The following is a 57,335-nucleotide window of genomic DNA, read 5'->3' as shown; positions in this document are numbered from 1 at the left end:
GACCCTAACCTGGGTGCCGAATTCGGCGATTTTTTAAAATCTGTTGTTACCGGTAAAAAATTCAGTTTAATTGCCTGATGTATAGGCAACCCTGATGCTCTTTGGGTAAATCCTTAGGGGTGGGTTAGACACAGATGTAGGGGCGGGGTTTACCCTCAAACCTAAGGTAATAAAGAATTTCGTAGGTGCGGGGTTTACCCCGCCCGAAACCAACGCAGTAATCAAAGGTCGTAGGGGCTGTGGTCAGCCTCAAACCTAAGATAATAAAGAGTTTCGTAGGGGCGGGGTTTACCCCGCCCGAAACCAACGCAGTAATCAAAGGTCGTAGGGGCTGTGGTTAGTCTCAAACCTAAGATAACAAAGAATTTCGTAGGGGCGGGGTTTACCCCGCCCGTTGAATGCCAAAACAAACGGCATAAAATTCAATTTGTAACGGCGGCTGTTCAGCTGCCCACAGCGGTATTAAAAGAGGTAAAGGAATGAAGATTAGTATTTTTGGTACAGGTTATGTCGGGTTGGTTACAGGCTCTTGTTTGGCAGATGTAGGCCACGACGTTATTTGTGTAGATATTAATCAGGCCAAAATTGACGGGTTAAAACAAGGCATTATTCCTATTTATGAACCGGGCTTAGACAGCGTCGTAAAAAGCAATGTAGCCCAGGGCAACCTGCGTTTTACCACCAGCGCACAAGAAGCGGTGCAGCACGGTGAGGTTATCTTTATTGCGGTAGGCACACCACCAGACGAAGACGGCTCTGCCGACTTGCAGTACGTAATGGCCGTAGGCAAAACCATTGGCGAGCTGATGCAAAGCTACAAAGTAGTGGTGAATAAAAGCACAGTACCTGTAGGCACAGCCGACAAAGTAACTGCGGTGATTAGCCAGGCTTTAGAAGGCCGTGGTTTTAATGCTGAGTTTGACGTAGTGTCTAACCCGGAGTTTTTAAAAGAAGGCGCCGCTGTAGCCGACTTTATGCGGCCAGACCGCATTGTTATTGGTACCAGTTCGGCCTTTGCTGAAGGCGTAATGCGCGAAGTGTATGCGCCATTTAACCGCAACCACGAAAAAATTATTGTGATGGACGTTCGCAGCAGCGAGCTGACCAAATACGCCGCCAACTGCATGCTGGCTACCAAAATCAGCTTTATGAACGAAATGGCCAATATTGCTGAGCGGGTAGGGGCCGACATTGAAAACGTGCGCCGCGGTATAGGTTCCGACCCTCGTATTGGTTACCACTTTATTTACGCAGGCTGTGGTTACGGCGGAAGTTGCTTCCCAAAAGACGTGCAGGCGCTGGCCCGTACGGCCGGCCAGTATGGTTACGACTCTAAAATTCTGAATGCGGTAGAAGCCGTAAATGACAAACAAAAAACCAAGCTGTTTGAGCTTATTTGCAAGCACTATGGCATTACAGGCACAGACACTTCCGCGTTAAAAGGCAAAACCTTTGCTTTATGGGGCCTGGCTTTTAAACCTAATACAGACGATATGCGCGAAGCGCCAAGCCGTGTGCTGATGGAAGCTTTATGGGCTGCCGGCGCCACTGTAAAAGCTTACGACCCGGAAGCGATGGACGAAACCCAGCGCATTTACGGCAACAGAGCCGACCTGGTGTTATGTGGCACAAAAGAGGCTGCATTAAATGCTGCCGACGCCTTAATTATTTGTACAGAGTGGAAAAACTTCCGTGCTCCAGACTTCACCGTGATCAAAGAAAGCGTTGCAGACCAGGTGTTGTTTGACGGCAGAAACCTGTTCGACCCAGCACAGGTGTACCGTAATGGCCTGGCTTATTACGCCATTGGCCGTGCCGATTCTATTAAACAGGCATAAACGTTATGAAATTTCTGGTGACAGGCGCGGCTGGCTTTATTGGCAGCCGTGTGGCCGAAGAGCTGGCGCTGCAAGGGCACGAAGTGGTTGGGCTGGACAACCTGAACGACTACTACGACCCAAACTTAAAACTGGCCAGGTTAGACCGCATTCAGAACCTGCTGGCGCAACACAATGCCACCAGCAATTTCCGTTTTATTAAGATGGATTTAGCCGACCGCGAAGGCATTGCGGAACTGTTTGCTACAGAGCAGTTTCAGCGGGTTATTCACCTGGCGGCGCAGGCTGGAGTACGTTATTCCATCGACAACCCAATGGCCTATGTCGACTCTAACCTGGTGGGCATGATGACCATTTTAGAAGGTTGCCGCCATAATAAGGTTGAGCATTTGGTGTACGCGTCCAGCAGCTCTGTGTACGGTAACCAGGAAAAGGTACCTTTTTCAGAAGACGACAGGGTAGACCACCCCATCTCGCTGTATGCCGCTACCAAAAAAGCCAACGAGTTAATGGCCCATACCTATAGCCATCTCTATAAGCTGCCTACCACTGGTTTGCGGTTCTTTACCGTGTATGGCCCTTGGGGGAGGCCTGATATGGCGCCTTTTAAATTTACCAAGGCCATTTTGGAAGGACGTACCATTGACGTTTACAACTATGGCAAGCTACAGCGGGACTTCACCTATATAGACGACATTGTTGAAGGTATAGTCCGAATCCAAGACTGCAGTCCGTCGTCATCGTACGCAATTTTAAATATTGGTAATAATCAACCTGTCGCATTAGAAGACTTCATTGAGGCTATAGAAATAGCAACGGCTAAGAAGGCCATTAAGAATTATCTACCAATGCAGGCTGGAGATGTATATCAAACTTATGCAGATACAGAGAAGCTTGAAATAATTTGCGGTTTCAAACCGTCTACTAAGTTAAGCATGGGAATGGATATGTTTTGCAAATGGTTTAGGTCTTACTATAAATGATGGTTCAACTTTCCAATATGAGGCACCTTCTTTTTATATTAATCTCTAAATCATCTGGTGCTATATTTTCTATATTCATTACGTATGTGGTGATGAACTACTATCCTAGCGATGCTGCAAATTTTTTTGTGGCATTCAGTGCCGTAAATATAATCTCATATATATCAAGGTTTGGTTCTGATAATTATATTTTAAAAAGCGCCAAACAAGATGATTTTGGTGGTCAATTATCTGCAATATATTTTGTTTCAATAGTTGTGTCATTTGTTTTTTCTTTTGTTTTGGTGTTGTTTTTTGACTATATCTTCGTTTTCTTATTTTTCTTATGCAACACCTTTTTTACCTTGTTGCAGATTAGTGCTAGGTGCTATGCACGCGATCTTAAAGGAATAAAGTCTGCATTCGTAATGAATGCGGTATCTTTAATGATCTTGTCAGTCTTTTTCTTTCTTGAATATTTTGTTTTTGATATCGAATACAAAGATATTTTCTTGTGGATGTGGTGCGTATCTTTGATGCTGGCAGCTCTTGTTTGTATGCCTTACAGTGCTTTGAAAAAGTTTAATGTTAGAAATTGCTTCAACGTAGTCATCTCTAGCAGAGTGTTTTTTGTATCAGGTGTGTTGAACTTGATTATGTATTGGGGCGGCCAAGTCGCTTCCGGGTACGCCCTGCAAAAGGAACATGTTGAAGCAATTGCGCTCGCCCAAAGACTGAGTGCTGCTATGGGATTAATATCAATTGCCTCGAGTATCTATTTGTCCCCTAGAATATCATCAATGCACGAAGAGGGCAGGTTAGATGAATTATCTGGCTTAGTGCGAAAGTGCAATCTATTCGTTGTATTGTCTTGCTCTGCTTGTGCGATGATTATAATTTTGTTTTCTGATTTTATAGTGAAATCTTTTAACGTGTCCTTAGAGTATTCTTGGGTTATTGTTTTAACTTCTATATGTCAATTGATTTTCTGCGTTTTCAGTAATTCATTGCAGGTTCTTAATATGACAGGTAACGAAACATATACACGTAGATCTGTTTACTTTGGAGTGTTTTCTTTTTTTGTTCTTTGCGGTTTTTCTATAGCTTTAAATAATATCTATTTAATGGTGGCTGCAGTAAACGTACCATTAATGGTTCAGGGGTTTATTTCTTTTTTGTATGTAAAGAGAAAGCTTAATTTTTCATCATTAGCGCTGGTATAAGAGTTTATTTTTATGGAAAGAAAAAAAATACTGATTGCGGGAAGAGTCAATCATAATAACTATGGCGATACGCTGATGGTTGCGATCGTTGCGCAGTACTGCATCGATTTAAACTACGAGGTTTTAGTTCTTGATACGGGAAATTTCTTAGTTGAACAGCTTTCTGAAATTGGGTTAAAAATAACCAATGTAGCATTTGAAGAACTCGCCGATTATGAAGTATACAAATGTATATTCACCGGAGGTGGGTATTTGGCTCACAATTTTTTCAATGGAAAGAAGTGGTGCAAAAAATGGATCTCAGATGCATATTTTATTAATGCTAGTAATTACCTTATAAAAAACGAAATTCCATATTGTTTTATTAGTGTTGAAGTTGGTCCGATCTATTCGGATGAAATGAAACGTATTGTAAAGAAAATTTTTGATAATGCTGAGTTTGTTATTGTCAGAAATAAAGAATCTCTCAGTTTTGTCCAGAGCAAAGTTACCGATTCGGCGAATATTGTCCATTCCCAAGATTTGGTTCTTACTGAGCTTCTTCCAATCGTTGAAAAAATGAAGTTGTCAGGTGTATTGCAAGACAAGTTTTCTAATGATGGAGCGATTACTCTGGGGGTGCATGTCACAGATAAATTTGACTGCAGTAATTTCTTCAAAAGAAGATTTGTTACGGATCTTATTAAAGTAGTCAACTCTAATGATGGAATTAAAAATGTTGTTATATTTTCTGATAATGAAGAGACTACTAATTTGGATGGAGCATTCGACATTCTATCAGCTGGAATAAACAGAGATAAAACTATTGTCCGGTTTAAATCTTTGACAGATGTGCTCTGTGCTATAAATGAATCCTCCCACATAATAACAACTAAGCTGCACGTGGGTGTTAGCGCTATAAGTATGGGTAAAAAGGTTCTTTGTTTATCTGATACGCCTAAGTCTCGAAGATTCTACGCGTCAATTGGCCAACTGCCGTCCCACGATTACTTCTATCTCAGAAGTTTCTTTAATAATAAAGATGTACTTAATGGTTTCATCAATTCTACTGATGAAAAGGATAGTTTAGGGATTAGCTATGGCTCGTATAAGACAACTGTAGAGGAGTTCTTATGCGAGAGAAGCTGAACGTCTTGATGCTTGTGCAACTCCCTCCACCAATACATGGTGCAGCGCTGAGGAATCAGGATTTAGTTAATTCTGATATTTTTTGTAGCGCTTGCGATGTCACTGTAATACCGATACAGACTGCTGACAATATTGGTGATGTTGGTGCATTTAGATTTAAGAAGATAATCAATGTATTCGATCTAATCTATAAGACTATTAGGGTCGTCACTAAGGAAAAAATAGATATAGCCTACATAACTCTTAGTGCTACAGGTTTCGCCCTTTATAAAGATGTAATTTTGATTCTTTTTGCCCAATTATTTGGAGCAAAAGTTGTTTGCCATATGAGAAATCGTGGATTGAGCCGAAGCATTTCAAGTGCGAGCCTTGGTGGGCGGTTCTTTTTAACGAGTATTTTGCAGAAATGTAAATTTATTTGTATGTCAAACAACTTAGCAAACGATGTTAATTTAGTAAGTCCGAATCCTTATATCATATCCAATTGCTTAACAAAACCTGCTAGTGAAATTGATGAGGAAAAAATTTGTAGAAGATTTGATTCGAAGAAAATTATCTATATATCTAATATAGCTGAATCAAAAGGAGCATTGCTGTTTCTGGATATTGTTAAGTCCTTTAACGATATGTGCTTCTCTAAAGGGCTGGCAATTGACTTTTCGTTTCATGTCTATGGACCGTTTTTTTCTGAGTCGGAAAGATTGCGATTCAATCAACATATGAATTCAAAAAAAATTGACAACGTCGTTTTGGAAGGCCCCATTTATGGGGACGAAAAATTCAAGATGCTAGACGAAAGTTCTTTGATGGTCTTTCCTACTAAATATGATAAGGAATGTTTCCCTGGGGTAATCATGGAGGCGTTTTCATGTGGAGTTCCAGTCATTTCAAGAGGGATAGCTGCAATTCCTGAAATTATTTCTGATGGCCGAAACGGGTTTGTCCATTATGATGATCCGCAGGAATATGCTCAATCAATCATTAGTGTGTTCGAGGACAAAGACAAGTATTTTAAGATGAGCTGCTCTGCGCTGGATTCATATAAGAATAATATGAGTCATATTGTTGTACATGAAACAATAGCGAAAACTTTATATATGGTAAAAAAAGGTGAATAAGCTTAGCTTTTTACATGTGTTCTACATCCTGACTTGCGTGTCGGCTTTGCAAATTCCTTTTATAGGTGGCATCGAGGTTGGACCAATTTCATTGAATTCTTTAAAGGATGTTTTTATCTATGTGTTTCTTTTGTGGTATATATTTGATGTCTATAGATTAAGATACCCGGTAGATGGTGTCTTCTTCTATGCTTTTATAGTTTTTTCTTTTTTTATTACTTTGTCATTAATTGTTTCGCCCGCAATTATGTCTGGAGTTCAGTACTTTATAAAAATAACATTTCCTTTTTTAGTATACTACGCAATCAAGTATGGTTCATTTAGGGATGTTTCTCTGTCGGAAGTGATAAATAATGTTTTGTGCGTGTACATATTGTTTTGTGTGGTAAGTTTGGTTCTCGGTGGAGAACAGGACGGCGTCTATGCAGGGGTTACTGATAGACATTTTTTTAAGTTTAACGCCGCTTTTCTTTTTGTATTAAGTTTCGCTGTATTCGCAAAGAATGGTTACGGTATTTATCAGTTTGTTGGACTTTTGGTCTCTTTAGCATCTATTTTGATTGTGATGCAGCGCGGTGCATTCATTTCGGTATCAATTGCGTGTTTTGTAATTTTATTTCTTAGAGGATACCTAGAGGGGTGGAGACTTTTTGTATCTTTTTTGGCTATATCCCTCGCGATTTTTGCCCTTTTTACTAATGAGAAGTTTGTCGAGTATTCGTTTTATGAAGGAATGGGACCAGACTATATCATCTCGGAAACTCTAAAAGGGCGTTTTGATGTTGAATTCATTAGAGACCGTGAGCGTGGTGTGTTAATGGAATCTATTCTCGATCAACATCAGTTTGGTTTTTTTCCTAGCGGGCTTGGTACAGCAAAAAGCTTAATAAATAATGACTATACCTTCTTTGAAGGTAAAGAGCCTCATAATGACCTATTGGTTTTGGCTGTTGATACTGGTCTAGGAGGATTTATAATTTCTGTAATTATGCTGTGTTTTATTTTTTTTAAAGTAAGGGCGTTTCATAAAGTTAGGCGGTTGGTTTTTGAGTCTGATGCCTTTCTAATGTTTGGTGTTGGTAGTGGATTAATTTTTGGTTATTTTGTTTGGATGTCTTTTTCTAATGTGGTTATTTATTCGTCATCATCCTTTGCACTACCATTCGCTTTTATGGCGATTTCTGAAAGATATATAAATTCAAAAGGATATATAAATGGCCAATAATAATGACAGAGTAGACGTTCTTAAAATGAGCGTTTCTACGGGCAGTAGAATCAAATTGATGGAACAGCTTAAGTTGTTGTTATCGGCTGATTCTGGTTCATATGTTTGTTTGTCAAATGTACATATGTGTATGGAAACATTTGATAACGACCATTTTAAAAACATTGTTAATGGTGCAGATCTGGTGTTGCCAGATGGTCTGCCTATATCAATGGCTCAGAGAATGTTAGGGCGCACTGACGCTCAGCAAACTCGCGGCGAATATGTCATGAAGCTACTATGTCAAGAAGCGGCGACTAAAGGTCTCCATGTAGGATTGTATGGTGGTTCTTCAGATGAGGTATTAGAGCGCGTCAAAGATAGCTTAAAACAGATGTATCCAGATATTGTAATTAGTTATGCCTATTCACCGCCATTCCGCGCGTTAACTAATGACGAAGAGTCGGCTGTTTTTAAAGAAATCAATTCTAGTCGAGTTGATATTCTGTTTGTTGGAATCGGCTGTCCAAAACAGGAAATCTGGATGTCTAATGCAAAGCCGCATGTCGGCTGTGTAATGTTGGGCGTTGGTGCTGCATATGATTTCATTTCTGGCAGTAAAATGCATGCACCTATATGGATGCAAAAAATTGGATTGGAATGGTTATTCAGATTGCTCAGTGAGCCTAAGCGTTTATGGAAGCGTTATTTGAAGCAAAATCCACGATTTATTTTTTACTTCTTACAGCAATTACTGTTTAAAAAAAGATTTCACTAAAGAGGGACCTAAGATGTCAAAGAAAGTAGCGTTAATCACTGGTGTCACTGGGCAGGATGGTTCTTATCTGGCCGAGTTTTTATTGGAAAAAGGGTATGAAGTGCATGGTATTAAACGCCGTGCTTCGTTATTTAACACGCAGCGGGTAGACCATATTTACCAGGCGCCTTATGTCAGCAATAAAAACTTTATTCTGCATTACGGTGATTTAACCGACACCTCAAACTTAACCCGCATTATCCAGCAGGTTCAGCCAGACGAAGTGTATAACTTAGGTGCTCAGTCTCATGTGGCTGTGTCGTTTGAGTCCCCTGAATACACCGCCGATGTTGACGCTATGGGTACGCTACGTTTACTCGAAGCTATCCGCTTTTTAGGGCTGGAAAAGAAAACCCGTTTTTACCAGGCGTCTACGTCCGAGTTGTACGGTTTAGTGCAGGAAATTCCGCAAAAAGAAACTACACCATTTTACCCGCGGTCCCCTTATGCGGTGGCCAAAATGTACGCTTACTGGATTACGGTTAACTACCGTGAAGCCTACGGTATGTATGCCTGTAACGGCATTTTGTTTAACCACGAGTCGCCACGCCGGGGTGAAACTTTTGTTACCCGTAAAATTACCCGTGCCATTGCTAATATTGCCCATGGTTTAGAGCCATGTCTGTTCCTGGGTAACATGGATGCGCTGCGTGATTGGGGCCATGCCAAAGACTACGTGCGTATGCAATGGATGATGCTGCAGCAGGACAAGCCAGAAGACTTTGTGATTGCCACAGGCAAACAAATTTCGGTACGGGAATTCGTACGTATGTCGGCAAAAATTGCCGGTATCAGCCTGGAGTTCAGCGGCGAAGGCGTGAATGAAATTGCCACAGTCACAGCGGTCGATCACAGCTACGCACCGGCCGTTAATGTGGGTGACGTTATTGTAAAAGTTGACCCACGTTATTTCCGCCCTGCCGAGGTAGAAACTCTGTTAGGCGACCCGTCAAAAGCTAAGCAAAAATTGGGCTGGGAACCAGAGATTACTGTGGAAGACATGTGCGCCGAAATGGTAGCGGCCGATCTTAGCAAAGCTAAACAACATGCTTTGTTGAAGAAACATGGTTACGACGTTTCTGTGTCAGTGGAGTAAGGCATGAAAAGGGTATTTATTGCAGGCCATAACGGCATGGTCGGGTCCGCTTTGGTACGGCAGTTAAGCGCCAGGCCAGATATTGAGCTGATTACGCGCTCAAGACAGCAACTGAATCTGCTCAGTCAGGCCGACGTGCAGGCTTTTTTTCAGGCTGAGCAAATAGATGAAGTTTATCTGGCTGCTGCCAGGGTGGGGGGCATTGTTGCCAATAACAGCTACCCGGCCGAATTCATCTATGAAAACCTGATGATCGAAAGCAATATTATCCATTCTGCCCATATGGCTGGAGTTCAAAAGCTGCTGTTTTTGGGGTCCAGCTGTATTTACCCTAAGCATGCCGAACAGCCAATGACGGAGCAGGCATTGTTAACCGGAGTGCTGGAGCCGACTAACGAGCCTTATGCCATTGCCAAAATTGCCGGTATTAAGTTGTGCGAAAGTTACAACCGCCAATATGGTCGCGATTATCGTTCCGTCATGCCGACGAACCTGTATGGCATGAACGATAATTTTCACCCACAAAATAGCCATGTTATCCCAGCGCTGTTGCGGCGGTTTCACGAAGCAAAACTTGCGGGCTCTGCCGAGGTTGTTGCCTGGGGAACGGGCAAGCCTATGCGCGAATTTTTATACGTTGACGAAATGGCAGCAGCCAGTGTGTATGTCATGGAACTGGACAGTGCCATTTACCAACAGCACACAGAGCCTATGCTCAGCCATATCAATGTAGGTACTGGTATCGACTGTACCATTCGGGAACTGGTTGAAACTGTTGCTAAGGTAGTGGGTTATCAGGGCGCTATTGTGTTTGACAGCAGTAAACCTGACGGCACTCCACGCAAGTTAATGGACGTCAGCCGGTTGAAGGCGTTGGGTTGGCAAGCCAGCGTCAGCCTGGAACAAGGCTTAGCCACCACTTACCAGTGGTTTTTGGCTAACCAGCATAATTTCAGGGGCTAACAGTGTTTCTGGAAAAAGAGCTGTTTCAGCAGGTTGTTGCCGCTACACCGCTGGTGTCTGTCGATCTGATCGTGCGAAATAGCTCGGGCTTGGTATTGCTGGGTAAAAGGTTAAACCGGCCTGCTCAGGGGTATTGGTTTGTGCCCGGAGGCCGCATTTGCAAAGGTGAGGCCCTTGCCGACGCATTTAAACGCCTTACCCTGGCTGAGCTGGGGCAAGAGCTGGACTATACACAGGCCCGTTTAATTGGTGCCTTTGATCATTTTTATGATGACAGTGTATTTGGCAGCACCCCCTCTACTCATTATGTGGCCTTAGGGCACGAGGTGCTTCTGGAGCAGGTTGCTGACCTTCCGCTGGAGCAACACAACGCTTACCAATGGATGAGCGTAGAAGAGTTATTAAGCCGGCCAGACGTACACCGGCATACTAAATTGTATTTTCTGTCAGGGCCTGACGGGTTGCAGTGAACGATAACGCTGCGCTGAGGAAGAAAAAGGAGAGATGATATGTTTGTTCCAGTCATTATGGCCGGAGGTTCCGGTACCCGTTTGTGGCCTTTATCGCGGGGCAATTACCCTAAGCAGTTTATTCCGCTGTGTGGCGACCACAGCATGCTGCAGCAAACCTTGTTGCGCCTGAATGGTCTGGATCACAAACCTGCATTAGTGATTTGTAATGACGATAACCGTTTTCTTGCGGCGGAACAGTTGCGCCAATTAGCCAAACCTAGCCAGGTGATGCTGGAGCCTGTCGGGCGCAACACGGCGCCTGCCATTGCGTTGGCAGCGCTGGAGGCAGTTGCCCATTATGGTGAAGACACTGTGTTGTTAGTGCTGGCAGCCGACCATGTTATTAAAAACACCGACGCATTCCACAAGGTGATAGCTGCCGGTGAGCAACTGGCATTGCAGGGTAAGCTGGTTACTTTTGGCATAGTGCCTACCCATGCCGAGACCGGCTATGGCTATATTCGCCGCGGTGAAACGGTAAACAGTGACCACGCCTATCAGGTACAGGCTTTTGTCGAAAAGCCAGACGCTGCAACCGCTCAGGCTTATTTAGAGTCAGGCCAGTACTACTGGAACAGCGGTATGTTTATGTTCAAAGCGGGTCGTTACCTGGCCGAACTGGCAGTTCACAGGCCAGACATTCTGGCTGCTTGTCAGGCCGCTATGGCGGTAAAAACCACCGACCTTGATTTTATTCGGGTAGGTAAAGCTGAATTTACCGCTTGCCCGGACGACTCTATCGATTACGCCGTGATGGAAAAAACTGCAGACGCAGTTGTACTGCCGTTAGACGCTGGCTGGAACGACGTTGGCGGTTTCTCTGCGTTATGGGATGTCGCCAGCAAAAATACCGAAGGCAACGTACTTAAAGGGGACGTGTTAGTTCACCAGGCATCCAACCTGTATGCTCACACAGAAGACAAGTTAGTTGCGGTGGTTGGGGTGTCGGATCTGGTGGTGGTGAATACCAAAGATGCGGTATTAGTGGCCCACAAAGACAAAACCCAGGACGTTAAAAAAATCGTCGACCAGCTTAAGCAGGCCAACCGCTCTGAAGTCACTTTCCATCGCGAAGTGTACCGGCCCTGGGGTAAATACGACTCGGTCGACAATGGTCAACGTTTTCAGGTTAAACGTATTACGGTAAAACCGGGGGCTAAATTGTCTGTGCAAATGCACCACCACCGCGCCGAGCACTGGATTGTGGTGTCGGGCACCGCTTGCGTCACTATTGACGGCAAAGAGCAATTAGTCACCGAGAATCAATCGGTTTATATTCCTGTGACCGCCGTGCATGCATTAGAAAATCCGGGCAAAGTGCCATTGGAACTGATAGAAGTGCAGTCCGGCAGTTATTTAGGTGAAGACGATATTGTGCGGTTTGAAGACCGCTATGGCCGCAGTTAAAGGACGAACAGCATGACAACTCTGCTTTGCAACCAAGTGATTGCTGACAGTGGTATTCAGTTTGGTACCAGCGGCGCCCGTGGTCTGGTGGTGGATTTTACGCCAGAAGTTTGTGCAGCTTTTACTCTGGCATTTTTGCGTGTGGTACAGCATAGCCGTGGCTCAGTGCAACAGGGTTCTTCTGTCGAGCGCATGGCGCTGGCGATAGACAACAGGCCAAGCAGCCCGGAAATTGCTGCGCACTGTGCCGCATTGTTGCAACAGCAGGGGATTCAAGTGGAGTACTACGGTGTATTACCTACTCCGGCGTTAGCTTATGCCGCTATGCAGCAGGGCATACCCGCCATTATGGTCACTGGCAGCCATATTCCTTTTGATCGCAATGGCCTGAAGTTTTACCGCGCAGAGGGTGAGATCACCAAGCAGGATGAACAGGCCATGTTAAGGCAGGCTGCTGAATTTAGCTGGCCGCTGCAGCCTGTTTCACTGGTTGTATCTGACTCTGCTGCCACAGCTTATCAGCAACGATATTTACAGTGGTTTGGTGCAGGGCTGGCAGACAAGCTGCGGGTTGGTGTGTACGAGCATTCCAGTGCCGGGCGTGACATTTACTCTGCGCTGCTGCAAAAGTTGGGCGCTACCGTGATCCCTTTGGGGCGTTCCGACACTTTTGTGCCTATCGACACAGAAGCGGTTTCCGCAGAAGATGAAGCCAGGGCACAGCAGTGGGCGCAGCAACATCAGCTGGACATGATTTTCTCTACGGATGGTGACGGTGACCGGCCTTTGGTTGCTGACGAGCGCGGCCGCTGGTTTCGTGGTGACATTCTGTGTTTGCTGGCCGCCAAAGCGCTTGAAATTGATGCGCTTGCTGTGCCGGTCAGCTGCAATACGGCCATTGAGGCTTGTGGCGCCTTTAGCAAAGTTACCCGCACTAAAATTGGCTCGCCTTATGTGATTGCTGGTTTTGAACCGCTGTCTAGCTATAAAAAAGTTGCTGGTTTTGAAGCCAATGGCGGCTTTTTACTGGCAACGGATTTACAGCATGATCAGCATTGCTTAAAGGCGCTGCCAACCCGTGACGCTTTGTTGCCTTTCCTCGCTATAGTGCAGCTGGCACAAGGTAAACCGTTGTCATTACTGCTTAATCAGCTGCCGCAGTGCTTCACTGCCAGTGACCGCATTACTAATTTTGCAACCGATAAAAGCAAAGCGTTACTTGCCGCAGCACAAGACAATATCGCTGACTTTGCTGCCCGGTTGCAGCTGCATTCTCCAGTTGTGTCTGTCGATACCACGGATGGTCTGCGGCTAACGCTGGCAAATAACGAGATTGTGCATTTGCGCCCATCCGGCAACGCGCCTGAACTACGTTGTTATGCAGAATCCTCAAGTGAATTCGCGGCAAAAGAGCTGGTGCAAGAAACATTGAAGAAAGTGTCCGGCCTTTATACTCCTAGCTAAAAATTCATTAATTAATGAGCGGCTGCTGAGCAGCTGCTCAATTTAGGATTGTAGCCACGCGCAATACCAGATTTGGCCTTTATTGTTTCATCGTTGGTATCGTTTCCAATTAGGAAATTATTTTTAGATCCGTTCCGCTCTTCTGCCTTTCCGCCAACGATGACATTATCTCTAACTGTAACATTTGATGTGAAATTATCTAAATATATAGCGCTTACAGGATAGTTTCCTGCCCAAAGACCTGCTTTTACATCGTGTATGAAGTTCTCAGCAATAACTGTATTTTTATGGTGGCCACCTAGCGTATAAATTGCTCCGCCATCGTCATGCAAACGCATTGCATTATGGATGTGGTTGTAGCAGATTCTATTGTTTTCACATCCTATGTGTCTTTTATTTCCTGGTTGGTTACAAAGCTGTATTCCCGTGTATGGTAGGTTGTAAATTAAATTATGCTCAATGACAGTGTTTTTGGTATTACCTACTAGAATTGCTCCTCCATTGGTGAACTCTTGTCCAGTATTGAATATTTCATTGTTCCAAATTAATACATCAGTGCTGCGTTCTGAGTCATCAGGTGTTTGTATGTCGCTATCGACTTGAATTCCATTCGCGGATATGTTGTAGATTTTATTCCCTTCAATTTCTGACTCATCTGAATCAAATAGATTAATGGCGTTCCCCCCAGATAGCCTAATAGTGTTGTTTTTGATTTTGATACGTTTGGTGTGTTTTAAAGCTATAGTAGCCGGCACGGTTGCTTCGTAACCTTTGAGCGGTTGTGCAAGTTGAGTAAAATTAATACTCTTGTCCTGAGGGGCAAGCCACGTTGTGCCTTCAATTGTCAAATTCTTAAATTCTATATTTTCTACGGGATTGGTTGGGGAACCACTTATGGTTATTAAGTTCTCCAAGGTAGGATGCCAAATGTTATTTTTCTTTTGGATAGTTTTTGGGGATTCTTTAAGGTAGGTGACCGAATCTTTCTTGTCATAGAACCATTCATTGTTGTCATCTAAAAAACCGATACTGTTTTCTAAGTAGTAAATTGTATTTTTGTAGAAATCTAGGGGTTTGTGCAGAGGTTTCTCATTCGGAGTTTTCACTATTATTTTATTGTCTATTTTTTTGATTGAGCTCAATTTTATTCTGTTGTGATACCAATGATCTATTTTTATGAGCTCAATATCACTTTTAATATCGCCTTGGTAGCTTGACTCAGTCAGTAGCTTCTCTGGTTCAAGTTCTATAGTGGTGTTGTTAAGTACCTGTGCTTTAAAGTAGGGGCCAAACGTGCCGTCAGATTTTTTGTTTGGTGCCCTTGCTCTTGTGGCAAAAGATTGATTGATAATTAAGTGTCGATAATTAAATTTTGGTGGGTTGCTTTTATATATTTCATCACCTAATTCTGTTTTTTTCCATTTATTTAAATAGATTGCGCTTCGGATTGAAACTATGTCATTGCCAAAAGCTTGATATGAGATTGAGTGTCCTTCAGTGCCTGAGTCTTGGCTGTCGAATACTAGTGGTTCATTTAGGTGGTATATACCCTCATGGATGTATACATTTAAATCTTCGGTCATGTTCTTGTTTAATTTGCGCACCTTATTCTTTGCTGCTGCGATAGTTTTAAGCGGTTTCAGCAAGCTCCCCTCATTTGAATCGCTTCCCGATAATGACACATGTATTTCTTTAGCCGATGCAGGAATAGAGAATAGGCAGGCAAGGAAATAAATCTTTACCATTTTCATAATTAAACCTCTATAGATTACATTTTTGTCCGTGGTCTGATCGGGAGATTTTATGAATTATTTTTTATTTGCAGAAATCTCGGGAATTACTTTTTATGATTGAATCGTTACTTGCCTTCAGATACGTGCAAGCCAACTTACTTTTGCCTGTTACCTTAACAATATCCAATGCTTTTGCATAAGAGTGACTGTTTGCCACAGACAGACTCAGGGCATGAAGGGTCTGTAATTTTTGCTGAGTATTAAGGTAAATCCAGCGTGAGAATCCTATCGAAGTAGTTCTCAGCGATGTTTCTTGCATGTATGGACCAAATTTCCTGGCTTTTTCCAATATTTCAAATGATTCGCTTATTCTAAACTGCGTCACCCCGAGGTAATAAGCGTAATCTGCATAGGCATTGGGCCACGTAGGTCGCATGGCTATTGCCTGGCGGTAATAGTTTTCCGTTTGCTCTAACTGTTGGCTGGTCATTAAGCCGCCATACCAACCCCATTCGTTTATTTTGGCTTTTACCAATAAATAGTGCGGGTGGGTAGGGTGTAGTTCTATCGCTTTATCTATGGCGGTGGTGGCGTCTTGCCAGCTGTGTTCAGTAAACAGTTTTTCGTTTTTAATCCATAAGTCGACATAATTGCTGGCTTTAAAGTACCAGGCGCTGGCCATACCTACATTAAATACATGCCAGCACAACAACCCTGCCAGCACTAAGGCTGGAATGGCCAATAAGCGGCTGCTGCTGTTGCCATATAAGGCTGAAGCGGGTTGGGCGGTTTTACTGTGGTGGCGTCTGCGTCTTGACGTTGGTTCTGCAGGCATGGCAAGCCCCTAGCTAAAATGCGAACGGCTGATTTGGGCAGGTTTGCCATGCGTTAGCAATGCGGCGTAATCGTCACCGCATAAACCCGCTATAAAGTCTCGCGCTTCTGCCAGCTTGGGTGGGCGGCGCAGCAGGTTATGGCTGTCGGTGGCTACTATGTCAAAAGCTTTCTCTTCCAGCAGCTGCAGCGCTGTGTGCTGGCTGCTTTCGCCCATGTCACCCAATACCGAGCTTGCAGTCAGTTGGAATAAGCAACCGGTACGCCGGAACGGCAGCAGTTTTTTAATATCGTTTTGAATGTCCCGGTTACGTTCCGGGTGAGCAATCATTGGCAGTATTTGTTTGGTCAGCAACCACTTCACTAAGCGGTCTGCGCCTGCCGGCACATGGCTGTGCGGAAATTCCAGTAACAACACATTGTAGCCCTGGTATTCACCCAAAAACGGCAACATGCCGCTTTCGGCCCAATGCGGTAGCTCGGCACATAGCCTTACTTCGGCCGCTGCCGCCAGCTGAATGGCCAGTCCTTCGGCTTTTACCTGCTGTTTCAGTTCACTCAGGCCTTGTTGAATAATGGCCTGAGTGTTGTCGAAATGGCCCGGGTTAATATGCGGCGTAGCCACAATATGGCTAATGCCGTTTTGTTCGGCCAGCCGCAGCAGCTGCAGTGCCTCTTCCATGGTGCGGGCACCGTCGTCAATGCCCGGTATAAAATGGCAATGCAGGTCGTACATCAGCTTTGCTCGCTGCTGTAATAGTGGTAATAGCCGTAGTGGCTATAGTCACCATAACTTTGCGCCACTTTCTTCATATTTACTTTGTTCAGGATTACGCCATACAAGTTGTTTTCGGTCTGCAATAGCTTGTGAATGCCGCTTTTCACGGCGCCACCACGGGTTTGGTCGGCGGCAACCACATAAAGCACGGCGTCAGCTGCTTTGGCAATGACCAGCGCGTCGCTTACAGCCTGCACTGGAGGGGTGTCAATAATCACCCGGTCAAAACGCTGTGCCAGTTGTTGCAGCAGCTCGGTAAAACGCGGTGAACTTAATAATTCCAGCGGGTTTGGTGGCACGTTACCGGCAGGCAGCAGGCTAACGCCCGATTTTTCGTCCACCACAATGCAGTCGTCCAGTTGTTCGCGGCCAGCAATTAAGTTAGCCAGGCCCGGCTGGTAAGCCGGTAAACCAAAACGTTTGGCCAAGGTAGGGCGGCGCATGTCGGCGTCTATAATCAGTACTTTTTCCATTTGGCCAAAAGCAAAGGCCAGGTTAACCGCAGAGGTCGATTTCCCCTCGGAAGGCACTGACGACGTTAATTCAATAAGTTTTAACTGCTTGTCCAGCGCAAGTAAGGTCAGGCTGGTGCGTATGCTGCGCACTGCTTCGGCGTATTGCTTATGGTCATCGTCAAAAAAGCTGTAAAGCGGCAGGTCTTCATGTTTTTTATGTGGTAAGTCGGGCATAAAACCTAAGGTGCGCTGGCCCAGCAGGTTTTCTACTTCATTTGGTGACTTAATAGTGTCGTTTAAGGCGTCCAGCACAAAGGCCAGCATAATGCCCAAGCCAATGGTGGCGACAAAGGCCAGCACCACAATAAGTTTGCGTTTGGGGGCTACAGGTTCTGTGCCTGGTACGGCGTGGTCAGTAAAGCGGGCAATAGCCGAGTTAAAGTCGCTGGTAACTTCAGTTTCTTTTTGCCGTGCCAAAAAGGTTTCAAATAACTGGCGGTTGGTGGCTACTTCACGCTCCAAGCGTTGGTAGGTGGTTTCTTTAATGCTGGTGTCCTGGTACTGCACCTTGGCTTTGGCCAGTTCTGCTTCCAGCGAGGTTACGTTTTCCTGCACCGAGCGGGCTTCGTTTTCTATACCCGACACCAGCTTTTTAATCTGGCCACGCAGGTTGTCGGTGACTGCTGTCAGCTCGCTTTTGGCGGCCATCAGTTTTGGGTGCCTGGGGCCATAAATTTTGGAAAGTTCAGATACTTTCTGTTCTGTGGTTGCCTGCAGTGTTTTAATGTCCTGCACGCCTTTATGGGCAGTAATTTCTGGCAGGCTTTCCAGCTGCTCCATATTGTTAATGCCGTATTGGCGGATCACCCGGATAAAACCGTCCACCTGTGCTTTGCGTGAACGGGCTTCGGTCAGTTCGTCGGACATGCGCTCTAACTCTTTGGCACCTAAACCGCGCACGCCGGCTACGTCAATCAGGCCTTCTTTTTCGCGGTATTGTTGCAGGCGGGCTTCAGAGTCGTCCAGTTGCTGGCGCAGCTCGCCTAAACGGCCACCTAACCAGTTGGCAGCTTGTTGGGTAATGCCCAGTTTGGCTTCCAGCTGGCTGTTAATGTATTCGTCACCCACGGCATTGGCCACTTGTGCGGCTAAGTCTGCGCTGTAGGTAGTAAAGCTAATTTGCACCAGCTGGGTTTTACGGATTGGGCTAATGCTTAAGCGCTCTAAAAATTCGTTTACCAGGCTTTCGCGCTCTTTGTAGGCAATTTGCTCTGGGGTTAATGCGGCACTTGGGTCTGGAATAAAAGGCACTAAATCGCGCAACCGGGTTACCAGGCCGGGTTTTACTTCAAAATCCGGGTGGTCTTTTAAATTCAGCTTGTCTACCACCTTTTCGGCAATAGAGCGCGATTTCAAAATTTCAAATTGAGTGAGGTAGTACTCTTGTTGGCTGGAGTTAATGCCATACACCTCTTCAATAGACACAGCTTTGGCCTGTTGGCTTTCTATCAGCAAAGTGGCCGTTGAGGCATATTTGCTTTGAATATTCAGCACCACCAGCACAGTCAGTACGGTAACCAGCACCGCCAGTGACAGAATGCGCCATTTATGAATATTGATAATGCTGATGTATTTGCGTAGATCTATTACATCCTGCTGTTGCGGCACGGCCGCTGTGTCCATTACTGCCATAGTTAGAAGAATCTCTGCTCAATTGTCACTGTGTCGCCTGGTTTTACACTGGTATTCAGGTTGGCGGTCTCCTGCTTGTTCTTGCTGGCTTCGCGGGTAATGAATATTTTTTCACGTGACGCCCGTTCAGTCATGCCGCCCGCCAGTGCTACCGCCTGGTTGACTGTCATACCAGGTTTGTAAGGGTAACCGCCCGGTTGTTTTACTTCGCCATGAATAAAAAATGGCCGGTACTCAACAATACCAACAAACACGTTAGGCTCAACAAAATAGTCGCCCTTCAGGCCGTTATACACCACGTCTTCAAGCTTTTTAATGGTTAAGCCTTTGGCGGTAATTTCGCCAAGAAAGGGGTAGTTAATTTTGCCGCTGTCGGTAAGTTGGGTTTCGATGGTCAGTTCAGGCTCACCTATCACCTGAATAGTGATTTTGTCGCCTGGCCCTAATAAATAACTGGCGTCTTCCTGGGCTGAAACCCAGGAAGACCAGCTAAAACACAGGGCAACAATAAGTACTACGAGTTGTTGCATAAACGCCTGATGTCCTTGTGTAACCACTAATTACAGCGAGAAGTCGAAGTTAATACCGATAATGTTACGGTCGAACTCAATGCCTTCTACTGTGGATGTTTTATCCGTTACCGTGCCATACAGGCTGATATCCATAAAGCGACGGAACGCGTACTTGACACCGGCTGTGTACGAATCGTTGGTGTCTTCACGCACTAAACCTACGTAGTCTTCTTCCATGCGGTTGTAAGACAGGTTGGTTTGAATACTTTCGCTCCAGTTATGCGTCCAGCCTACCAGGTAGGTGGTTTCTTTAATGTAGTCACCGCCCTGCAGTGGATCTTTGGCTTTGCGGCCAGTGCCTACGTTAAAGCTGGTGTACGACAGAGGTGACCAGTTGGCGTTAACTGTCCAGGCGACACCGCTGAAATCTTCACGGCCTGCGTCGTCAAAGTCTTTTTTCTGGTAACCAATTTTGGCTTCACCAGACGTCAGCGCGCTGATTTGCCACTCGGCACCCACTTTGTAGTTGGTGTCGGTGCTGTCACGCGGAGCTGTCGGGTCAACAATGTCGTAGCTGATGTCTTCAGAACTGGCTTGAAACACTGCGGTAGTGCCAGACTGAGTGTCGTAATAGAAATTCACGCCACCTAATAAGGAATCGTAATCACGGAACTGCGTAACTTCACGCTGGTTCATGTATTCCTTGTTGAAATATTTGGCGCCAAAACGAATGCGGGCAGGGGCTGCCTTTGCGCCGTATTCGTAGTAACCAGACACCGTTTGGTTGTTTAAGCGGGTAGGTTCGTCCTGATCGTTGTTCAGGCCTTCGGTAATACCGGTACCACGGTCTTCATGGCCCCATACCAGGTCGGCTTTCAGGTTAACTTTGCTTTGCTCTGACAGGCGGGTGTCAAACAAACCACCAATGTTGGTGTCAATAAAGTTGTCATCGCTGCTGTCAAAATAAGTACCACTGAACACGCCGGCATTGAATTCATACACGGTCACGCCATCGTCAGCACGGGCCTTTAAAGAAGGCACAACAGTCAGTACCCAGCTGTCGATTTCGTCAGTGGCGGTACTGGTGACGTTGTCGTCGTACTTCAGGCCAGTTGTTAATAATGGCGTGATGTCGAAGCCAGATTCAGTTTGAATGGTTTGTGGGTCTACAGCCAACACCTGACTGCTGGCACAGGCCAGAGCCACCATAATCGCCAACTTGGATTTCATAGATAGTCCTTTTTTAGTAAACATTTTTTCCAGTAAAGCCTCGGAAAAAGGTTAAAAATACAATTTTTGCATCCCACCACAACGACCAGTTTTTGATGTAAGCCAGATCAAACTCCACCCGTTTTTCCATCTTTTCCAGTGAGTCTGTTTCGCCACGCCAGCCGTTGATTTGGGCCCAGCCAGTAATGCCAGGTTTCACTTTGTGCCGCAGCATGTAAAACGCCACCAGCTTACGATACTCTTCGTTGTGCGCTACGGCGTGAGGGCGGGGCCCGACTACCGACATGTCGCCTTTCAATACGTTAATAAACTGCGGCAGTTCGTCCAGTGAGGTGCGACGTAAGAAACCACCTAACGGGGTAATGCGCGAGTCACCTTTGGTAGCCTGCACAACCTTGGCACCGTTTTCCTGCACTGACATGCTGCGGAATTTATAGACCTTGATTGGTTTGCCGTCCAACCCGTACCTGTCTTGTTTAAAGAACACAGGGCCACGGCTGGTTAATTTAATTGCTAACGAAATCAACAGCATAGGAACGGCGAGGATCATCAGCGCAATGGAGCTGACCACAATGTCGAAGCTGCGTTTCAGCCAGTCACGGGCACCAAAGTAAGGGGATTCAAACACGCTCAGGGTTTCAACGTTACCTACGCTGCCAAAACGGGCATGCATCAGGTTAGACAACAGGAAGTCAGGCACTAAGTGCACGTCTACTGTGGTGTCGCCCAGGCGCTGAATAATGTCGGCAATGCGTTTGTCGGCAGACATTGGCAGGGTGAGGTACAGCTTGTCGATGGTGCCACGGCGAGCGGCGTCGACGCAGTCTTCCACTTTGCCAAGCAATTGCTCTGAGCAACTGAATACACGGTCGGCCGTTCTGTCGTCATAAATGCCGCAAAACACTAAGCCCATCTCCGGGTGCTGGTTAATTTCATTGATCAGACGCTCAGCATTTTCTGTACAACCGACGATTGCGACGCGGCGTGTGCTGATGCCTTTTTTGTGTAATGCGTTTTTAATAAGACGGCCGCAGAGGCGCCAGATGGTTAACTGACAAAATGCGAGGCAGCCCCAACCACCCACAACCAGGCGGGAAAAGTCGGCGGTGACTTTAAAAGCCCAGGTCAGCACCAGCATGGAGCTGAATGCGACGAATAAGCAGGTAGCAATCAGCCAAATGCTGGTGCTCAGGCGGTTAACACGCCAGGAGCGGTAAAGCTGCAGAGATTCTGCCGTATACAAATAGGCAACCAGCACCATCAGCAGCAACACGATGTAGTTGGTGGTAGTGACCTGATCTTGCAGCTTGAGGCTGATATATAACGCAACGCTAATGGAAGCGATGTCGAAAAATCTGTTTAGGAAGCCAGAACCGCTATCTTCTGCCTTAAAACCGGTTTGAGTGTTCATAGTTACGTCCTATTAACTACAATTCTGCGCCATTTGGGTGCGCAGAGGAGTTAGATTTTACACTGTGAAAAATTTAATACAATTAGTAATTCGATTAATTTTTACCCGTGCCTTATAACGGTAACTGGTAAATATGACACCGTCTTTACGCAGGTTTGATTAAAAACGCTTAAAAATCAAATAGGTGAAAATTTCTAAACTATTTGCGATTTTATCGAATTTTTCAGTGGTGAAGGGGCGGTTTTGTTTGGAGGTTGATTTTTATACGATTTTTCTTAGCAATTTTTCTATTGTGAGAACAACGATAAATTTAAACCTTTGCTCAGATGAAAAAATACATTCCATAACCTCCCTTTGGAGTCACCCCCCCCCTTTGGGGTCAGGTCTTGTATTTTGTATCGCGCGCTAACTTTCTTTTCTTATGGGGCTGGTCTTTATCCTCTTTGGGGGTCAGGTCTTGTATTTTGTATTGGTGCGCAAAATACAAGACCTGACCCCAGTGATTTGCTGCTGGTTTGGTGGTGAAGGACTATAGTTGGATGGATGAAAGTTCAGTGAGGGGGTCAAGGATGAGCCGGCCACTGCGACTGGAGTATGCAGGTGCTTTGTATCATGTCACGTCACGCGGCAATGAACACAAAGCTATCTATCTGCAAGAGTCTGATTACAAAAAGTTTCTTAAAGTTCTCGAACAGGTTTGCCAGCGTTATAACTGGCTGATCCATGCCTATTGTCTGATGACAAACCACTACCACATTCTGGTTGAAACGCCTGAAGCCAACCTGAGCATAGGGATGCGGCAGCTCAATGGCGTATACACGCAAGCTTTTAACCGACGCCATCAGCGGGTGGGGCATCTGCTGCAGGGACGCTTTAATGCAGTTCTGGTGCAGAAAGACAGCCATTTGCTGGAGGTTTGTCGCTATATCGTGCTGAACCCAGTTCGCGCTGCAATGGTTGCGCATTGTCAGCAGTGGCGTTGGAGCAGTTATGGGGTTAGTTGCGCGCCGCATTTGGCGCCTGAGTGGCTGGCGGTGGATGCGATGCTAAGGTTGTTTTCCGCTGATTTGATCACTGCCATTTGGCGTTACCAGGAGTTTGTCGCCCAAGGTGTCGGCGTGAATTTGTGGTCGCAACTGAAGCATCAGTTGTATCTGGGGTCGGATGAATTTGTTCGCCAAATGCAAGAACAGATGCCTGATGAAGAGTTATTGGCTGAAGTCCCCTTCGCGCAAAAAAGCCGGGATGTGCAGCCATTAGAGTGGTATACGACGCAGCATGCGGATTGTCGAAATGCTGCGATTCGCGCGGCATATGGCAGTGGAGGCTACACCTTGGCTGAGCTCAGCAGTCATTTTAAGCTGCATTACGCAACTATCAGCAGAATTATCTCCAATAAGTGACTTTGGGGTCAGGTCTTGTATTTTGCATTTTCAATGCAAAATACAAGACCTGACCCCAAAAGTTAGTGCGCGATACAAAATACAAGACCTGACCCCAAGGGGGGGTTAGAGCTGGGTGGCGGCTTTCATGCTTTGGACGAAGGTCTGGAGTTCGGCCAGCAGTTGCTGTGGCTGAGCCTGCAGTTTTTCGATGCGCTGCACTATGGCGGATCCCGAGATTGCGCCTGCTGCTCCTGCGGCAATGGCGGCTTTCACGTGCTCTGGTGTGGAGATGCCAAAGCCCAGTAAGGCTGGAGCGGCGTGGTAGCTTTTCAGGGTATCGACCAGAGTGGTGGCTGGCATGGTGGCCTGAGTTTCAGTGCCTGTCACCCCAGCGCGCGACAATAAATAGGTGTAACCACGGCCATAAGACGCCAGTTCACGCAGGCCGTCGTCATCGATGTTTGGCGGCGCGATAAAAATAGGCGCTACCTCGTGTTTCATCCCAGCCTGGCGGAAGGGTTTGCTTTCCAGCATCGGCACGTCGGCAATCAGCACTGAATCCACCCCGGCCGCTTTGGCGCTGGCGTAGAAGGCGTCAATGCCTTTGGCCATCACCAGGTTGCTGTACAGCAGCAGGCCAATGGGCAGCTGAGGGTAGTCGGCGCGAATACGGCTGATCAGCGCAAAGCACTGGTCAGGCGTCACTCCAGCCTCTAAAGCGCGAATGTTGGCCCCCTGAATGGTCGGGCCGTCGGCAATTGGGTCTGAGAACGGAATTCCCAGCTCCAGAGCGTCCGCACCGCCTGCAATCATGGCGCGGATTATTTGCTCGGACAGCTCAAGGTTCGGGTCGCCAATGGTGACGAATGGCACAAAAGCACCTTGCTTGTTGGCAGCTAAGCGGCTGAATAACTCTGAATAACGTTGCATCACAAATTCCTTAGTTCGAGCCGCGGTTAGCGTGCCATGCCCAAAATTGAATACACATGGTTTAAATCTTTGTCGCCTCGCCCAGACAGATTCACCAGCAACACCAGTGGTTCTGTGGCTGCGGCCGCCATTTTCAGTGCATGCGCCAAGGCATGCGAGCTTTCCAGCGCCGGAATAATGCCTTCTGACCTGGCCAGCTGCTGGAAGGCGGCTAAGGCTTCGTCGTCATTAATAGCCACATACTCAGCACGACCAATCGACTGCAGATAGGTATGCTGCGGGCCGACTGCCGGGTAATCCAGGCCTGCGGACACCGAATAGGATTCTTCAATCTGGCCATCGGCGGTTTGCATAATAGCGGTGTAAGCTCCGTGCAAAATGCCGTAGCTGCCGGTGGACAATGCCGCCCCATGCTCGTGAGTGTCGATGCCTTTACCGCCAGGCTCTACGCCAATCAGCCTTACGCCGTCTTCTTTGATAAAGTCGGCAAACATGCCGATAGCGTTTGAACCACCGCCGACACAGGCCAGCACCGCGTCTGGCAATTTGCCTTCGGCGGCCAGAATTTGTTGTTTGGCTTCTTCACCAATCATTTTCTGGAATTCGCGCACTATGGTTGGGAACGGATGCGGGCCCGCTGCTGTACCTAATAAATAGTGGCTGGTGGCGTAGCTGGCGGACCAGTCGCGCATCGCTTCGTTGACCGCGTCTTTTAAGGTACCTGAGCCGCTGGTGACCGGGATCACTGTCGCGCCCATCAGCTTCATCCGGAATACGTTGGGCTGCTGACGTTCGATGTCTTTGGCACCCATATAGATTTTGCAGTTCAGGCCAAGCAGGGCACAGGCAAGCGCCGTGGCCACACCGTGCTGACCGGCGCCGGTTTCGGCGATGATATCTTTTTTGCCCATGCGTTTGGCCAGCAAGGCCTGACCCAGCACCTGGTTGGTTTTATGCGCGCCGCCGTGCAATAAGTCTTCGCGTTTTAAGTAAATTTTCGCCAGTGGGTTGGGCGATAAATTACGGCATAAGGTCAGCGGTGTTGGCCGGCCGGCGTAGTCGGTTAACAGCGATTGAAACTCGGCCAGAAAGGCCGGGTCTTGCTGGGCTTCAACAAATGCATGCTCCAGCTGGGTTAAGGCCGGAACCAGCAGTTCAGGCACAAACATGCCGCCGTAGTCACCAAAATAAGGGTTTAACTTTAATTTACTCATGGCTGAATTCTCTGATCTGTAAAAATGCCTGTTGAACTTTGTTTGGGTCTTTTTGGCCTGGAGCCGTTTCTACACCTGAATTCAGGTCCAGTGCCAGTATTTGATGCTTTAGGGCGCCAACCACGTTGTCGGGGCTCAAGCCACCTGCCAGCTGAACTTTTTTATCCAGCAGCCGTTGGTCCAGTAAATCCCAGTCAAATTGCTGGCCAGTACCGCCATGGGCCTTGTCACTGAAGGCGTCCAGCAGGTAGCGGTCGGCGTGGCGGCTGAGTTCCGGCAACTGGTCTTTCACCCGGTACGCCTTCCAGATAGCGCAGCCAGCTGGCAGTAGAGGTTTTAACTTTTGCAGGTACAGGTCACTTTCTTCGCCATGCAACTGCACGGCCGCCAGTGTTAATTGCTGAGCAATAGCGGCCACCTGTTCTACCTGTTCGTTGACGAACACGCCAACATAATGCAGTGCTGGCGCGCCTTGTTGCACGGCTTTGGCTTGCTCAATACTGACAGCGCGCGCCGATTTCGGGTAGAAAATCAGTCCGCCGTAATAAGCCCCGGCCGCGTACACAGCGGCGGCGTCTTCGGCTTTGGTGAGGCCACAGACTTTGTGCTCGCCAATAATCAGTGCGCGGCAGGCGTCAGCTAAATCGTCCTGTGCCATCAGTGAGCTGCCAACCAGAAAGGCGTCCGCCACTTTGCTTAAATGCCGTACCTGCTGATTGCTGTAGATGCCGGATTCGGACACCACGCTGATACCAGCCGGGATCAATTTGGCCAAGCGGAAACTGGTGTCGAGGTTGGTGCTTAAATCGCGTAAATCGCGGTTATTAATGCCAATCAGCTCGGCGCCTAAAGCCACTGCGCGCAGGGTTTCCTGCTCGTTACTTACTTCCGTCAAAATGCCCATATTCAGGCTTTTCGCTACTTTGGCCAGCTCCAGGTACTCCAGGTCGTTTAATACCGACAGCATCAGCAGCACGGCGTCGGCACCTTGCAGGCGGCCGAGGTAAATCTGGTAAGGGTCAATAATAAAGTCTTTATGCAGCAGTGGTTGCTGCACTTTGCCACGCACTTTGGCCAGGTAGTCGTAGCTGCCCTGAAAAAACTTTTCGTCGGTCAGCACCGAAATGCAGTCGGCGTATTGCGCATAAGCGGCGGTAATTTCGTCCAGATTAAACGGGCTGCGGATCAGTCCCTTGGACGGCGATGCTTTTTTGCATTCCAGAATAAAACGCGGGCCCTTTTGCTGCAGCGCCTTTAAAAAACTGCGGGTGGTGGGCTGCACCTGATCTATAAACTGGGTGAGTGGCAGCTGCTGTTTGCGCTCAATCAGCTCGCTGCGTTTGTGGGTGATAATGGTCTCTAACACGTTAGCCATGACTGATCTCTTTTAACTGCGCTAAGGTCGAAAATGCATTGCCGCTGGCGAGGTGGTTCAGCACCTGAGTGGTCAGCTGCGGCAGTGAGGCTTGCTTGCCGCTGATTTTCAGCATGGCCGCTACATTTACTGCCACCGCCTCATTGTGCGCGCTCTGGCCCTGGCCTTGCAAAATGGCCAGTGTTGCTGCGGCGTTTTGCTGAGGCTCGCCACCGGCTAACTCACTGAGTGCGCGGTTGTTTAAGCCAAAGTCGGCCGGTGTCAGTTCAAATTCTTCAATACCAGTGCGACTCAGTGCACTGACTTTGGTTGGGCCGTGCAGTGCGATTTCGTCGCAGCCACTGCCATGCACCACCCAGGCGGCTTTGGTGCCAAGTTGCTGCAGCGCCTCTGCCATCAGCCGGGTCAGCGCTGGATCATACACGCCAAGCAGCTGTAAATCTGGTTTAGCCGGGTTGACCAGCGGCCCTAACAGGTTAAACAGAGTGCGGCTTTTCAGCGCGTTGCGCACCGGCATGGCATGACGGATACCGGCATGGTACAGCGGCGCAAATAAAAAGCTGGCATTGCTTTGCGCCAGTGCTTTGGCGGCGGTGGCCGGGCTCATTTGAATATTGACGCCGAGCTGCTCAAGTAAATCGGCCGAACCAGAGCGCGAAGACACGCTGCGGTTGCCGTGTTTGACCACAGGCAAACCCATGCTGGCGCCGACCAAAGCGGCGGTGCTGGAAATATTGATGGTGTTGGAGCCATCACCGCCAGTACCGCAGCAGTCGATGCTGTTTGGCACTGTGCGTTCAAACGGCGTGGCGGCACTGCGCAGCGCGCGGGCAGCGCCGGCAATTTCACCGGCCGTTTCGCCGCGCATTTTCAGTGCGACCAATAAAGCGGTGAGCAGCACCGGGTCGGCTTGCCCTTGCACTACGGCGGCAAAAAACTGTTCGGCTTGGTCGCTGCTAAGCGCTTCGCCGCGCAGGCTTTGTTGCACCAGCGGTAATAACTCAGACATGGGCCGCTCCTTGTTTCTGCGCCAAGGCGGTGCCATGCAGCAGGTAGTTCAGGCTTTGCTGCAACAGCGGTTTGCCCAGGGTGGTTAAAATGGATTCGGGATGGAACTGATAGCCCAGCACTTTGTCGGCATCGTTGGCAATGGCCATTGGAATATGCTGGTAATTGGCGATGACCTTTAAGGCTGGCGGCACTTGGGTTGCCATCAGCGAGTGGTAACGTGCCACAGAAAACTGCTTAGGCAGCTCGCCAAATACCGGATGGTCTGACAGCGCAATAATAGAGGTTTTGCCATGCACGGTTTCGCCAGCACGGCCCACTTCACCGCCGTAGTGTTCGACCAGCGCCTGATGACCCAAACAAATACCCAGCATTGGGAAACGGCCGGCGGCGAGTTTAATCAGCTCTGGCATGTAGCCTGCGTCTGCCGGTGCGCCCGGGCCAGGGGACAACAACAGCACCACTGGCTCAGTTTCGGCCAGCATTTTGTCGAAGATATAAGCGGCTGGCACTGTGTTGCGGTACAACTTCAGGGTAAAACCCAGCTGGGCCACTTCGTCCACCAGGTTGTAGCTGAAGGAATCCAGGTTATCGAGCAGATACACGATACTCATACGGCACCTCCTGCGGCGCGAATGGCGTTGATCACGGCTTGCGCCTTGCTGCGGGTTTCGTCGGCTTCGGCTTGCGCCACGCTGTCGTACACCACACCAGCGCCGGCCTGAATGTAAGCCATGCCGTTTTGTACATAGGCCGAGCGGATGACGATGCAGCTGTCGAAGTCGCCATTGGTCGACAGGTAACCGACGGCGCCGCCGTAGCTGCCGCGCCGTTGTTGCTCCACCTGACGGATCAGTTCGGCGGCTTTTACTTTAGGGGCACCGACTAAGGTGCCCATATTCATGCAGGCCTGGTAGGCATGCAAAGCATCCAGCTCAGGTTTTAAGGTGCCGACCACGCGGGACACTAAATGCATGACGTAGGAATAACGGTCGACTTTCAGCAGCTCTTTGACATACCGGCTGCCCGGCACGCTGATACGTGCCACGTCGTTGCGGGCTAAGTCGACCAGCATCAGGTGTTCGGCTTTTTCTTTTTCGTCCTGGCGCAGTTCGAGTTCAATACGGCTGTCTAAATCGCGGTCCAGTTCACCGGCGGCATTAAAGCCACGACGACGGGTGCCGGCGATAGGGTAAATTTCGACCTGGCGGTTGTCGGCGCTGTACTTCAGTGCAGATTCTGGCGAGGCGCCAAACAGGCTGAAGTTTTTGTCTTGCAGGTAGAACATGTAAGGGCTGGGGTTTTGTTGTTTCAGTTTGGCGTAGGCGTTCAGTGGTGCCGGGCAGGGCAGGCTGAAGCAACGCGACGGCACCACCTGGAACACGTCGCCAGCGACGATGTTTTCTTTCAGTTGTTCGACCTGACGGACAAAGTCGGCGTCGCTGATATCGACCTGCACTTCGGCCACGTTGACTGGTGTGCTGGCAGGCTGGGCTTGCGGCTCTGCCAATTGCTGCGCCAGCTGCTGCAGGCGGTTGCCAATGACAAAATACTGCTGCTGCGCCTGTTCGCCGCAGAACACGTTGCCAATCAGGGTGCTGTGCGGATTCTGGTGATCGATCACCAATAAAGTCTCGGCCAGGTAAAACAAGTAGTCGGGGCACTGGTTGGCGGTGGTGGGCACTTGTGGCAGTGCTTCGGTCATCGCCACCAGATCATAGCCAATCACCCCACCCAAAAAGACGGCGAAGGGCTCGTTGCTGTTGCTGGTCAGTTGCTGCTGCAACACCCGCAGTACGGTCAGGCTGTTCGGCACCTGCAGCTTGCTGTGTTCGTCCAGCAGTGGGTCTGGCTGAGCAAACTGCACCTGCAGTGTGCTGTTGCTGAGTTCGGTTTGCGTAGCTGCTGATTGCAGTTTGTGGTGCAGATACGGCAGCAGGGTGGCACCATTACTGGTTAATGCCTGAATAGTCACCTGCAGGCCATGGCATTCAATACGCAGCGCGGCGTCAATCAGCATCAGACTTTTTAAGTTGTCTTTGCTGTCAATTTCAGCAGATTCCAGCAGCAGGCTGCCCTGGCTCTGGCCGCACAGCTGGCTAAAGCTTTGCAGTGGATCCGGCAAATAGGGCAGTGGCTGGCTAAAGCTGGCGACCTGGCCCTGAATGTGGGTGATGTGTTGTAAGTTCATCCTGTTCCTTAAGTTTTCTACCCGTCGTACCTGAAGCCGCAGCCTGCAGTGACTTGGGGGTTACACCCTGCGATAAGCCAGAAACAACAAACCCGCTTATCGCGGGCTTGTGGTGCTAAATTTCAGACAATAACAGTCCGGCCCGCTGAGTCAGGAAATGCGCCACCAGTGCCAACGTACTGTTTGTATCTGTGTCATTTTTTATCTCTCATCGTTTGGGGTCAGGTCTTGTATTTTGTATCGAAACGCAAAATACAAGACCTGACCCCTTTGTAAATTTTTTGACCGCTTAAAACAAAAAAACCCGCTTCTTTCGAAACGGGCCTGGATGGATAGCTACGACAACGCCAACACACGCCCGTTAAGGAGTATGCCACCACCACACTGTGATTGAATTGCGTTGACTGTTCATTGAGCTGTTTTCCATCTGATCCACTGCGCACTATAAAACCCTGAATTAACAAAAGCGTCAAGCACCTTTTTTGTTATAAGCCCAAATAAAACCATATAAACGGATAGATGGCTAAAATGGCGCGATGGATTTAGTACCGCCTCTGCTGGGGTCAGGTCTTGTATTTTGCGTTTCAATGCAAAATACAAGACCTGACCCCATGCAAGACCTGACCCTGGTGGTTTACGGCTGGGGATTAAATCATGTAAGATGATAATTGTTATCATTTGTATTTTTGGGGTGCCAGGTGCGAGCGGAGTTTCGGTTAAGTGTATTAAGTGCGTTGTTGTTGTCCTTGTCTGCGCAGGCGCAGCAAGCGGTTGAAAAGCAAGACGATGAGTTGGAAGTGATTGAAGTAAAAGGCCGGGCCCAAACCTTATATCGTGCCTCTAACTCCAGCGTGGCTACCCGGACCGATCAGAATATTGCGCTGGTACCACAGAACATTCAGGTATTACCTGAAGCCCTGATTCAGGACCAGGCGGCCCGGCAAATTACCGATTTGTACCGAAGCATGAGCGGTGTCAGTGCCTTCAGTTATTCAGGCGTGACCTTCCGTGGTTTCCGCCAGGACGAAATTCTGTACGATGGCGTGCGTGGCGACCCTTTCAACGGCTTCGCTGTACCGCAACTATTTAATATTCAAGAAGTTCAACTGCTTAAAGGTACCAGCGGTGCTTTGTATGGCAGCAGCGCACCTGGTGGCCTGATTAATTACGTGACGAAAAAGCCAACAGCGGTGCAGAAAAACCGGCTGGAACTGGGGCTTGGTAACTACAACTACTGGCAAGGTTCGCTGGAGTTGAGCGGCCCGCTGAATGATGAGCACCTGTACCGTGTTGGTTATTACCGCGACAGCGAGCAGCCATTCCGGCAAAATACTGAAGTGGAAAATGACATTCTGGACCTGGGTTATCAGTGGTTGCTGACCGACAAAACCAGCCTGTTGGTGCAGTATCAGCAGCTGGAGCAGAATTATCAGGGCGCGCGTTTACGGGGAGTGCCAACAGATGCGGACGGCAATTTCCTGACCAGCCGTGACTGGAACCACAATGAAGCCTCTGACTTTCAGACACTGGAAGCGGACGTCTGGCAGGCACGGCTGGATCATGAATTCAGCAGTGACTGGTCCTTTGACCTGACCTGGCGCCGTTATGACAACACCGAGCTGCAAAACTACCACGAGCCGTACTGCAGCTATGACACCGATAACGATGGCGTGATTGATTACTGTCGCCGTCAATTCCGCGACCAGCAGCGGGACAACACCGCCAACAGCTTTACGCTGAACAATGTGATTTCATTGAACACCGCAGGTTTTACCCATCAGGTGTTGGTTGGCACGGATTATTTCAGTCAGGACTCATTTTTTATTGGCCGCAATATTCAGCCTGAAGAGCAGCGTGGCCAGGTGCCTGGCTTGAGCCTGAAAGACCCGGTGTATGGCCTGGCAGGCCGTGATTTTTATGACATGAGCCTGGCGGTGATTAGCTCCACCGACACCAAAGCCACCCGCAAGGGCATGTACCTGCAGGATATGGTCGACCTGACTGAACACTGGAACCTGCTGGCAGGCCTGCGCTGGGACAGCTTCAGTGACCGCAATCTGGTGGATGGCTCAGAAGTGGCCGGACACGATATGTCATGGCGTATTGGCACCACCTATCAGCTGAACGACAGCACCCGTTTGTACGCGCTGCGTGGCACCGGCTTTAGCCCGCAGTCGGCCAGCTCTCAGGTGGAAGCCGTCGGCGGTCCTTTTGATGCGGAGCAGTCGTCCATTGATGAACTGGGTGTACGCTTCTCTTTGCTGGACGATGCGGTTCGGTTGAATTTGGCTGTGTATGACATGGTGCGCAATAACATTCTGCAGTCCGATCCGCGGGGTGATGTGGCGGGCGACGGCCGTGATGATTTAATTGCACTGGGTGAAGTGCGGGCCAAAGGCTTTGAGGCGGATTTGCTCGGCGACTTGTCGGCCAATTGGGTGCTGAACCTGAACTACGCATACAACGACACCAGGGTGGAGCAAAGCACCAGCGCCATCACCAATGCGGTTGGCACCAAGTTTGCCAATGCGCCGCTGCATCAGCTGGGGCTGTGGACGCGCTACGACTTGCCTGCGCTAAATTCAGCCATTTCTGCCGGCATGGATTATGTGGCTGAGCAACTGAGTATCGACGGCCAGAAAGTGAAACCTTACACAGTGTTTGACTTAAGCTGGCAAACGCACTGGCAGCAGTGGACTGTGCAGGCCAACGTGAAAAACCTGTTTGATAAAACCTATGCAACCTCTGGCTTTATTGCCCGCACCGGACATTTCCCCGGTGAGCCGCGCCGCCTGATGCTGCAACTGGGTTATGAGTTCTGAGTAAGGGCTCTGTTTTACTTGAGGCTGTCCTGTCGGGCAGCCTTTGTTTTTACAGGATAATGGATTGATGAGCCCGAAAAAGTGGTTTGCGGTGCATAGTTTTGCCGGTTTTTATTTTGGCTGGCTGATGCTGTTGGTTTGCCTGAGCGGCACCCTGGCTGTGGTCAGTCACGAAATTGAATACCTGAGCGACGCTAAGTTTCGCGCCAGTGGTGCATCCGGGCCTGTACCCTGGGCTCAGCTGCAGGCTGAGCTTGACCGTCAGTACGCTGGGTATCAGATCCTGGCGCTTGAATTGCCTGATCAGCCCTATCTGGCGGGCGAAATCAGCCTGGTGCGGCAACACGAGTTTTTGTTTGTCTATTTCGACCCAGCCAGTGGCCAGCTGACCGGGGAAGGCGAGTGGGGAAGGTTGTCGCGTTACCTGCGCAACCTGCATATGTACCTGTCGATGGGCGATGTCGGCAAAGTGCTGGTGACCGCGCTGAGTTTTTTGCTGGCGGCGCTGCTGGTGAGCAGTTTTTACGTCTACAAGCAGTGGTGGAAGGGGCTACTGAAGTGGCCGGGCCGCTTGACGCTGCAAAAGCGTACTCATTGGTCCGACTGGCATAAATGGCTCGGCGCCTGCAGCTGGCCTTTTATTCTGATCATCACCTTAACCGGGCTCTGGTATTTCACTGAGTTCTGGTTACTGCGGCTTAAAGTAGAGCATTACCCCTCGGTGCCTAAACTGAGCCAGCCGGCAGACTCTGCGGCGGTACTGCCATTGGCGGAGCTGGTGCAAAAAGCTCAGCAGGCCGCGCCATGGCTGGAGGTCCGTGCTGTTAATTTTCCTGTGCAGGCCAAAGCGGCTGTGATGCTGTCCGGCCAGGACGGTAATCCGCTCTACCGGAACCGGGCCAATCGCGTTTATTTGCACCCCAATAGTGGCGAGATTATCCAAACGCAGCGGCAGGGGGATTTAGGCCTGGTCGGCACCCTGGTGGATATTGCCGACCCGCTGCACTTTGGCAGTTTTGCTGGTTTGGGTGTCAAATTGCTGTATTTGCTGTTTGGCCTGGCGCTGACGTTTCTGGTCGCAAGTGGGCTCTGGCTGCACCGGCTACGCACCAGACGCCAGCAACCAGAGCTGGCCAAGTGGTATGGGCTGCATGGCGCTTTGTGTTTGCTGTTGGTGCTGGTTGCATTGGCAATGACCACCACTAACTTCAGTCAACGTGAAATTGAGCGGCTGCCTTTGTCGCCGGTGCTAGGCTCCGCTGGGGTCAGGTCTTGAATTTTGCATCGCACGCTAACTTTCTTTTCTTTTGGGGGGCAGGTCTTGTATTTTGCACTGAAACGCAAAATACAAGACCTGACCCCTTGCAAGACCTGACCCCTTAGGGGTTTTGTTGGTCGCGGTATTGGCTGGGGGTGACGCCCTCCAGCCGTTTGAAGAAGGTGTTGAATACCGACTTGCTGTTAAAACCGACCGCAAAGTAGATGTCGGTAATGGTCTGCGCCTCTGGCCCTTGCTCGGCCAGTAATAGCTTGGCCTGTGCGATACGGTAGCTGTTGACGTACTCGTAAAAATTTTGCTGGTGGCATTGTTTAATGGTCAGTGACACCTTTTTCGCCGGGTAGCCAGCGGCGGCTGCCAGTTTGTCCAGCGTGATGTCCGGATTGGCATAAAACTTCTGTTCACGCATCAGCTGTTCCAGTCGCAGGGCAATTTGCTGATCAAACACTGCCGCGCTTTCATCTTTGGCTTCAAACAGTGGCTGTTCGCTGACCGGCGCTACGGTCACGAAGGAGGTAAAGCGCAGAAAAATAAGAATATTCAGCGCAACAAAGTTCAGGTAGTAGCTGCTGAGCCCCACCACATTCAGCAAGTCCATGTCAAAATCGTCCGCCAAAAAGCCGTACAGCTTGAGACAGACCAGTACGGTGTCCAGCGCGAAGATCAGCAAAAACGACAGCAGCATAATTTTCAGCCAGGCCACGTCCGAGGTTTTTAAATCGGCCTGTTCATGCCGCAGTTGCTGGCGGTAGTTCCATACCAGCATAAAACACCAAAGCACATAGCCCATGCGGACAAAGCGGCCCAGCGTTTCGACATAGAGGTGCGGCGACGAATAGGCAATATGCTGAGTTTCAATCAGCTGACGCTGCACGGCGTCTGGCTGCAGGTAAAAACTGACCAGCATATGCAGCACATAGAGTGCTAAGGGCAGTAAATGCCAGCTGTGTTTGGGTTTGAGCTGAATATCTTTGTACAGCAGGGCGCGCACGAAGAAATACAACAAAGGCCCGTCCAGGTAATAGGCAAAGCTGAAGATAAAAAACAGGTCTGGCGAGATATCCAGCAGCCAGATGCGGAATAGTTTGCCCCAAAACATCAGTTCGTGCAGCGGGATCAGAAAGTGGCATAACAAAAAAGCGACCAGCAGTGCGTTGCTCAGTGAGGGCGTGCGGGCTGAGGCTGCCAGCAGCGTGGCGAGCAGCAAACATTCGAAGGCAGTGACCACCATGAGCAAGTCATGGAAGTTAAACAGAATGGTATCCATATCCCAAAACAACCTGTTGTCTGACCGGGCTGAAGGCCGGTTTTTAGCAAAACATCGCATTCTGATGATGCAATTACCAGCCACTATGCCTTTGGCACCGACCCAGAGCAAGCGCTTTGTCGGTCAGGCTCTTTTGGCTTTCATTAACCCACTGCATAGCCTGGCTGCTTGTGGTCGAAACCGAAACGCAAAGCCGCTGATGCTTGGAGCTGAACCGGCTATGCATAAAAATAATGCATCTATGTTAAAGCCAAAGGTGTTGGATTTTATTGTTTTGAATCAATTGTTTGTGTAGGTTCGACTTTATTCGAACCTGCGGATAATACAAAAATATTCAGGTATGACCTAGTTCAAACGACAAAATTCAGGGGCAGCGCTAGTGTCAGCTGAACGCCAGAGTATGCACAGAACATGCAGGCGCTCATCAACGGGAGAAGGAAGATAACAAGATGAATAAAAGCAAATTGGGTGTGGCAATTTCACAGGTTTTAGGGGTAGCTGTCGGGGTAGGTCTGTTGCCGTCAGCGGCGATGGCGCAGCAAGCAGCGCCGAAGGCCGAAGAGCAGGTGGAAGTGATTTCTGTGCAGGGCATTCGCCGCAGTATGGAAACCACCATCGACATTAAAAAGAATGAAATTGGTGTGGTCGAAGCCGTGTCTGCCGAAGACATTGGCAAGTTACCGGACCAAAGTATTGCTGAGTCATTAACCCGCCTGCCAGGTCTGGCTGGGCAACGGGTGAATGGCCGGGTGCAGGTGATCTCGATCCGGGGTCTGGCACCGGATTTCTCCACCACCACCTTAAACGGCCGCCAGCAGGCCAGCGCCGGTGACAACAGGGCGGTGGAATACGACCAGTACCCGTCCGAGCTGATTAACGGCGCCGTGGTGTACAAAACCTCTGACGTGGCCATTGCTGGCATGGGCTTATCCGGCACCGTCGATTTACGCACCATCCGCCCTTTGGCCTATGGCGAACAAGCCGTGGTGTTTAACCTGCGTGGCGAGAAAAGCTCGTTTGACCAGATGCACCCGGAAGTGTCGGCCGATGGCTGGCGTGGCAGCGCGTCTTATATTGACCAGTTTGCCGACGATACTGTTGGCCTGGCCATTGGCTTTGCCCATATGGATACACCCACTCAGGTAAAACATTACAAAGCCTGGGAGTGGAATACGGTGGACCAGGCGCTGGCCGGCACCGAAAACGACGAGGCGCTGGGGTTAGTGGGGCAGGAAGTGACCGCCGTGGCGCGCAGTCAGGTGCGGGATGGCCTGATGGCGGTGCTGGAGTACAAGCCAAACGATCAGGTGCACAGCATTATCGACGCCTACTATTCCAAGTTTGAGCAAGACGAAGTGATGCGTGGCGCTATGTGGTTTACCAACCAATGGACAGGCGATGGCATGGAGTTTTTAAACCCGACCTTTGCTAATTTTGGTGGTACTGAGGTGGTGCAAAGTGGCACCGCGACTAATCTGCGCCCGGTACTGCGCAACGACAACAATCGCAGAGACGACGAATTAAAAGCGCTGGGTTGGAATACTCAGTTCAAGCTGGACCGCTGGACACTGGAAGCGGACTTGTCGTATTCGGGCTCGGAGCGTGATGAGATGGTGCTGGAAACCTATGCAGGCCTGGCACCAAGTGGCAGCTTTGATTCTATTCAATTTAATCTGCAGCCTTATGGCTTCCCAACCTATACACCGGCCACCGACTACACAGATGTCAGCAAGGTGCAGCTGAGCGATCCTGCGCCTTGGGGCGGCTGGGGCCACGACGGCTCTATCCGTTACCCTCATGTGAAAGAAAGCGTCAAAGCCGTGGAGCTGAGCGGCCGCTACGATTTAACCGACGGCATGCTGGGCAAACACTTCAGCTCATTTGATATCGGCGCGAATTACACCGAACGCAGCAAAAACAAGCTGGTGGATGACAACGATTTATTCCTGAAAAATGACCGCACGCCAGTCAGCATTGACCCGTCGTTACTGGTCAGCCCTACCTCGCTGGCCTTTGCCGGTATTCCAGGGGTAATTTCTTACGACATTCTGAAAACGGTCGACCGCTATTACGACATTGAACCTATTCTGGACACTAACAGATGGAACAAAGCCTGGTCTGTCGACGAAGAAGTGCTGACCAGTTTTGTCCGGTTGAACCTGGATACCGAGCTGTTTGGCCGGCCATTAAAAGGCAATATCGGCACCCAGTTTGTGCAGACGGACCAACTGTCGAGTGGCTTCCTGGCCAGCGATTACAACCCGGACGATCCGGCGACCCTGACGCAGGTCGAAAGTGGGGCTTCCTATAACGATGTGCTGCCGGCACTGAACCTGGGGCTGGAAGTGCTGGATGATCAGTTTATTCGTTTGGGCCTGGGCAAAACCATGGCCCGGCCGCGGATGGACGAAATGCGCGCCAATATTACCGCCGGGGTGTCGGTGGACAGCCGCCGCTGGAGTGGCAGCAGTGGTAACCCGCAGCTGGAACCATGGCGCGCCAAAGCTGTGGATTTAACGTACGAGGTGTATCTGGAAGGCACCAGCTATGTTGCGCTGGGCGCTTTTTACAAGAAACTCGACAGTTATATTTACACCCAGAACTTTGATTTCGACTTTAGCAACGCGCCGAACAATTCCAACATTGAGCCGGTTAGCCCTATTGGCAATATGAGCCGGCCAGCCAATGGTCAGGGCGGCAATATCCGCGGCCTGGAGCTGAGTATGTCGCTGGATTTAGGCCAGTTTTACCAGCCGCTGGATGGCTTTGGTTTTATTGGCAGCCAGTCCTGGGCGGATTCGGACATTCGTCCTGACGGCCCGTCCAGTGGCAATAAGCTGCCTGGTCTGTCCGACCGGGTACGTGATTTAACCTTCTACTACGAAAAAGACGGCTTCTCTGCCCGGTTGAACTCGCGCTACCGCTCGGAGTTCCGTGGCGAAGTGGTGCAGCTGTTTGCCACCCGGGGTTACACCGAGGTCCTGGCGGATAAACAAGTGGATGCTCAGCTGAGCTACAGCTTTCAGGAAGGCGATTTGTATGGCCTGACGGTGCTGTTCCAGGTGAACAACCTGACCAATTCGCCATACACCACACGGCTGAGTACGCTGCAGGAAAATGGCGGCCACTTCCCTGAGGTGTACGAAGAGTACGGTCGTCAGTTCTTGTTTGGTGTCAGCTACAAACTGTAAGAGAGACCACAGCATGTCTGAACCGATCAAGCACATTGTGATTGTCGGCGGCGGCTCATCCGGCTGGATGAGCGCGGCCTTGCTGTCGAAGTTACTGCAGGGCCGGGTTGCGATTACACTGGTGGAGTCAGAACAGATTGGGACCGTCGGGGTGGGGGAAGCGACCATCCCGGCGATCAAACTGTTTAATCATCTGGCGGGTATTGCCGAAGCTGACTTTATCAAAGCGACCGGCGCCACCTTTAAGCTGGGCATTGAGTTTGTTAACTGGAAAACAGTGGGTCACAGCTATTTTCATGCCTTTGGTGCTTTGGGCCGGCAGTGGGAATGGCTGAGCTTTTACCAGTACTGGTTGAAGCTACAGCAGTTGGGGCAAGCCCTGCCGTTTGAGCACTACTGCATTGCAAGCTGTATGGCGCAGCAGCATAAATTTATGCCTGCTGATGCGAACCGGCCGCAATCCCCGGTCAGTGAAATTGCCTATGCCTACCATTTCGACGCAGGGCTTTATGCCCGTTACCTGCGCGAGTTGTCAGAGCAACGTGGCGTGGTGCGGCTACAAGGTCTGGTTTCGCATGTGGCCCGTGATGAAGTGACAGGCCATATCCGTCAGTTGCTGCTGGACGATGGCCGCCAGCTGCATGGTGATTTATTTATCGACTGCTCCGGCAGCCGCGCTTTGCTGCTGGGCCAGGCCCTGGGAGTGGGCTACGACGACTGGAGTCACTGGTTACCGAATGACAGTGCCTGGGCTGTGCCCACGGAAGCCTTGACCGATGTGCCGCCTTACACCCGCTCGACCGCGCATAGCGCCGGCTGGCAGTGGCGTATACCGCTGCAGCACCGCACCGGCAATGGCCTGGTGTTCAGTTCTGAGTTTTGCTCGGATGATGAGGCTCGAAGCCAGTTACTGGCGGGCTTAACTACGCCGCCACTGGATGACCCACGACTGCTGCGTTTTACCACAGGCAAACGCAAACAAATGTGGTGGGGCAATTGTGTGGCAATAGGTTTGTCGAGCGGTTTTCTGGAGCCGCTGGAATCCACCAGTCTGCATTTGGTGCAAACCGCCATTACCCGGCTGGTGAACCTGTTTCCGGACAAAAGCTTTGCCCAGGCCAATATCGACCATTACAACCTGCTGGCGGCCACCGAAATGGAGCAAATCCGTGACTTTATTGTGGCGCATTACAAAGTGACGGAGCGCGATGACAGTGAGTTTTGGCGCTACTGCCGCCGCATGCAGGTGCCGGAGCCGCTGGCGCAAAAGCTGGCGATCTTCCTTGCTTATGGCCGGGTGCACCGGGTTGCCGACGAACTGTTTCGCGAAGACAGTTGGGTGCAGGTGCTGCTGGGCCAGGGTTTATCGCCCAACCAGTATGACCCGCTGGTGGATTTAAAACCTGAAGCTCAACTGCGGGATTTTGCCGCGTCGACCGCAGCGGTGATCCAAAGCTGTGTGGCGCAAATGCCCACACACCAAGATTTTATTGCCCGATTGATGGCATCAACCTAGAGGTTTGTTTATGACCCTGTTTTCCCGTTTCCTCAGCCTGTTGGCTCTGGGCTGCGCTATGTTATTGCCCGCGCAGGCTGCTCCTGCTACTTCGTACCTGACCAGCGCCGATCAGCAGTATCTGCTCAGTCCGGCCTGGCCATGGCAGCAGCCAACCAAGGCGGGCCAGCCGGAGCTTAGCCTGAACACCAACGAGCGTTTTCAGTCGATGGAAGGCTTTGGCTATACCCTGACTGGTGGCAGTGCCATGCATCTGATGCAACTGAGTGCCGAACGCCGCGCGGCATTATTGCAGGAGCTATTTGGGTCAGATGGGCTGGCCGTCAGCTATTTACGTCTGAGCCTTGGCGCCTCGGATTTGGACCCGCAGCCGTTTAGCTACAACGATTTACCTGCTGGTCAGACGGACCCTGAACTGAAGCAGTTTTCCATTCGCGCCGATGAGCAGTACCTGCTGCCAGTGTTAAAACAAATTCTGACGATTAACCCGACGATTAAATTGCTGGCCAGTCCCTGGTCGCCGCCGGCCTGGATGAAGAGCAATCAGGCCACTGTGGGCGGCGAGTTGCTGGAACAGTATTTTCCAGCCTACGCCAACTATTTCGTCAAGTATCTGCAGGCGATGGCGGCGCATGGGGTGCGCATTGACGCAGTGACGGTGCAGAACGAGCCGCTGCATGATGGCAACAACCCAAGTTTACTGATGCACGCCTGGGATCAGGCCAAGTTTGTTGGTCGCCACCTGGGGCCTGCGTTTAAAGCCGCCAAACTGGACACCAAAATTATTATTTACGACCACAACACCGACCATGTGGAGTACGCCATTACGGTGCTGAACGACCCAGTCGCCAAGCCTTACATTGACGGTTCGGCCTTTCATCTGTACGGCGGGGAGATTGGCAATCTGGCCGAGCTGAAAGCGGCGCATCCGGATAAGCATATTTATTTTACCGAGCAGTGGGTGGGCGGAAAGTCGGAGTTTGCCGACAATCTGCTGTGGCATACCGAGCATTTGATTATTGGCGCTCCGGCCAATTGGGCCCGCAACGTGCTGGAATGGAACCTGGCGGCCGACAGCGAATTTAAGCCTTACACGCCGGGTGGCTGCAGTTTGTGTAAAGGCGCGCTGACCATTGACGGCGATAGAGTCAGCCGTAATGTGGCGTATTACATTATCGGCCAGGCCAGCAAAGTGGTGCCGCCGGGTTCAGTGCGGATAGGCTCCAGCCTGATCTTGACCGATATGCATCAGATTGCTTACCAGCGCCCGGATGGCCAGATTGCGCTGCTGCTGTTAAACCGGGCTCAGAAAGCTCAGTCCGTTAACCTGCGCCTGGATCAGCAGCTACTGCCTTACGCCGTCTCGGTGCCTGCGCAGTCGGTGCTGAGCCTGATCCTGCCCGCCACTAACTAACTTTTATGGTGCTCCTCTTGGAGTCACTCTTGGGGTCAGGTCTTGAATTTTGCGTTTCAATGCAAAATTCAAGACCTGACCCCAGCTGCACCAGACCTGACCCCAGCTGCAACGCAGCAAAATATGCAAAATTCAAGACCTGACCCCGTGCGGCGTGGCACAATGGCGGCTGTTTTCTGAAGAGTAGCCCCAATGCGATTTGATTTACACAGCCATACCACCTGTTCTGACGGTGTGCTGACCCCGGCACAACTGGTGGCCCGCGCCGCTGAAAAAGGCGTGGATGTGCTGGCTATTACCGACCACGACACTGTGGCCGGTCTTGCCGACGCCCAACGTGCTATTACCGCCCAGCAACTGGCATTGCAGCTGGTGAATGGGGTGGAAATTTCCACCGCCTGGCTGGAATTTGAAATTCATATTGTCGGCTTGAATATCAACCCTGAGTGTCCGGTTTTTCTGGAGCGACTGGCGTCGCAGCAGCAGCGCCGGTATGAACGGGCTGAAGAGATGGCGCGCCGGCTGGAAAAAAACAAAATTCCTGATGTGCTGAGTAACGTGCTGCGTATTGCCGATGGTGCTGCGCTGACCCGCACGCATTTTGCCCGTTATCTGGTGGAAATTGGCAAAGCCCCCAATCTGAATGGCGTGTTTAAAAAGTATTTAGGCCGTGGCAAAACCGGTTATGTGCCTAATAACTGGGTGGCGCTGGCCGACGCTGTGCAGTGGATTTTAGACGCAGGCGGCGTGCCGGTGCTGGCACACCCGCTGAAATACAACCTGAATGGCCGTTATCTGACCCGCTTGACTGAGGCCTTTGCCGCGGCCGGTGGCCGGGCCATTGAAGTGGCGTCGGCGCAAATCACGCCGGTGCAAAAACGTCAGGTCTGGGATCTGGCGAAAAAGTTTGGCCTGACTGCGTCGGCCGGTTCTGATTTCCACCAGCCCACGCCCTGGAATGAGCTGGGGAAGCACCTGTATTTTACCGACGACATTGTCCCGGTGTGGCAGCAGTGGCCGGTATTCCGGGCCACGCAGGCTTGAGTTTAGCGGCAAGCCTTGCTATTTCTATATAAAGTTTGAGTAAAAAGAAGCACTTATGAGCCAGTTTTTCTATGTCCATCCGGAGACCCCCCAGCAGCGCCTGTTAAAACAAGCGGTGCAAATTATTCAGCAAGGCGGCGTCATTGTGTACCCGACAGATTCGGGTTATGCGCTTGGCTGCCATATGGGCGATAAGGACGCGCTGGATCGCATCCTGCAAATTCGTCAGATGAACACCGAACACCACTTTACCCTGATGTGCCGCGATTTATCGGAGCTGTCGGTGTATGCCAAGGTGGAAAACACCGCATTCCGGCTGATTAAAAACCATACTCCAGGTCCATTCACCTTTATTTTGAAAGGCACCAAAGAAGTACCGCGCCGGCTGCTGAACGAAAAGAAAAAGACCGTGGGCCTGCGTATTCCGCAAAACAAAATTGCGCTGGCGCTGCTGGAAGAGCTGGGCGAGCCGCTGATGTCGAGCTCCCTGGTGTTGCCTGGCCAGGATTTCGCCGAGTCCGATCCGGACGATATGCGTCATCAGCTGGAACGTCAGGTGGATTTGATTATCCACGGCGGCGTGATTGCCGAAGCGCCAACCACAGTGATTGATTTGTCCGAAGACTACCCGGTGCTAGTCCGTCAGGGCCAGGGCGACGCTTCGGCTTTTGTCTGAGCCTGAACTGCACTGATGAGCGAGCTGCAGGCCGAATTTGAATCCTTAACGGTACAGCATCAGCTGCCGCTGGCTTTTGTCCGCGGCGAGGCGGTACTGGAAAAACCCGAGGATTTGTATATTCCGCCGCAGGCGCTGGAAGTGCTGCTCGACAGCTTCGAAGGCCCGCTGGATTTTCTGCTCTATATCATCCGCAAGCATAAATTCGACATTGTCGACTTGCCAGTCAACGAAATTACGCTGCAGTACATGGAATACATCAACCTGATGCAGGAGATGAATTTTGAGCTCGCGGCCGAATATTTACTGATGGCGGCGATGCTGGCCGAAATTAAATCCCGCTTGCTGTTACCGCAACATAGCCACGGCAACGATGACGAAGCGGACCCCAGAGCCGATTTAATCCGCCGCCTGCAGGAATACGAAATTATCCGCCAGGCCGCGTCCGATATGGATGTCTTGCCACGGCTGGAGCGCGACCATTTTACCGGACAGGCGGAACTTGCCGACAACTTCAGCCCCTTTGTGATACTGCCCGAAGTGTCGATGCAGGAGCTGCTGTCGGCGCTGACCGACATTGCCAAACGCGCCAAAGACTTTCAGCACCATCAGATTAAAAAAGAAGCGCTGTCGACCCGCGAGCGGATGAGCCGTATTCTGGAGCTATTACGTAACCAGAGCGGTTACCTCAATTTTGAAGACTGCTTTGAGCTGGCTGAAGGGCGCGCTGGTGTGGTGGTGACCTTTCTGGCGGTGCTGGAGCTGGTGAAAGAAAAACTGGTGCAGGTGATCCAGGTGGAAGTTTATGGTCAGATCCACGTCAAATTGGCATAATAGCCGCCGTTTTAGCACAGGCAGGGACCTCAATGGCCAGACGCATTAATGAACAGCAGCTGCTGCAGTTACTGGAAGCCGCTATTTTTGCGTCGGAAAAACCATTGTCTATTGCTGAATTGCAGGACTCAGTACTGCAGGCCTTTGAGCTGAGTAAAAAGCGTATTCAGACCGCCCTAAGCAGTTTGCAGCAGGATTACGCCGGTCGCGGTATTCAACTGACGGAAACAGCCAGTGGTTACCGCTTTCAGACCCGTGCTGATCTCAGCGACTACCTGGCGCTGTTATGGCCCGAGCGCAGCCCGCGTTATTCGAGGGCTGTGCTGGAAACACTGGCGCTGATTGCCTACCGTCAGCCAATTACCCGCGGCGAAATCGAAGAAGTGCGTGGTGTGACGGTGTCGACACAGATTATGCGAACCCTGCTGGACCGCAATTGGGTCAAAGTGGTGGGGCACAAAGAAGTTCCGGGTCGGCCTGGCTTGTACGCCACCACAGCGCAATTTTTAGACTATTTTGGTTTAAAGGATTTAAGCCAGTTACCGGCCTTGACGGAGTTTTCCGACAAGCCCGATTTTTTTAACCCAGTCGTGATGACTGAAGAGAACACAATCAATGAGTGAAAAACTACAGAAAGTGCTGGCGCGTTCCGGTGTCGGATCCCGCCGTGAGATGGAAGAGTACATCAGTGCTGGACGTGTCACAGTAGATGGCAAAGTGGCCCATCTCGGCGACCGGGTCACGGCAACCCAACAGGTGCGGGTGGACGGTCATCCGGTGAAAATTGCCGCTGAAACCGAGCAAATCTGCCGTGTGATTGCCTACCACAAACCGGAAGGCGAAATTTGTTCCCGTACCGATCCGGAAGGGCGACCAACGGTGTTTGAGCGGTTGCCAAAAATTCAGGGCGCCCGCTGGATTGCCATTGGTCGTCTGGATATCAACACCAGTGGTTTATTGCTGTTCACTACTGACGGTGAGCTGGCCAACCGCTTAATGCATCCGAAATTTGAAGTAGAACGTGAGTACGCGGTGCGGATTTTCGGTGACGTCACAGACGCGATGATCCAAAAACTGCGGATGGGCGTCGAGCTGGAAGACGGCAAAGCCAACTTCAAAAAAATCAAAGCCATGGGCGGTGAAGGTATTAACCGTTGGTACCATGTGGTGCTGACTGAAGGCCGCAACCGTGAAGTACGCCGCATGTGGGAATCGCAAGGCGTGGTGGTGAGCCGCCTGATGCGGGTACGCTACGGCGACCTGGTACTGCCGAAGCATTTACCGGCCGGTGGTTACAGCGAGTACCCGCTGTCTGAAGTGAACTACCTGCGTAAGCTGGTGAACCTGACGGCGGAAACCGAAAGTCTGGCTAAACCGGAAGACCGCGACGAGCGTCGTCGCCGGATGGCGTCTATTAAACGCGCGGTGCGTAAGCACCAAATCGCGGTGAAAAGCGGTGAAAAACCAGCGAAAGAAGAAAAAGCGCCAAAAGCCAAACCGGCTGAGCAGCGCAGCCCCAAGCCGAAAGCTAAAGGACCGGCGCCGAAAAAACGCACCCGGATCTAACGGAACGCAACATAGAAAAAGCCAGAGCAATGCTCTGGCTTTTTCTATGGTTTAACAGGCTACAACAGCTACATCAGCGGCATTTTCTTCGGCTCTTCATGCAGCCATTCACGCCAAATGGCCACCAACAGCGCCATCAATACAGGGCCAACAAACAAGCCAACCATGCCCATGGTTTTCACGCCGCCAACCAGACCAAAGAAGGTGGGTAAAAATGGCAGTTTGACCGGGCCACCGACCAGGGTTGGCCGGATGGTTTTATCGACAATAAACAGCTCAATACTGCCCCAAAGAAACAAACCAACTCCCGCGGTCAGGTCGCCGCTGCCGACCAGATAGAGTGAGATCAGCGTAAAGGACAGCGGGGCGCCTCCAGGGATCAGCGCCATAAAGCCAGTCAGTACCCCAAAAGCTACCGGTGAGGGCACGCCGGCAATCCAGTACGCCACCCCCAGCACCACGCCTTCGCCTATCGCTATCAGTGTCATGCCGATCACAGTTGAGCTGACGGTGGCAGGCACCACACGGGAAAAGCGGTTCCAGCGCTCCGGCAAAATGCGTTCACCAACAGTGTCCAGTTGCACCGCCAGTTTTTCGCCGTCTTTGTACAGGAAAAACAGCGTGATCAGCATAAAGAGCAAGGTCAGCAATAACCCCGCCGAATTTAAACCAAAGCTCAGCACCAGTTTGGATAAGCCCCCCAGTTGTTCGCCGCTGAATAAGCTGACCAGCTGGCCTAATTGATGGGGTTCGGACAGGTAGTGGGTCCACTCGTCGGCCAGAGAGGCGCCCACCATCGGCAAGTCACGCACCCATTGCGGCACCGGTGCGCCATGCTGGTTGGCATCGACCAGCCATTGCACCCAGCCGCGAATTTCATCGGCCGCGTAAGAAAATACCAGGGAGAGCGGCACCACCAGCCCCAGCAGAATGGCGCTGATGGCCAGGCTGGCGGCCAGCGCGGTGTTGTGGTGGCAGAAAGCAAGTAAACGCCGGTACAGCGGCCAGCTGGCAAAACAAATGATCAACGCCGCCAGCACAGGCACCAGAAAACCAATAAAAAAGAACACCCCGGCGGCAAGAATAAGCACCAGCAGCACTTGGCTAATGGCGGTATTACTGATGATCTGCGGCATAAGTCTCCTTGTCTGCCTGACAACTCGCCGCTTTGTGCCGGCGTTTGCCTTGATGAATTCTGCTGGTCAAAAGTTGTTTTAGTCTTAATGCGGTCGAGTGACACACAAACTTAAGTTTAAAGGCTTGAATTGCAATACAAAACCATAATCTACCAGATTTGGCGTTAGTTCTGGCTCTATTCAAGGGCAGGAGTTCAACAGAAAAAAAATGAAAATAAATTCAGTTTGAGTTCATGGGCTTAGTATCTAAAGTCACTGGTCGGATGTCATAAAGCGTCGCCAGACGGTCTAATTTTTTGTCTTTGTTTGCCGGAGGTGACTGATGAATGTACTTGAGCTGAAGTTGGGCATGGTCTGCCAGACCAAAAAAGGGGTTGGTGTGGTCAGTTGGATTGATGCACAAGACAGAGCTGTGTATTTGTCTGATCTGGATGATAAGGAACGTCATATGGCGGTGTCTTTTGATGAATTGCTGGATGAACCTCAGCTGCATCAAAAAGGAGACATTTACTACTAGACTTTACCCTCTCTAAATTTCATGAACTTTATGCCGCATGATGCGGCTTTTTTTTTGCCCGCTCTGGTAGACTCGCAGCTCTGAGCCGAAAAAGAATGTGAGATCTTTATGCAATTGTATGCCTGTGTGGGTCTGGAATTATCTGACGATGACGCAGATGTAGAAGAAGTTGCGCGCGATTGTGGCCATACCTTAAGCCATGCTCAGTTAAATGACTGGCATTTGCAGCGTGCACTCGAATGGCACGGTGAACCTTGTCTGGAGTTTTTACTTGAGGTGGATGATGGGGCGGACAACTTCCATTTGTTGACTCAGTTAACCTTGAGTATTTCCCATCCGGCGGTATCGGCAGCCAGAGTGTTGCAGGTACAGGCCGAACCCTTTTAGCTTTTTAAATCAATACGCTGGTGAATATTGTGCCATTCATCCGGAAATTTCCCCTGTAACACATAAGAAAACGCAATCAGCTCGGCGATAATAATAAAGAGTTCCTTCGGGATCGAATCGCCAAGCTCAATGCGCTGCAATACTTTGACCAGCTCTTCGTCTTCGTGCACCAACACGCCATGTTCTTTGGCGGTTTGCAGTATTTCAGCCGCCAGCTCGCCATGGCCTTTGGCGACAATTTTCGGCGCCTGTTCGCCGTCATAAGCCAGCGCAACGGCCGATTGCTGTTCATTGATTGGTTGTGTCATCTCAGACCCGTATCGCTAATAAACTGGTGGTTTTTGGCAGCAGGCTGTCCGGAATTTTACCGAGTTGACAGCGGGTTTCGCCAAGTTGCAGGCCTTGTGCTTTCAGCCGGTCGCGCAGCAAAGGCAAAAACTTTTCGGCCAGCAACAAAGCGGTATTGTTGTCGGTGTAGAGCTGCAGGTTCAGGTTGGGGCCTGCCAACTGGCTGATCACCAATAAATTGCCGAGAATTTTTAAATCAAACTTCATGGTCAATTGCCAGCCGGAGCCTCCGGCCTGGCGCTGCTCCGGATCTGGCTCCCGCTCGGTAATGGCGATCTGGCACAAATCACTTTGTTGCTGGCCATTGAGTGGCAATGCGAAATACAGTTGCTGCAACGGTTCTTTATTTTGTTGCTCCACTGTCGCCAGCTGCGCTTGTTGCATCGATGCGCTATGTGAAGCCAGCTTTTTTAATAAATCCAGGCTTTGCTGTGTGTCCAGTTGCTGCACCAGTTCTTTCAGTTTGCCTTCTTTGACCGGGGTCTTATCTTGTGCCGATGAACTGACCCGTCCCAGCAATAGCTGCAGCGCCAGCGCCAGGCCTGATGCGGCTGTGGTTGGCGCGGCAGTGCCTGGCAGTGCCATCGCCGGACTGAACTGTAACAAGGCCTGCAATTGTTCGGGCAGTTCTTTGGCCAATTGCGGCCTGAGTGGGTCGGGTTGCAGCTGGCGTACCTGGTTTAACAGCTCACGCACTGCAGGTGGCAAGTCCGGGCTGTCAGCCAGTTCCTGCCATTGCTCAGGCACTAGCGGCAGCAGCTGACGCCATGCCTGATTCACAGTGGTGGTTTCCAGCTTTACAGGCATAGCCTCTGCCTGACCGGCGCCGGGCAGCGGCTGCGCCGCTTGCAACACCGAAGCAGGCTGCGGCTTGGTGCTTTCCACCAGCGGCGTTTTGCTGCTGTTGCTGACCTCTGTCAGTGGCGACTGAAGTTTGGCGGCGATGGCACCCTGCTCTGTGGTAATTGCGGTGGTGGCAGGGGTAGAGAGTGCAGTGCGCGACGCGGACGTCAGCTGCACTGCCGTGGGTTCAGCGGCGGCTTGCAGCTGCACCGATTTGCCCGGCATCTCAACAGTCACAGCCTGTTGCAGCGCAGGCGCTTTTAATTGCAGCTGACCGGTCTGGCTGAGCTGCAGCTGATAAGCTGGTGCCGCCAGTTGTTGCCGTACCGCCGCAGGCAGTGCCAGTTGCTGCAACTGCAACAACGGCAGGGCCGATTGGCCCAATTGCTGATTGAGTTTGTGGCTGAGCGCTGGTAACAGCTGCGCCTGCACGGTCGGGGACGGATTGAGCAGCAGGGCTTTGCTGGACAGTTGCGTCAGGGTGGTCCGGACAGCGTCGGTCTGACTGGCCAGCCATTTCGCCTCCGGCTGTAACTGCAGCTTGAGTTCACCATGGCTGAACTCCAACCGGGCATTCAGCCATTGTGAGGCTGGTTGTTGCTGAAACACCGCCTGCAAGGGCTGCAGGGCAGCCGGCAGAGGCAAGCGCACAGGTGTTTGCTGGGACGGTAACTTCAATAGCAACTCCAGCCCCTGCGGCCGCAATTGGATCTGCAGGCTGACGGTGGTTTGCGGGAGCTGCTGACTCAGGCTGGTCAACAGTTGTTGCCACTGCGCCTGATTCAGCTGAATGCTTTGCGGGCTGGCAAACTGCTGGCTGAGCTGCAGTTGCAGCTGACCGGCCGGTGCCGGACTGAATTGTACCGTTAATTGGCCTTGCAGTTGCGGCAGGTTCAGCGCGCTTGAGCTGAGCTTTAACGGGCCGCCTGGTGTTTGGACTGTCAGATTGCCTTCGGATTTGCCGACACTGAGCAGCGCCTGATAACTTTGTTCCTGCACCAGTGTCACCAGCGCTTGTGCTGATTTGGCCTGGGGCTGAAAAAGGCTATCTAGGTTGATCTGGTTCATAGTTTTGTCCTGTGTCGGCGCGGTTAAAGCGCGCAGCGCATTCGTATTCTATTACCAATATGCTAAGATGCCGCCACTTTTTTCCGGAGCCTGCGTTTTGTCGATTCTGTTAAGCGCCGAACAACTGAGCTGTGTCCGTCAGGACAGAGTGTTATTTGACCAGCTGAGCTTTGACCTGCCTGCAGGGCAGGTGTTGCATATTCAGGGCAAAAACGGCGCTGGCAAAAGTTCCTTGTTACGTATTTTGGCGGGGCTGGCTGACGCTGAAACCGGTCAGGTCCGGTTTCGCGGCTTGCCGATCACCAGCTCTGCGGCCGGGTTTTCCCAGCATCTGCTTTTTATCGGCCATCAGGCCGGGATCCACAGTCAATTAAACGCACTGCAAAACCTGGAGTTTTGGGCGGCCTTATTAGGTTGCAGCCAGTACGAGCCTTATCAGCTGCTGGGCCAGCTGGGGTTGGCCGGTCTGGAAGATATTCCCTGTTATATGCTGAGTGCTGGCCAGCAGCGCCGGGTGTCGCTGGCGCGCCTGTGGCTGACCGAGCGGCCGCTGTGGATTTTGGATGAACCCTTTACCTCGCTGGATAAACAACTGATTAGCCGATTGGAGCAACAACTTCAGCTGCATTGCAGCCGGGGCGGCGCTGTGGTGCTGACCAGCCATCAAGCCCTGTCTGCTGATTATCAGGCACTGGCCCAACTGGAGTTGCAGTACAGATGGTAAGCCAGGTGTTATTCCGCCGCGAGCTGGCATTGCTGGCCCGGCAAAAAGCCGACTGGCTGAACCCACTGGTGTTTTTCCTGCTGGTGCTTAGTTTATTCCCGCTTGGTATTGGGCCTGAGCCCAATATGCTGCGCCAAATCGCGCCCGGGGTAGTCTGGATTGCCGCACTGCTGTCGGTGTTATTGTCGGCTGAACGTTTATTTAAAGAAGACCATCGTTTTGGCGTGATTGAGCAGCTTGTCGCGATTCAGACTGGCCTTAGCCGCTATGTGCTGGCTAAAATTGCCTGCCACTGGTTGTCCACCGGCGTGCCACTGTTGCTGGTGTCACCGCTGATTGCTTTATTGCTAGGGTTGGATAGGGCCAGCTATCAGGCCTTGCTGCTGACTTTAGTGCTGGGCACGCCGGTGCTGAGTTTACTCAGTGTGCTGGGTGCGGCGCTGACCACGGCGGCAGATAAAGGTGGTTTGCTGCAGGCACTGATTATTTTACCTTTGTATATTCCGCTGCTGATCTTCGCCAGCAGTGCGATGGATGCGGCCGCGACTGGCCTGGATTACAGTGGTCAGTTGGCTGTGTTGTTGGCGTTTTTATTGTTGAGTCTGGCGCTGGTGCCTCTGGCTGTGCGACAGGCGTTGAAAATGAATGTGGGGTGATATGTTCCGCTGGCTGGATCCTTATGCAAAACCTGAAACCTTGTATCACTTCTGTGGCCGTTTGTTGCCCTGGTTGCTGATAAGCGCTGTGCTGACCTTGCTGCTTGGCGGCGTTTGGGGCCTGGCCTTTACCCCAGCGGATTATCAGCAAGGGGATTCCTACCGCATTATTCATATTCATGTGCCAGCGGCCATCTGGTCTATGGGTGCTTACAGCAGCATGGCAGTCGCGGCTTTTGTTGGCCTGGTCTGGCAAATTCGGGTGGCGCAGTGGTCTGTGTTGGCGATTGCACCAGTTGGCGCAGTCTTTACTGCTATTGCGCTGGTCACAGGGGCCGCCTGGGGCAAGCCGATGTGGGGCACCTGGTGGGTGTGGGATGCGCGGCTGACCTCTGAGCTGGTGCTGTTGTTTTTGTATTTAGGCGTGCTGGCGCTGGCCGGCGCTTTTTCGGATCAGCAACGCGGTATTAAAGTGGCGTCTTTGCTGGCCATCGTCGGTGTGGTGAATTTGCCGATCATTCACTATTCAGTGGAGTGGTGGAACACCCTGCATCAGGGGGCCACCATTACCAAGTTTGCCAAACCGTCGATTGATGCCTCGATGTTATGGCCACTGCTAATCAGTTTACTGGGGTTTGCTTTGTTATTGGCGGCATTAACCTGCCTGCGGTTACGCAGCCAGATTTTGAAATTTGAACAACACAGACCCTGGGTCCGACAGCTGGTGGAGAACAACTGATGGCTTTTACATCCTGGGCTGACTTCTGGGCTATGGGCGGTTACGCCTTTTATGTCTGGCTGTCATTTGGTGTGACCTATTTGTTACTGCTGGGCCTTGGCTGGTTCAGCCTGCGTGAACATCGTCAATTAAAACAACTAATCCGCGCCAAAGCAGCGCGGGAGCAACGGGTGCGGCAACATCAGGAGACTCTCAACGAATGAATCCACGTCGTAAACAACGCTTAGTGGCCATCACCGCCGTCATTGTGCTGGTGGGTGGGGCCGTAGGTGCCATGCTCTATGCGCTGCAACAAAACATTGATTTGTTTTATACCCCAAGCCAGTTGGTGGACGGGATAGGCAAAGACAAAACCAAACCTGAAATTGGCCAGCGCCTGCGTATCGGCGGTATGGTGGTGAAAGGTTCAGTCCGGCGCGATCCAAACTCGTTAAAAGTCAGTTTCGATTTAGTCGATACAGGCCCGCTGGTGACGGTGGAATACGAAGGCATGCTGCCGGATTTATTTCGTGAAGGGCAGGGCATTGTGGCTACAGGCATATTGCTGGACGCGCGTACCATCAAAGCGTCAGAAGTGCTGGCCAAACACGATGAAGAGTATATGCCGCCTGAAGTTGCCGAAGCGATGAAAGGCATTAAGCATGTACCGCCGTCGCAAGCTCAGGATAAGGGCCAGACCCCATGATTGCAGAGTATGGTCAACTGGCGCTGACAGTGGCGTTGGTGCTGTCACTGGCGCTGGCCGTGCTGCCTTTGTATGGCAGTATCAAACAACACAGCAGCGCATTGCAGCTGGGACACCCTTTGGCTTATGCGATGTTCGTGCTGACGGCCTTTTCGTTCTGGGCCTTGTCCTATTCGTTTTATCAGGATGATTTCACCATCGCCTATGTGGCGGCCAATTCCAACAGCCTGTTGCCCTGGTACTACAAGCTGACCGCCGTCTGGGGCGGCCATGAAGGTTCGATGTTATTGTGGGTGCTGATCCTGTCTGGCTGGATTGCCGCAGTGGCGCTGTTTTCACGCAGCCTGCCACTGGTGCTGCAAGGCCGAATTCTCGGCGTGATGGGCTGGATTGCCTTAGGCTTTTATGTCTTTGTGCTGATGATGTCTAACCCGTTCGCCAGCACCTTGCCTTATTACCCGGCCGATGGCCGCGACCTGAACCCACTGCTGCAGGACTTTGGCATGATTATTCACCCGCCTATGCTGTACATGGGCTATGTCGGGTTTGCGGTGTCCTTTGCCTTTGCGATATCGGCGCTGATTGGCGGCCGTTTTGACAGTACCTGGGCCCGTTGGGCCCGGCCCTGGACTTTAGCCGCCTGGATGTTCCTGACGCTTGGCATCATGCTCGGCAGCTGGTGGGCTTACAACGAATTGGGCTGGGGCGGCTGGTGGTTCTGGGACCCGGTAGAAAATGCTTCCTTTATGCCATGGCTGGTCGGCACTGCGCTTATTCACTCACTGGCGGTGACTGAAAAACGCGGCACCTTTAAATCCTGGACTGTGCTGCTGGCGATTGCCGCTTTCTCCCTAAGCCTATTAGGCGCTTTTTTAGTGCGCTCCGGCGTGTTGGTGTCGGTGCATTCCTTTGCCTCAGACCCGAGCCGTGGTCTGTACCTGCTGGCGTTTTTACTGGTGATCGTCGGTGGTTCCTTGTTGCTGTATGGCCTGCGGATGCAGTCGGTACGCAGTCAGGCACGCTACGAGCTGTTTTCCCGTGAAGTGATGCTGTGGGGCAACAACGTATTTTTGCTGACGGCTATGGTGGTGGTGTTTCTCGGCACCCTGTTCCCGCTGGTGCATAAAGAGCTGGGGCTGGGCTCCATCTCCATTGGCGAGCCGTTCTTTAACCAGCTGTTTTATTACCTGGTGATCCCCTTTGCCTTGCTGTTGGGGTTGGGCCCTTGGGTGCGCTGGAAACAGCAGCAGGCCGCAACCTTAATCAAGCCATTAAGCCTGGTGCTGATTGCGGCGCTGGTGCTGGCGCTTGGCACTATGGCGGCCTTGCAGTCGGTTCAGGCCAATCTGGCATTGATGGGCCTGTTGTTGGGGGCTTGGGTGGGCGCTTCTGCGCTGTTTGAACTGCTTAAACGCCTGCAACAGTTTGGTTCTGTCGGCGTTGGTCTTGGCAAATTAAGCGCCAGCCACTATGGCATGACGCTGGCCCATATTGGCTTTGCAGTGCTGGTGGTCGGTGTCGCCATGACCAAAACCTACAGTGAAGATATTCAGGTGCGGATGCAGCCGGGCCAAACAGCAGAGCTGGCTGGTTATCAGTTCCGGCTGGTTGAAGTGTACGAGCTGAACGGGCCGAATTACGGTGGCGAAGCGGCTGAAATTGATGTGTCTTATCAAGGCAATTACGTTACCCATCTGCATGCGGAAAAACGTTTTTATCCGGTGCAGCGCACTGTGATGACCGAAGCGGCCGTGGATGCCCGTTTAAGCCGCGACCTCTATGTGGCTTTGGGTGAATCACTGGGCGATAACGCTTGGGCGCTGAGCCTCTATGTGAAGCCCTTTGTGCGCTGGATTTGGCTGGGTGGTTTATTAATGGCGCTGGGTGGACTGATTGCCTTGCTGGACCGCCGTTACCGCCGCCCAGTGAAAGAGAAGGAGCTTGCTGATGCGTAAACTGGCGTTTTTTCTGCCATTGGCCCTATTTCTCGGCCTGGCAGTGTTTTTATTCAGCGGGCTGTTTTCCAACCCGATGGAACGTGAGTCGTCGGTACTGAATAAACCCTTACCTGTGTTCAGCCTGCCAGATTTAAACGACCCGACAAAACAGTGGACAGCGGACAGCCTTAAAGGCAAACCGCTGCTGCTGAATGTCTGGGGCGTCTGGTGCCCAACCTGCAATGCGGAACTGGCGTATTTGTCAGAACTGCGCGAGCAGGGCGTGACCATTGTCGGGCTTTATTACGAGCAGCCAGCCGATGCGGCTTTTGGCGAGGTATTTGACCTGGCCCGCCTGCAGCAGGATGTGGCGTTAAAACTGAGCCAGAACGGCAACCCGTACCAGTGGAACATTCTGGATAAAGAGCGCTCGCTGATTTTTGATTTAGGGGTCACTGGCGCACCGGAAACCTTTCTGATCGATAAAAACGGCGTGGTGCGTTACCACCATATCGGCGATATTAACCCGCAGCTCTGGCAGCAAAAGCTGGCGTCAGAGTGGCAGGCACTGCAGGAGTAACACATGAACAAGTGGATGACTGCCCTGATGTTGCTGCCTGCACTGCTGCTGGCGCCGTCGTTGCTGGCTGCCAACTCGGCGGATACGCCGCAGGCGATGACGGAGTTTGATTCTGCCACTCAGCAGGCGCTGTACAAAGAGTTGACGCATGAGCTGCGTTGCCCCAAATGCCAGAACCAGAATATTGCTGACTCCCATGCCGTGGTGGCGGTGGATATGCGCAATAAAACGCTGGAGTTGCTCAAACAAGGCAAAAACAAAGACGACGTGCTGGCGTATATGAAAAGCCGCTACGGTGATTTTGTGCATTACCAGCCGCCGGTGAATCGCAGCACCCTGGTGCTGTGGGCGGTGCCGGTGGTGATGTTGCTGGTGTTGTTGTTGTCGGTGTTCTGGCGACGTCGCGGCCGGACTAACGACAGTGCAGCGCAAACGCCGGATGCGGCGGAACAGCAGCTGGATCAGCTGATTGCGCAGTACAGGAGAAAACCATGATTTGGAGTTCGTTGTTACTGGCATTTGCCGGTATGGTCCTGCTGATCCTGGCATTTTTACTGCTGGCCCGCCGCAGGCAGGACAGAGTGCAAAACCCATTGCTGGTATTTGAGCAGAAACTGCAGTTGCTGGCGCAGGCGCGCAGTCAGGGCGAGCTGGCTGAACCTGATTTCGAGCAGGCCGCCGCTGATTTGAAAACTGAGTACCTGCAGCGTGAGCAGTTGCAGGCGGTGCAGCACAAAACCAATCAGGGGTGGTTATGGGGCACAGTGCTGTCGGTGTTGATAGCCTCTGTGGCTTTGTACAGCCTGACCGGCCATTACAGTCAGCTGCAACAATGGCAACAGGCCAAAGACAATTTGCCGTCTTATGGTGAACGCGCGCTGTTGAATAAAGGCGAACCGCTGACCGAACAGGAAGTGCAGCTGTTTTCGTTAGCGCTGCGCAGCAAAATAGCGGCTGAAGGCGACGATGCGGTGGCTTGGTTTGTGATTGGCCGTATTGCCTTGTCTAAAGGCATGGCCGCGGATGCCATCGATGCTTTTGAAAAAGCACTGCAGCTGACGCCGAACCGTGTGAATTTGCTGGTCAGTTACAGTCAGGCGTTGCTGGTGCAGGGCGGCGAAGAAAGCCTTGGTAAAGCAGGACGGGCTTTAGCCAGGGTGCTGCAACAGGAACCGGACAATACCGATGCCTTGTCGATGCTGGGCATGGTGGCCGAAGAGCGCGGTGATCTGGAACAAGCCCGCCAGGCCTGGACTTTATTACTGCCCAAGTTGAGCCAGGAGGACCCGCGCTATGCGCTGATCCAGCAAAAACTGGCGCAGCAGGATACCCTGGCTTCAGGTCCTGTTATTGAACTGCAGCTGACCATTCCGGATCTGTTGTATCAGGCTTACCAGAATGCCACCTTGTTTGTATTTGTGAAGGCAACCGATGGCCCGCCATTGCCACTGGCCGTCAAACGCTTACCGGCGTTTAAAGGTGAGCAGCGCATCCGGCTGACCGATCAGGATGCCATGCAACAAGGCTGGGCGTTAAGCAATGCCAAACAAGTGCAGATCAGTGCGCGCTTGTCGTTGTCCGGCCAGGTGCTGAATGATGAAAAAGGCCCTGAAGTGCGGAGTGACG

At 50.9% G+C, this 57,335-nt stretch carries 53 protein-coding genes (2 of these 53 only partly in view); 36 read left to right on the top strand and 17 right to left on the bottom strand.

Translation table 11 applies throughout. The features are described from left to right. The 13 genes from galU to ACFO3I_RS17290 form a co-directional block, all read left to right on the top strand. Positions 1–78 carry the end of a UTP--glucose-1-phosphate uridylyltransferase GalU gene (gene galU / locus ACFO3I_RS17350; RefSeq protein WP_377336192.1) on the top strand. It extends 855 nt beyond the left edge of the window, so the window shows 78 of its 933 coding nt (coding positions 856–933); its start codon lies off the left edge, out of view; its stop codon occupies positions 76–78. Positions 79–479: 401 nt separating this feature from the next. Next, positions 480–1,838, top strand: coding sequence for a UDP-glucose dehydrogenase family protein (locus ACFO3I_RS17345; protein WP_377336190.1), 1,359 nt, complete (start codon positions 480–482; stop codon positions 1,836–1,838). Positions 1,839–1,843: 5 nt separating this feature from the next. Then, positions 1,844–2,821 carry an NAD-dependent epimerase gene (locus tag ACFO3I_RS17340; RefSeq protein ID WP_377336188.1) on the top strand — a complete coding sequence of 326 codons (978 nt, stop codon included), beginning with the start codon at positions 1,844–1,846 and terminating at the stop codon, positions 2,819–2,821. A 92-nt stretch (positions 2,822–2,913) separates the two neighbouring features. Next, positions 2,914–4,023, top strand: coding sequence for an MATE family efflux transporter (locus ACFO3I_RS17335; protein WP_377336186.1), 1,110 nt, complete (start codon positions 2,914–2,916; stop codon positions 4,021–4,023). A gap of 12 nt (positions 4,024–4,035) precedes the next feature. Further along, positions 4,036–5,151, top strand: coding sequence for a polysaccharide pyruvyl transferase family protein (locus tag ACFO3I_RS17330; RefSeq protein ID WP_377336184.1), 1,116 nt, complete (start codon positions 4,036–4,038; stop codon positions 5,149–5,151). Further along, the gene (locus tag ACFO3I_RS17325; protein WP_377336182.1) at positions 5,136–6,269 is read left to right on the top strand and encodes a glycosyltransferase family 4 protein; all 1,134 of its coding nucleotides are present in this window, start codon (positions 5,136–5,138) and stop codon (positions 6,267–6,269) included. Before ACFO3I_RS17330 ends, ACFO3I_RS17325 begins: the two co-directional genes overlap by 16 nt. After that, positions 6,262–7,494, top strand: coding sequence for a hypothetical protein (locus tag ACFO3I_RS17320; protein WP_377336180.1), 1,233 nt, complete (start codon positions 6,262–6,264; stop codon positions 7,492–7,494). The genes ACFO3I_RS17325 and ACFO3I_RS17320 overlap by 8 nt, the downstream gene beginning before the upstream one ends. Then, a complete protein-coding gene (locus ACFO3I_RS17315) occupies positions 7,484–8,251 on the top strand; it encodes a WecB/TagA/CpsF family glycosyltransferase (protein ID WP_377336178.1) in 768 nt (255 codons plus the stop codon). The genes ACFO3I_RS17320 and ACFO3I_RS17315 overlap by 11 nt, the downstream gene beginning before the upstream one ends. Positions 8,252–8,264: 13 nt before the next feature. Further along, on the top strand, positions 8,265–9,386 hold the full coding sequence (gene gmd / locus ACFO3I_RS17310) for a GDP-mannose 4,6-dehydratase (protein WP_377336175.1): 1,122 nt from the start codon (positions 8,265–8,267) through the stop codon (positions 9,384–9,386). A gap of 3 nt (positions 9,387–9,389) precedes the next feature. Then, positions 9,390–10,349 (top strand): GDP-L-fucose synthase, encoded by a 960-nt coding sequence (gene fcl / locus ACFO3I_RS17305; protein ID WP_377336173.1) that lies wholly within the window; start codon positions 9,390–9,392, stop codon positions 10,347–10,349. A gap of 2 nt (positions 10,350–10,351) precedes the next feature. Next, a complete protein-coding gene (locus ACFO3I_RS17300) occupies positions 10,352–10,819 on the top strand; it encodes a GDP-mannose mannosyl hydrolase (RefSeq protein WP_377336171.1) in 468 nt (155 codons plus the stop codon). Positions 10,820–10,858: 39 nt separating this feature from the next. Next, entirely contained in the window at positions 10,859–12,268 is a 1,410-nt protein-coding gene (locus ACFO3I_RS17295) for a mannose-1-phosphate guanylyltransferase/mannose-6-phosphate isomerase (RefSeq protein ID WP_377336169.1), read from the top strand. A 12-nt stretch (positions 12,269–12,280) separates the two neighbouring features. Then, positions 12,281–13,732 (top strand): phosphomannomutase, encoded by a 1,452-nt coding sequence (locus tag ACFO3I_RS17290; RefSeq protein ID WP_377336167.1) that lies wholly within the window; start codon positions 12,281–12,283, stop codon positions 13,730–13,732. A gap of 11 nt (positions 13,733–13,743) precedes the next feature. Here ACFO3I_RS17290 and ACFO3I_RS17285 read toward each other — a convergent pair whose 3' ends face one another. The 7 genes from ACFO3I_RS17285 to ACFO3I_RS17255 all read right to left on the bottom strand — a co-directional run bounded on the left by ACFO3I_RS17285 (position 13,744) and on the right by ACFO3I_RS17255 (position 22,377). Beyond that, a complete protein-coding gene (locus ACFO3I_RS17285) occupies positions 13,744–15,483 on the bottom strand; it encodes a right-handed parallel beta-helix repeat-containing protein (RefSeq protein WP_377336165.1) in 1,740 nt (579 codons plus the stop codon). Positions 15,484–15,547: 64 nt separating this feature from the next. Beyond that, positions 15,548–16,300, bottom strand: a complete 753-nt coding sequence (locus ACFO3I_RS17280) for a hypothetical protein (RefSeq protein ID WP_377336163.1) — start codon at positions 16,298–16,300, stop codon at positions 15,548–15,550. Between the two features lie 9 nt (positions 16,301–16,309). Beyond that, positions 16,310–17,035 carry a tyrosine-protein phosphatase gene (locus ACFO3I_RS17275; protein WP_377336161.1) on the bottom strand — a complete coding sequence of 242 codons (726 nt, stop codon included), beginning with the start codon at positions 17,033–17,035 and terminating at the stop codon, positions 16,310–16,312. After that, positions 17,035–19,224 (bottom strand): GumC family protein, encoded by a 2,190-nt coding sequence (locus ACFO3I_RS17270; RefSeq protein ID WP_377336159.1) that lies wholly within the window; start codon positions 19,222–19,224, stop codon positions 17,035–17,037. The genes ACFO3I_RS17275 and ACFO3I_RS17270 overlap by 1 nt, the downstream gene beginning before the upstream one ends. A 2-nt stretch (positions 19,225–19,226) precedes the next feature. Further along, positions 19,227–19,754 carry a polysaccharide biosynthesis/export family protein gene (locus ACFO3I_RS17265; RefSeq protein WP_377336157.1) on the bottom strand — a complete coding sequence of 176 codons (528 nt, stop codon included), beginning with the start codon at positions 19,752–19,754 and terminating at the stop codon, positions 19,227–19,229. 30 nt (positions 19,755–19,784) lie between these two features. Then, positions 19,785–20,966, bottom strand: coding sequence for an outer membrane beta-barrel protein (locus tag ACFO3I_RS17260; protein ID WP_377336154.1), 1,182 nt, complete (start codon positions 20,964–20,966; stop codon positions 19,785–19,787). A gap of 13 nt (positions 20,967–20,979) precedes the next feature. Continuing rightward, a complete protein-coding gene (locus tag ACFO3I_RS17255; RefSeq protein WP_377336152.1) occupies positions 20,980–22,377 on the bottom strand; it encodes an undecaprenyl-phosphate glucose phosphotransferase in 1,398 nt (465 codons plus the stop codon). Positions 22,378–22,946: 569 nt separating this feature from the next. Here ACFO3I_RS17255 and ACFO3I_RS17250 point away from each other — a divergent pair. Next, complete coding sequence (locus ACFO3I_RS17250; RefSeq protein WP_377336149.1) at positions 22,947–23,780, top strand: transposase; 834 nt, start codon at positions 22,947–22,949, stop codon at positions 23,778–23,780. A gap of 105 nt (positions 23,781–23,885) precedes the next feature. On the opposite strand, the gene trpA is transcribed toward ACFO3I_RS17250, so the two are convergent. Genes trpA through ACFO3I_RS17220 form a run of 6 tightly spaced genes read right to left on the bottom strand, consistent with a single transcriptional unit; the run spans position 23,886 to position 30,480 of the window. Further along, a complete protein-coding gene (gene trpA, locus ACFO3I_RS17245; protein ID WP_377336147.1) occupies positions 23,886–24,692 on the bottom strand; it encodes a tryptophan synthase subunit alpha in 807 nt (268 codons plus the stop codon). A gap of 26 nt (positions 24,693–24,718) precedes the next feature. After that, positions 24,719–25,906 (bottom strand): tryptophan synthase subunit beta, encoded by a 1,188-nt coding sequence (gene trpB, locus ACFO3I_RS17240; RefSeq protein WP_377336145.1) that lies wholly within the window; start codon positions 25,904–25,906, stop codon positions 24,719–24,721. Beyond that, a complete protein-coding gene (trpCF, locus tag ACFO3I_RS17235) occupies positions 25,899–27,281 on the bottom strand; it encodes a bifunctional indole-3-glycerol-phosphate synthase TrpC/phosphoribosylanthranilate isomerase TrpF (RefSeq protein WP_377336143.1) in 1,383 nt (460 codons plus the stop codon). The genes trpB and trpCF overlap by 8 nt, the downstream gene beginning before the upstream one ends. Continuing rightward, positions 27,274–28,290, bottom strand: coding sequence for an anthranilate phosphoribosyltransferase (trpD, locus tag ACFO3I_RS17230; RefSeq protein ID WP_377336141.1), 1,017 nt, complete (start codon positions 28,288–28,290; stop codon positions 27,274–27,276). Before trpD ends, trpCF begins: the two co-directional genes overlap by 8 nt. After that, on the bottom strand, positions 28,283–28,903 hold the full coding sequence (locus ACFO3I_RS17225) for an aminodeoxychorismate/anthranilate synthase component II (RefSeq protein WP_377336139.1): 621 nt from the start codon (positions 28,901–28,903) through the stop codon (positions 28,283–28,285). Before ACFO3I_RS17225 ends, trpD begins: the two co-directional genes overlap by 8 nt. Further along, complete coding sequence (locus tag ACFO3I_RS17220) at positions 28,900–30,480, bottom strand: anthranilate synthase component 1 (protein WP_377336137.1); 1,581 nt, start codon at positions 30,478–30,480, stop codon at positions 28,900–28,902. The genes ACFO3I_RS17225 and ACFO3I_RS17220 overlap by 4 nt, the downstream gene beginning before the upstream one ends. Before the next feature lie 698 nt (positions 30,481–31,178). Here ACFO3I_RS17220 and ACFO3I_RS17215 point away from each other — a divergent pair. Further along, positions 31,179–33,302, top strand: a complete 2,124-nt coding sequence (locus ACFO3I_RS17215; RefSeq protein WP_377336135.1) for a TonB-dependent siderophore receptor — start codon at positions 31,179–31,181, stop codon at positions 33,300–33,302. A 67-nt stretch (positions 33,303–33,369) separates the two neighbouring features. Further along, positions 33,370–34,578 (top strand): PepSY-associated TM helix domain-containing protein, encoded by a 1,209-nt coding sequence (locus ACFO3I_RS17210; protein WP_377336133.1) that lies wholly within the window; start codon positions 33,370–33,372, stop codon positions 34,576–34,578. Between the two features lie 103 nt (positions 34,579–34,681). Here the strand turns inward: ACFO3I_RS17210 and ACFO3I_RS17205 are convergent, their stop codons facing one another. Beyond that, a complete protein-coding gene (locus ACFO3I_RS17205) occupies positions 34,682–35,848 on the bottom strand; it encodes an AraC family transcriptional regulator (protein ID WP_377336131.1) in 1,167 nt (388 codons plus the stop codon). Between ACFO3I_RS17205 and ACFO3I_RS17200 the strand changes: the two genes are divergently transcribed. The 9 genes from ACFO3I_RS17200 to rluB all read left to right on the top strand — a co-directional run bounded on the left by ACFO3I_RS17200 (position 35,811) and on the right by rluB (position 46,089). Next, complete coding sequence (locus ACFO3I_RS17200) at positions 35,811–36,143, top strand: hypothetical protein (protein WP_377336129.1); 333 nt, start codon at positions 35,811–35,813, stop codon at positions 36,141–36,143. The two genes, ACFO3I_RS17205 and ACFO3I_RS17200, sit on opposite strands and share 38 nt — an antisense overlap. Before the next feature lie 154 nt (positions 36,144–36,297). Beyond that, positions 36,298–39,039, top strand: a complete 2,742-nt coding sequence (locus ACFO3I_RS17195; protein ID WP_377336127.1) for a TonB-dependent receptor — start codon at positions 36,298–36,300, stop codon at positions 39,037–39,039. A gap of 13 nt (positions 39,040–39,052) precedes the next feature. Next, positions 39,053–40,555 (top strand): tryptophan halogenase family protein, encoded by a 1,503-nt coding sequence (locus ACFO3I_RS17190; RefSeq protein ID WP_377336125.1) that lies wholly within the window; start codon positions 39,053–39,055, stop codon positions 40,553–40,555. 10 nt (positions 40,556–40,565) lie between these two features. Next, positions 40,566–41,969, top strand: a complete 1,404-nt coding sequence (locus ACFO3I_RS17185; RefSeq protein WP_377336123.1) for a glycoside hydrolase family 30 protein — start codon at positions 40,566–40,568, stop codon at positions 41,967–41,969. A 192-nt stretch (positions 41,970–42,161) separates the two neighbouring features. Continuing rightward, complete coding sequence (gene rnm / locus ACFO3I_RS17180) at positions 42,162–43,013, top strand: RNase RNM (protein WP_377336121.1); 852 nt, start codon at positions 42,162–42,164, stop codon at positions 43,011–43,013. Between the two features lie 55 nt (positions 43,014–43,068). Continuing rightward, complete coding sequence (locus ACFO3I_RS17175) at positions 43,069–43,689, top strand: L-threonylcarbamoyladenylate synthase (RefSeq protein ID WP_377336119.1); 621 nt, start codon at positions 43,069–43,071, stop codon at positions 43,687–43,689. 15 nt (positions 43,690–43,704) lie between these two features. After that, positions 43,705–44,523, top strand: coding sequence for a segregation and condensation protein A (locus tag ACFO3I_RS17170; protein ID WP_377336117.1), 819 nt, complete (start codon positions 43,705–43,707; stop codon positions 44,521–44,523). 32 nt (positions 44,524–44,555) lie between these two features. After that, on the top strand, positions 44,556–45,146 hold the full coding sequence (scpB, locus tag ACFO3I_RS17165; RefSeq protein WP_377336115.1) for an SMC-Scp complex subunit ScpB: 591 nt from the start codon (positions 44,556–44,558) through the stop codon (positions 45,144–45,146). Next, the gene (rluB, locus tag ACFO3I_RS17160) at positions 45,139–46,089 is read left to right on the top strand and encodes a 23S rRNA pseudouridine(2605) synthase RluB (protein WP_377336113.1); all 951 of its coding nucleotides are present in this window, start codon (positions 45,139–45,141) and stop codon (positions 46,087–46,089) included. Before scpB ends, rluB begins: the two co-directional genes overlap by 8 nt. Before the next feature lie 68 nt (positions 46,090–46,157). Here rluB and ACFO3I_RS17155 read toward each other — a convergent pair whose 3' ends face one another. After that, positions 46,158–47,225 (bottom strand): AI-2E family transporter, encoded by a 1,068-nt coding sequence (locus ACFO3I_RS17155; RefSeq protein ID WP_377336110.1) that lies wholly within the window; start codon positions 47,223–47,225, stop codon positions 46,158–46,160. Between the two features lie 322 nt (positions 47,226–47,547). Here ACFO3I_RS17155 and ACFO3I_RS17150 point away from each other — a divergent pair, with 322 nt between their 5' ends. Continuing rightward, positions 47,548–47,742, top strand: a complete 195-nt coding sequence (locus tag ACFO3I_RS17150; protein ID WP_377336108.1) for a hypothetical protein — start codon at positions 47,548–47,550, stop codon at positions 47,740–47,742. 108 nt (positions 47,743–47,850) lie between these two features. Next, the gene (locus ACFO3I_RS17145) at positions 47,851–48,129 is read left to right on the top strand and encodes a hypothetical protein (RefSeq protein ID WP_377336106.1); all 279 of its coding nucleotides are present in this window, start codon (positions 47,851–47,853) and stop codon (positions 48,127–48,129) included. Here ACFO3I_RS17145 and ACFO3I_RS17140 read toward each other — a convergent pair. Beyond that, a complete protein-coding gene (locus tag ACFO3I_RS17140) occupies positions 48,126–48,437 on the bottom strand; it encodes an EscU/YscU/HrcU family type III secretion system export apparatus switch protein (protein ID WP_377336104.1) in 312 nt (103 codons plus the stop codon). The two genes, ACFO3I_RS17145 and ACFO3I_RS17140, sit on opposite strands and share 4 nt — an antisense overlap. Position 48,438: 1 nt before the next feature. Further along, a complete protein-coding gene (gene fliK, locus ACFO3I_RS17135; protein WP_377336102.1) occupies positions 48,439–50,388 on the bottom strand; it encodes a flagellar hook-length control protein FliK in 1,950 nt (649 codons plus the stop codon). 97 nt (positions 50,389–50,485) lie between these two features. Between fliK and ccmA the strand changes: the two genes are divergently transcribed. The 9 genes in view from ccmA to ccmI are tightly spaced (at most 3 nt apart) and all read left to right on the top strand, a layout consistent with a single transcriptional unit that may run on beyond the window. Beyond that, positions 50,486–51,112, top strand: coding sequence for a cytochrome c biogenesis heme-transporting ATPase CcmA (gene ccmA, locus ACFO3I_RS17130; RefSeq protein ID WP_377336100.1), 627 nt, complete (start codon positions 50,486–50,488; stop codon positions 51,110–51,112). Next, complete coding sequence (gene ccmB, locus ACFO3I_RS17125) at positions 51,106–51,768, top strand: heme exporter protein CcmB (RefSeq protein ID WP_377336098.1); 663 nt, start codon at positions 51,106–51,108, stop codon at positions 51,766–51,768. The genes ccmA and ccmB overlap by 7 nt, the downstream gene beginning before the upstream one ends. A gap of 1 nt (position 51,769) precedes the next feature. After that, complete coding sequence (locus ACFO3I_RS17120; protein WP_377336096.1) at positions 51,770–52,507, top strand: heme ABC transporter permease; 738 nt, start codon at positions 51,770–51,772, stop codon at positions 52,505–52,507. Next, on the top strand, positions 52,507–52,710 hold the full coding sequence (ccmD, locus tag ACFO3I_RS17115; RefSeq protein WP_377336094.1) for a heme exporter protein CcmD: 204 nt from the start codon (positions 52,507–52,509) through the stop codon (positions 52,708–52,710). The genes ACFO3I_RS17120 and ccmD overlap by 1 nt, the downstream gene beginning before the upstream one ends. Beyond that, positions 52,707–53,192: a cytochrome c maturation protein CcmE gene (ccmE, locus tag ACFO3I_RS17110; RefSeq protein WP_377336092.1), complete on the top strand. Its 486-nt coding sequence runs from the start codon at positions 52,707–52,709 to the stop codon at positions 53,190–53,192. Before ccmD ends, ccmE begins: the two co-directional genes overlap by 4 nt. Beyond that, a complete protein-coding gene (locus ACFO3I_RS17105) occupies positions 53,189–55,147 on the top strand; it encodes a heme lyase CcmF/NrfE family subunit (protein WP_377336090.1) in 1,959 nt (652 codons plus the stop codon). Before ccmE ends, ACFO3I_RS17105 begins: the two co-directional genes overlap by 4 nt. Then, entirely contained in the window at positions 55,140–55,709 is a 570-nt protein-coding gene (locus ACFO3I_RS17100; protein ID WP_377336088.1) for a DsbE family thiol:disulfide interchange protein, read from the top strand. Before ACFO3I_RS17105 ends, ACFO3I_RS17100 begins: the two co-directional genes overlap by 8 nt. A 3-nt stretch (positions 55,710–55,712) precedes the next feature. Continuing rightward, positions 55,713–56,204 (top strand): cytochrome c-type biogenesis protein, encoded by a 492-nt coding sequence (locus ACFO3I_RS17095; RefSeq protein WP_377336087.1) that lies wholly within the window; start codon positions 55,713–55,715, stop codon positions 56,202–56,204. Then, positions 56,201–57,335: the 5' portion of a c-type cytochrome biogenesis protein CcmI gene (gene ccmI / locus ACFO3I_RS17090; RefSeq protein ID WP_377336086.1), read on the top strand. Its footprint extends 53 nt past the window's final position; 1,135 of the gene's 1,188 nt are visible here — the first part of the coding sequence; it begins with the start codon at positions 56,201–56,203; the stop codon falls past the right edge of the window. The genes ACFO3I_RS17095 and ccmI overlap by 4 nt, the downstream gene beginning before the upstream one ends.

The organism is Rheinheimera marina, from assembly GCF_042654345.1.
In the GTDB taxonomy this organism is placed as follows: Bacteria; Pseudomonadota; Gammaproteobacteria; order Enterobacterales; family Alteromonadaceae; genus Pararheinheimera; species Pararheinheimera marina.
The sequence above is the reverse complement of the archived record's forward strand: the minus strand, read 5'-3'. Positions and strand labels throughout refer to the sequence as shown.

What these genes read in the sequence shown, in the direction of transcription:
- ACFO3I_RS17345 (WP_377336190.1), top strand. Translation starts at nt 480, where the DNA reads ATGAAGATTAGTATTTTTGGTACAGGTTATGTCGGGTTGGTTACAGGC.
- ACFO3I_RS17340 (WP_377336188.1), top strand. Translation starts at nt 1,844, where the DNA reads ATGAAATTTCTGGTGACAGGCGCGGCTGGCTTTATTGGCAGCCGTGTG.
- ACFO3I_RS17335 (WP_377336186.1), top strand. Translation starts at nt 2,914, where the DNA reads ATGAACTACTATCCTAGCGATGCTGCAAATTTTTTTGTGGCATTCAGT.
- ACFO3I_RS17330 (WP_377336184.1), top strand. Translation starts at nt 4,036, where the DNA reads ATGGAAAGAAAAAAAATACTGATTGCGGGAAGAGTCAATCATAATAAC.
- ACFO3I_RS17325 (WP_377336182.1), top strand. Translation starts at nt 5,136, where the DNA reads ATGCGAGAGAAGCTGAACGTCTTGATGCTTGTGCAACTCCCTCCACCA.
- ACFO3I_RS17315 (WP_377336178.1), top strand. Translation starts at nt 7,484, where the DNA reads ATGGCCAATAATAATGACAGAGTAGACGTTCTTAAAATGAGCGTTTCT.
- gmd (WP_377336175.1), top strand. Translation starts at nt 8,265, where the DNA reads ATGTCAAAGAAAGTAGCGTTAATCACTGGTGTCACTGGGCAGGATGGT.
- fcl (WP_377336173.1), top strand. Translation starts at nt 9,390, where the DNA reads ATGAAAAGGGTATTTATTGCAGGCCATAACGGCATGGTCGGGTCCGCT.
- ACFO3I_RS17295 (WP_377336169.1), top strand. Translation starts at nt 10,859, where the DNA reads ATGTTTGTTCCAGTCATTATGGCCGGAGGTTCCGGTACCCGTTTGTGG.
- ACFO3I_RS17290 (WP_377336167.1), top strand. Translation starts at nt 12,281, where the DNA reads ATGACAACTCTGCTTTGCAACCAAGTGATTGCTGACAGTGGTATTCAG.
- ACFO3I_RS17285 (WP_377336165.1), bottom strand. Translation starts at nt 15,483, where the DNA reads ATGAAAATGGTAAAGATTTATTTCCTTGCCTGCCTATTCTCTATTCCT.
- ACFO3I_RS17280 (WP_377336163.1), bottom strand. Translation starts at nt 16,300, where the DNA reads ATGCCTGCAGAACCAACGTCAAGACGCAGACGCCACCACAGTAAAACC.
- ACFO3I_RS17275 (WP_377336161.1), bottom strand. Translation starts at nt 17,035, where the DNA reads ATGTACGACCTGCATTGCCATTTTATACCGGGCATTGACGACGGTGCC.
- ACFO3I_RS17270 (WP_377336159.1), bottom strand. Translation starts at nt 19,224, where the DNA reads ATGGCAGTAATGGACACAGCGGCCGTGCCGCAACAGCAGGATGTAATA.
- ACFO3I_RS17265 (WP_377336157.1), bottom strand. Translation starts at nt 19,754, where the DNA reads ATGCAACAACTCGTAGTACTTATTGTTGCCCTGTGTTTTAGCTGGTCT.
- ACFO3I_RS17260 (WP_377336154.1), bottom strand. Translation starts at nt 20,966, where the DNA reads ATGAAATCCAAGTTGGCGATTATGGTGGCTCTGGCCTGTGCCAGCAGT.
- ACFO3I_RS17255 (WP_377336152.1), bottom strand. Translation starts at nt 22,377, where the DNA reads ATGAACACTCAAACCGGTTTTAAGGCAGAAGATAGCGGTTCTGGCTTC.
- ACFO3I_RS17250 (WP_377336149.1), top strand. Translation starts at nt 22,947, where the DNA reads ATGAGCCGGCCACTGCGACTGGAGTATGCAGGTGCTTTGTATCATGTC.
- trpA (WP_377336147.1), bottom strand. Translation starts at nt 24,692, where the DNA reads ATGCAACGTTATTCAGAGTTATTCAGCCGCTTAGCTGCCAACAAGCAA.
- trpB (WP_377336145.1), bottom strand. Translation starts at nt 25,906, where the DNA reads ATGAGTAAATTAAAGTTAAACCCTTATTTTGGTGACTACGGCGGCATG.
- trpCF (WP_377336143.1), bottom strand. Translation starts at nt 27,281, where the DNA reads ATGGCTAACGTGTTAGAGACCATTATCACCCACAAACGCAGCGAGCTG.
- trpD (WP_377336141.1), bottom strand. Translation starts at nt 28,290, where the DNA reads ATGTCTGAGTTATTACCGCTGGTGCAACAAAGCCTGCGCGGCGAAGCG.
- ACFO3I_RS17225 (WP_377336139.1), bottom strand. Translation starts at nt 28,903, where the DNA reads ATGAGTATCGTGTATCTGCTCGATAACCTGGATTCCTTCAGCTACAAC.
- ACFO3I_RS17220 (WP_377336137.1), bottom strand. Translation starts at nt 30,480, where the DNA reads ATGAACTTACAACACATCACCCACATTCAGGGCCAGGTCGCCAGCTTT.
- ACFO3I_RS17210 (WP_377336133.1), top strand. Translation starts at nt 33,370, where the DNA reads ATGAGCCCGAAAAAGTGGTTTGCGGTGCATAGTTTTGCCGGTTTTTAT.
- ACFO3I_RS17200 (WP_377336129.1), top strand. Translation starts at nt 35,811, where the DNA reads ATGAGCAAGTCATGGAAGTTAAACAGAATGGTATCCATATCCCAAAAC.
- ACFO3I_RS17205 (WP_377336131.1), bottom strand. Translation starts at nt 35,848, where the DNA reads ATGGATACCATTCTGTTTAACTTCCATGACTTGCTCATGGTGGTCACT.
- ACFO3I_RS17195 (WP_377336127.1), top strand. Translation starts at nt 36,298, where the DNA reads ATGAATAAAAGCAAATTGGGTGTGGCAATTTCACAGGTTTTAGGGGTA.
- ACFO3I_RS17190 (WP_377336125.1), top strand. Translation starts at nt 39,053, where the DNA reads ATGTCTGAACCGATCAAGCACATTGTGATTGTCGGCGGCGGCTCATCC.
- ACFO3I_RS17185 (WP_377336123.1), top strand. Translation starts at nt 40,566, where the DNA reads ATGACCCTGTTTTCCCGTTTCCTCAGCCTGTTGGCTCTGGGCTGCGCT.
- rnm (WP_377336121.1), top strand. Translation starts at nt 42,162, where the DNA reads ATGCGATTTGATTTACACAGCCATACCACCTGTTCTGACGGTGTGCTG.
- ACFO3I_RS17175 (WP_377336119.1), top strand. Translation starts at nt 43,069, where the DNA reads ATGAGCCAGTTTTTCTATGTCCATCCGGAGACCCCCCAGCAGCGCCTG.
- ACFO3I_RS17170 (WP_377336117.1), top strand. Translation starts at nt 43,705, where the DNA reads ATGAGCGAGCTGCAGGCCGAATTTGAATCCTTAACGGTACAGCATCAG.
- scpB (WP_377336115.1), top strand. Translation starts at nt 44,556, where the DNA reads ATGGCCAGACGCATTAATGAACAGCAGCTGCTGCAGTTACTGGAAGCC.
- rluB (WP_377336113.1), top strand. Translation starts at nt 45,139, where the DNA reads ATGAGTGAAAAACTACAGAAAGTGCTGGCGCGTTCCGGTGTCGGATCC.
- ACFO3I_RS17155 (WP_377336110.1), bottom strand. Translation starts at nt 47,225, where the DNA reads ATGCCGCAGATCATCAGTAATACCGCCATTAGCCAAGTGCTGCTGGTG.
- ACFO3I_RS17150 (WP_377336108.1), top strand. Translation starts at nt 47,548, where the DNA reads ATGAATGTACTTGAGCTGAAGTTGGGCATGGTCTGCCAGACCAAAAAA.
- ACFO3I_RS17145 (WP_377336106.1), top strand. Translation starts at nt 47,851, where the DNA reads ATGCAATTGTATGCCTGTGTGGGTCTGGAATTATCTGACGATGACGCA.
- ACFO3I_RS17140 (WP_377336104.1), bottom strand. Translation starts at nt 48,437, where the DNA reads ATGACACAACCAATCAATGAACAGCAATCGGCCGTTGCGCTGGCTTAT.
- fliK (WP_377336102.1), bottom strand. Translation starts at nt 50,388, where the DNA reads ATGAACCAGATCAACCTAGATAGCCTTTTTCAGCCCCAGGCCAAATCA.
- ccmB (WP_377336098.1), top strand. Translation starts at nt 51,106, where the DNA reads ATGGTAAGCCAGGTGTTATTCCGCCGCGAGCTGGCATTGCTGGCCCGG.
- ACFO3I_RS17120 (WP_377336096.1), top strand. Translation starts at nt 51,770, where the DNA reads ATGTTCCGCTGGCTGGATCCTTATGCAAAACCTGAAACCTTGTATCAC.
- ccmD (WP_377336094.1), top strand. Translation starts at nt 52,507, where the DNA reads ATGGCTTTTACATCCTGGGCTGACTTCTGGGCTATGGGCGGTTACGCC.
- ccmE (WP_377336092.1), top strand. Translation starts at nt 52,707, where the DNA reads ATGAATCCACGTCGTAAACAACGCTTAGTGGCCATCACCGCCGTCATT.
- ACFO3I_RS17105 (WP_377336090.1), top strand. Translation starts at nt 53,189, where the DNA reads ATGATTGCAGAGTATGGTCAACTGGCGCTGACAGTGGCGTTGGTGCTG.
- ACFO3I_RS17100 (WP_377336088.1), top strand. Translation starts at nt 55,140, where the DNA reads ATGCGTAAACTGGCGTTTTTTCTGCCATTGGCCCTATTTCTCGGCCTG.
- ACFO3I_RS17095 (WP_377336087.1), top strand. Translation starts at nt 55,713, where the DNA reads ATGAACAAGTGGATGACTGCCCTGATGTTGCTGCCTGCACTGCTGCTG.